This is a genomic window from Streptomyces sp. NPDC050759 (genome assembly GCF_044456945.1).
Taxonomy (GTDB): Bacteria; Actinomycetota; Actinomycetes; order Streptomycetales; family Streptomycetaceae; genus Streptomyces.
Genome location: NZ_JBITGI010000012.1, coordinates 240,697 through 297,105, shown reverse-complemented (window position 1 = coordinate 297,105; position 56,409 = coordinate 240,697). Strand labels below are relative to the sequence as shown.

The window sequence follows — 56,409 nt, the reverse complement described above, 5'->3', positions numbered from 1 at the left end:
TTGGGGAGCGAAGGCTGGCACAAGCCGTGGAGCGGCGGCAACGGCGGCAACTGCCTGGAGGCGATGAAGCTCGCCGACGGCCGGATCGCCGTCCGCCAGTCCACCGATCCGGACGGACCGGCGCTGATCTACACCACCGACGAGATGACCGCGTTCATCGAGGGTGCGAAGGCGGGGGTGGCCGACTTCCTGCTCTCCTGACCGCAGTGCTTGATTGATGGGTAATCACTTAATGGATGAGATGGACACTCAGAACCAGGACGCCATGCGGCGCGGGGCGTCCACCAGCCTGCTCACGGCCACCACCGGCAACGGTGGCTGCTCCGCCTCGTTGGGGCTGAGGTTCAGGCCGTAGTAGATCTGCTCGATCGACGGCGGTCCGACCGCGAGGTTGCGCCGGACCGCCGACGCCGAGGACTGCTCACCGGTCCTCACGAGATACGCCGCCGCCATGGTGCCGGTACGGCCGTGTCCCCTACGACGCCCGCGGCTCACCCGGCGGCAGCGCCCCGCACAGCGCCTCAAGCGCCGCCGCGTACGCATGCTCGGAAGGTGTCGCGTACCCCACGACCAGGCCGTCGTGGGCCGGCATGTCCGTGTCCGGGTGACGGAACTCCGCGAGCCCGTCCAGCGCGACGCCCTGCCAGATCGCGGCCTTGACGGCGGACCGCTCGGTGCCCGGCGGCAGCCGCAGCACCGCGTGCAGTCCGGCCGCGACCCCGCTGACCTCGATGTGCGGCGCGTGCTCGGCCAGCGCGGCGACGAGCCGGTCCCGGCGGCCGCGGTACCGCTGTCGCATCTGCCGTACGTGACGGTCGTAGGACCCCGAGACGATGAGGTCGGCGAGGGCCAGCTGGTCGAGCACGCTCGCCCAGGCCTCCCGCTCGCCCTTGGCCGCGAGCACGTCACCGACGTACCGCTCGGGCAGCACCATCCATCCCAGCCGCACCGCGGGCGACAGGCTCTTGCTGACCGAGCCGATCAGGATCACCCGCTCGGGGTCGAGGCTCTGCAGGGCGCCGACGGGCTTGCGGTCGTAGCGGAACTCCCCGTCGTAGTCGTCCTCCAGTACCACCGCGCCACGCGCGCGTGTCCAGTCGACCACCGCCGCCCGGCGCTCGGCGTGCAGCGGCCCGCCGGTGGGGAATTGGTGCGCGGGCGTGAGCAGTACGGCCCGCTCGCGGTTCAGCCGGTCGACGCGTGCGCCGTCGTCGTCGAGGGGGAGCGGCACGGTCCGTACGCCCTCCGCCGCGAGCAGCTCCCGGTGGAAGGGCAGGCCGTACGCCTCCACGGCCAGCGGGCCGCGCAGGGGCTGCCCGCCGCCGCCTCCGCTACCAGCGCCCCCGAAGAGCAGCCGCAGGGCATGCGCGAACCCGGAGCAGATGACGATCCGGTCCGGCTCCGTCCGCACGCCACGCGCGCGTGCGAGGTATCCGGCGAGGGCCGCTCGGAGCTCCGGCCGGCCGGCCGGATCACCGGGGCCGAAGACCTCGTTGGGGGCCTGGTGGAGGGCCCGGCGGTAGGAGGCGAGCCACGCGGTTCGGGGGAAGCCGGAGGCGTCGGGGGTGCCTTGGCGCAGGTCGTGGCGCGGGGAACGCGCGCGCGGCTGAGGGGCCGGCTTTCTCGGGCGTACGGCGGGATGGAGCGGCCGGGACCGTTCGGCGACCCGGGTGCCGGAGCCCTGGCGGGCGGTGAGCCAGCCCTCGGCGACGAGTTCGGTGTAGGCGTCGGCCACCGTGTTGCGGGCGACACCGAGGTCGGCGGCGAGTGAGCGGTAGGGCGGCAGCCGGGTGCCGGGGGCGAGCCGCCCACTGTGTACGGCGTCCCGCAACGCCCGGATCAGTGCGGCCCGCTTGCTCCCCGGACCGGAGAGCTCGAGGTGCAGGTCGGAACCGATCCGCTCCGCGTAATTGACCCACGATTCCCCCATGGAAATGCACCCTACAGCCGGTCTTTCCGGCCCGTAGGTTGATCACATGACGACGACCAACACGAACGTGACAGGTACGGCTCGGCTGAACTTCGCGAAGACCGCCCCGAAGGTGTTCCGGGCCCTGATCGGCTTCGACGCGGCCGCCCGCGAGGGCCTCGACCCCACCCTCGTCGAACTGATCCAGATCCGCGCCTCCCACCTCAACCACTGCGCGTACTGCCTCCACATGCACACCAACGACGCCCGCAAGGCCGGCGAGACGGAGGATCGCCTCCACATGGTCCCGGTCTGGCGAGAGGCCCGCCATTTCTTCACGGAGAAGGAACAGGCCGCCCTGGCCCTCACGGAGGCGGTGACGCTGGTGGCCGACGGCGGAGTCCCCGACACGGTCTACGCGGCGGCCGCGGCCTGCTTCGACGAGCAGGAACTGGCCCACGTACTGTCCCTGATCCTCACGATCAACACCTGGAACAGGGTGGCGCTGTCGACGGCGAAGGTGGCGGGGACGGACGAGCGGGGGTGAGGGAGGGGGCGGCGGTGTCCTGCCGGCGGTGTCCTGCGGCCTGGGCCACTGGTCCGGCGGTCACCTCTCGCGTCGGCCCTTCAATCCTCGATCCTCGGTCCGCCGCGAGGACGCACCCCCGCGGTGCCGAACTCGCCGCCACCCTCGGCCCGTTGGTCCCCCCTACACCGTCATCGGCCGGTCGTACGGCCCGATGGGCGCCGGCAGTCGCGAGCTCCCCGTCAGGAACCGGTCGACGGCCGCCGCAACCGCCCGCCCCTCGGCGATCGCCCACACGATCAACGACTGCCCCCGAGCGGCGTCCCCCGCGGCGAACACCCCCGGCACATTCGTACCGAACCCGGCATCCCGCGCGACCGTCCCCCGAGGCTCCATCCCCAGCCCCAACTGCTCCACGAGCCCATCCTCCCGATCCGGCCCCGAGAACCCCAGCGCGAGCAGCACAAGGTCGGCGGGAAGCGTCCGCCCCGTGCCCGGCACCGGCCGCCGCGCCGCGTCCACCTCGACGAGATGCAGCGACCGCACATGCCCGTCCCCGTCCCCCGTGAAGCGCAGCGTGGACGCCGCGAACAACCGTGCGTCCGCGTCGGCGGCGGGCGCGGTCTCCAGGTCCCGGGCCTCCTCGTGCGCCGCCGACAACCGGTAGATCTTCGGATACGTGGGCCACGGCTCGGCATCCTCGTCCCGCTCACCACCCGGCTGTGCATAGATGTCCAACTGGGTCACGGACGCGGCCCCTTCACGCACCGCGGTCCCCAGACAGTCGGCCCCCGTGTCACCCCCACCCACGATCACGACATGCTTCCCGGCGGCCGACATCGGGGACACTGCCAGATCCCCCTCGCGCACCCGGTTGGCCAACGGCAGGTACTCCATGGCCTGCTGAACCCCGGTCAACTCCCGTCCTGGTACCTCCAGTTCGCGCCACGCCGTGGCCCCCGTGGCGATCACCACCGCGTCGTACCGAGACCTGAGCTCCGCCGCCCCGACGTCGCGCCCGACCACCGTGGACGTACGGAACTTCGTCCCCTCGGCCCGCATCTGCTCGATCCGCCGTTCCAGATGGTGCTTCTCCATCTTGAACTCGGGGATGCCGTACCGCATGAGCCCGCCGAGCCGGTCGTCCTTCTCGTAGACGGCGACCGTGTGCCCCGCCCGGGTCAACTGCTGTGCCGCGGCGAGCCCGGTCGGCCCCGACCCGATCACCGCGACGGTCCGCCCGGACAACCGGTCCGGTGGTCGCGGGGGCGTGAACCCGAGCTCCCAGGCCCGGTCGGCGACGGCCGCCTCGACGTTCTTGATGGTGACCGCCGGCTGGTTGATGGCGAGCACACACCCCGCCTCGCACGGCGCCGGACACAACTTCCCCGTGAACTCGGGGAAGTTGTTCGTCGCGTGCAGCCGGTCGGCGGCCTGCCGCCAGTCCTCCCGCGACACCAGGTCGTTCCACTCGGGGATGAGATTCCCCAGCGGACAGGCGTCGTGGCAGAACGGGATGCCGCAGTCCATGCAGCGGTCCGCCTGTTTGCTGATGATGGGCAGCAGCGCCCCGGGGACGTACACCTCGTCCCAGTCCCGGACCCGCTCCTCGACCGGCCTGCGAGGCCAGTCCTGGCGAGGTGTGGTCATGAATCCCTTGGGATCGGCCATGGCCGTCTTCCTTGCTCGCGCTGGTGACGCCGACGCGTCCGCCGTGGCCGTGCGTCATCGGGCGGCACTCCTGCGGAACTCCTTTCGGCCACGATACGGCTGATCGGCCCCTCGCGCAGAGTGCCGGTAAGCCGCCGGGACAGCGCTTTCTCGGCGGTCGGGGGACGATGTGCGCGACGCTCACGTGAGGGCCAGCACGTATGCCAGCGCCGCCGCGCCCGAGGCGACCGCTCGGACGTGGTTCCACATCGTCCACTCGCGCACGTACGTCGGCCAGTACGCCGCCGCCTCCGGGGTACCGGGGTCCAGCTTGAGCAGGGCGTCGTTGCGAGGCACGTTCGCCACCATCGTCAGCCCGAACGAGCCGAACAGATACAGCGCACTGCCCACCAGCAGTTCCACCGTCCCCTCGTCCGGCCACAGCACGAACGTCACCACCGCGATCACCGCGCACAGCACCGCGGAGCCCGCGAACACGGCCATGAACGGCGGCCGCACCGCGGTCACGTTGATCGCGTTCATCGCGGCGACACCCTGCGCGGGCGGCAACTCGGCGAGCCCGCGCATCACAAAGGTCGAGAACGCACAGAAGACCCCGGCCACCAGCCCGGTCCCGAGCACCCCCAGCACGACCAGCCCGAAGTAAGGCCCCTCGATCATCACCACACCAGCTCCCGCCTCCGGCCGAGCCCCAGGCCCGGCACCACCCGTCCCCACCAGTGAATCCCGCCCCCACCCTCCGAAACATGGCCATGGCGCGCGCCCTCATAACCAAACGTCCACCCCATCTGAACTCCTGAGATCCGCCACACCAGTTGTTCCGCCGGCCCGGTCCTCCGTCTCTGCCGGGCTCCGGCGGTCCGGTCCTCCGTCTCTGCCGGGCTCCGGCGGTCCGGTCCTCCGTCTCTGCCGGGCTCCGGCGGTCCGGTCCTCCGTCTCTGCCGGGCCCCACGGCCGGTCCTCCGTCTCTGCCGGGATCCAGCGGCCCGGTCCTCCGTCTCTGCCGGGATCCAGCGGCCCGGTCCTCCGTCTCTGCCGGGATCCGGCGGCCGGTCTTCCGTCTCCGCGGGGATCCGGCGGCCGGTCTTCCGTCTTCGCCGGGCTCCAGCGGCCCGGTCCTCTGTCTCCGCTGGGCCCCACCGCCGGTCCTCCGTCTCCGTCGGGTCCCACTGCCGGTGCCGGATTCCTCAGCCCGGTGCCTGAGCCACCTCGTCGACCATTCCCGGAACCCGCCACCCCCTGAGCACCGTCTCCACATCCACCGAGATCCGTCGCCGCGCCTCCTGCCGCGTCACCCCGTTCATCAGCAACGCGTCATACGGAGTGTCCACATGTCGCACGGAAGCCACCACCGCCGAGACCACCGCGCTCTCCGACAGGGCTCGTCCCGCCGCGCTCCGCCCCACCCGTCCGCTGCCGCGCAGGGACGCATGCGAGGCGATGGCCCGAGCCCGCTCGTCAGGACAGCCCGGAAACAACCGCCGTATCTCCGCCGCGAACGCCTCGGCGAACCGCACGTCCTCCACCGCCCGCCGCCGCGCGTCCCGCGCCCGGCGTCGCCGCCGTGCCTCCGCGTCGGCCAGGCACCGCTCCTCGGCCCGCGCCAGCCCCGCCTCCTCGACGAGGACGCCCTGCCGTTCGTAACGCCCCTTGCGCCGGTTGAACCGCACGACGACCGCCGACAGCGCGCTCTCCTCCCGCGAGCGACGCGTGAGCGCGGTGTCCCCGCGCGGCAGGAACACCAGGTGCCCGAGGTCGGCGCAGTCGAGACACCGCGGTGCCCCGCCCTCGACGACGAGCATCGCCAACGGCCCGCCCCGGCACTCCGCACAGTGCCGTCGCCTCAACGGCTGGACGACAAGAGGTCCGCCAGGGGTCGGGGGAGTCGCGAGGCCTGCCATGAGGGCTTCATTCCCCAGCCACGCCCATTACCGACACCGAACAACCGGCGTGGTGACCCCTGCCCATCGCCCACCGCGTCCACGAGCGCGACGCCTTCGGAACAGCGGCTGACGCATCATGGCCGTGTGCGACTCGAAGCGATCACCTGGGACCGGCTCGGCGAGCAGCTGGCCGACCGACTCCTCGACCTGAAGCCGACCGACGGCAGCCCCTGGCCCCGCGTCGCCCTCGACGGCGCCCCGGCAGCCCGCCCCGGCGAACTCGCCGAGCGTGTCGCCGAGGCTCTGCGCATACGCGGGCGCCCTTCGCTCGTCGTCGGCATGGACGGCTTCCTGCGCCCCGCCTCGCTCCGTCTGGAATACGGCCACCACGACCTGGAGGCCTACTACAGCGGCTGGTTCGACACCGGCGCTCTCTGGCGCGAGGTCTTCGGCCCCCTCGAACCCGGCGGCGACGGCCGGATCCTGCCCGACCTGTGGGACCCGGTCACCGACCGCGCCACCCGAAGTCTCTACGTCCATCTCCCGCCCGGCGGCGTCCTGTTGCTCCACGGCCCCCTCCTGCTGCACCACTGGTTCCCCTTCGACCTGACCGTCCACGTCCTCCTCTCCGAGGGCGCCCTCCGCCGCCGTACTCCCGAGCCCGACCACTGGACCCTCCCCGCCTACCAGCGCTACGCCGACGAGACCGACCCGGCCGGCACGGCCGACGTCCTCGTCCGCGCCGACGACCCCCGCCACCCGGCGTGGAGCGGCTGACCCGGCCCGTCCGAGGACTGTGGCGTCGCTGCCAGAGCCCTGACGCCGTCACCGACAGGTTCCGGGTGCGGGCCCCCGGCGGCGCGGCGAGAATGTAGGGCGCCGGGACTTGCGGTGCCGTCCGCGCCGCGCCGGCCGTCCGGCACCGGGAGGTACTCCATGACCACCGCCGGAGACATCATGCACCGGGGTGCCCAGTGGATCCCCGCCCACGAGACCCTCGACCGCGCCGCCCAGCTGATGCGTGAACTCGGCGTCGGAGCCCTGCCCATCAGCGACGCGAACGAACGGCTGTGCGGCATCCTCACCGACCGCGACATCGTCATCGGCTGTGTGGCCATGGGCCACGACCCGGCCAAGGTCACCGCGGGCGAGATGGCCCAGGGCACACCCCGCTGGATCGACGCGGGCGCCGACGTCGCCGACGTCCTGCACGAGATGCAGGAGCACCGGATCCGCAGGCTCCCTGTCATCGAGAACAAGCGCCTGGTGGGCATGATCAGCGAGTCAGACCTGGCCCGGCACCTGACGGACGAGCAGATCGCCGGCTGGGCCGAGAGCGTCTACGCGCGCAGCTCCACCACCCACTGACCGTCCCGCGAACGACCCCGGTCACAACCAGCCGTTGCGCCGGAAGCCGCGGTACAGCACGGCACAGGCGACGGCTATCACGCCCATGACCAACGGGTAGCCGAACGTCCAGTGCAGCTCCGGCATGTGGTCGAAGTTCATGCCGTACACACCGCAGACCATCGTCGGGACGGCGATCACCGCGGCCCAGGCCGTGATCTTCCGCATGTCCTCGTTCTGCGAGACCGTCACCTGCGCGAGGTGGGCCTGCAGGATCGAGTTGAGCAGTTCGTCGAACGCGGCGATCTGCTCCTTGGCACGCAGCAGATGGTCGGAGACGTCGCGGAAGTACGCCTGTATCTCCGTGGCGACGACGTGGATCGGCCGCGTGGAGAGCTCCTCGAGCGGGCGGCTGAGCGGGACCACCGCCCGCTTCAGCTCCAGGAGTTCGCGCTTGAGCTGGTAGATGCGGCCCGGGTCGACCCGGGCGCCGTTCTCCGCGAACACCGCCGTCTCGACCAGGTCGATGTCCGACTGCATCGAGTCGGTGACGTCCAGGTAGTCGTCGACCACGTGGTCCGCGATCGCGTGCAGCACCGCGGCCGGACCCTTGGCGAGCTGCTGGGGATCGGACTCCAGCTCTTCGCGCAGCGGACCCAGCGATCCGTGACTGCCGTGCCGCACCGTGATCACGAAGTCCTCGCCGGCGAACACCATGATCTCTCCGGTGTTGACCACCTCGCTCGTCGCCGTGAGTTCCTCGTGCTCGACATAGCAGACCGTCTTGAACACCGCGAACAGCGTCTCGCCGTACCGCTCCACCTTCGGGCGCTGATGGGCCTCGACCGCGTCCTCGACGGCCAGCGGGTGCAGGTCGAAGAGGTCCGCGATGCCCTCGAACTCATGGTCCGACGGCTCGTGCAGGCCGAGCCAGACAAAACCGTCACGGCTCTTGCGCACCCGCTCCACGGTGTCGACCAGGTCACCGTCGACCGGGATGCGTGCTCCCTCCTTGTAGGTCACGCAGTTGACGACCGAGGTGCCCAGCGGGGAGCGGGCGTGGTGGCTCAGGTCGACGCGCGGACGCCGTCGGGCCAGCCGGGCCACCTTGCGCAGGCCACCGACGCCGCCGAGGCTCGTGACCTTTCGCAGATTCCCTGCCATGGACATCCGGATCTCCTCGCGTGGCTCTCCCAGCGACGCGTGTCTGCGTCCTGGCGAGCCAGTTTGCCAGGACGACGTAAGCGTCGGGTGAGCCTGTGGACAGGGGAGGTTCCGCTTGGTTCCCGCCTGTGGGCAACCGGCCCGCACCCGCACCCGCACCGGCGCCGTCGCCTCGTCGGACGGAGGCCGGCCAGCTCGTCGTGGGACCGCGTCGCGCGTTTCGGACAAGCACGGCTACTGGGATCATCGCGGCATGACACGAACCGACCGGTATCTCCTCGACAACCGGCAGACGGAGGCGGGAGAGCGCTTCGACGCGTTCGCCACCCTCTTCGACCCCACGACCTTCCGGCACATCGAAGGGTTCGGCATCGGATCCGGCTGGCGCTGCTGGGAGGTCGGCGCGGGCGGCACGTCCGTGGTGTCCTGGCTGGCCAAGAAGGTCGGTCCGACCGGGAAGGTCGTCGCGACCGACATCGACACCACGCGCCTGGCTGCGGCGGCCCGCCCGCCGGTGGACGTACGCGTCCACGACGTGAGCGCCGAGGAACCGCCGGGGGAGGACTTCGACCTGGTGCACGCCCGCCTCGTTCTCGTCCATGTGCCCGACCGGGAACGGGCGTTGCGGTCGATGATCAAGTCCCTGCGCCCCGGCGGACGGCTCCTGGTGGAGGACGCCGACCCCGCGCTGCAACCCCTGACCTGCCCCGACGAGCGCGGCCCCGAGCAGCAACTGGCGAACCGGCTGCGCCAGGGGTTCCGCCGACTGCTCGCCGACCGCGGCGCCGACCTCTCCTACGGCCGCACCCTCCCGCGCCTGCTGCGCGAGGCCGGTCTGCGTCAGGTGGCGGCCGACGCCTACTTCCCGCTCACCTCGCCGGCCTGTGACGCCCTGGAGTCCGCCACGATCCGCCAGATCCGCGAGCAGCTGGTCACGGCGGGCCTCGCGACGGACGAGGACATCGACCGCCACCTCGCCAACATCGCCACCGGCACGATGGACCTGGCCACGGCCCCACTGATCTCGGCGTGGGGCCGCAAGGCGTAGGCCGGGAGCGGCGGTCGGGGGGGGTGGGGTGGCTGGGCGTGGGTCGGGTGCGGGGGCAGGGGTGCCGGGTGGCTGGGCGTGGGTCGGGTGCGGGGGCAGGGGTGCCGGGTGGCTGGGTGTGGGTCGGGTGCGGGAGCAGGCGAGCCGGGGTGCCGGGTCGTCGGTCCGTCAGGCCGGGTGCGGCGGTCGGGCGCCGGGCCGCTGGGCGTGGGCCGGGTGCGGGAGCGGGAGCCGGGGCGTCGGGGTGCCGGGCGGCTGGGCGTGGGCCGGGTGCGGGAGCCGGGGTGCCGGGCCGCCGCAAGGCGTAGGACGGGAGCGGTAGCCGGGGCGCCGGGTCGTCGGTCGTCAGTCCGGCGTCGGAGGTCTCCCGCCCACCCGTTCCACCGCCAGCGCACCCGCCCGGCATCCGTCCGCCGCCGCGTCCTCGGGTGCGGCGCCCGCCAGCAGGGCCGCGAGGAACCCGCCCGTGAAGGCGTCGCCCGCCCCGGTCGTGTCCCGGGGCGTCGCCGCTACGGCGGGCACGTGGGCGTACACGGTGCCGGAGCGGGCGATCACCGCACCCTCCGCTCCTTGCTTGACGACCACCAGCGGGACGTGGCGGCTCAGCTCGGCCGCCGCGTCCGCCGCCTCGGGCAGCCCGGTGAGCAGGCACGCTTCGCCCCGGCTCGGCAGCAGGACGTCCACCCCCTCGATCAGCGAGCGGCAGCGGTCCACCCCCAGCTCCCGGAGGAAGCCCGCCGAGGCCGGATCAAGGCTCACCGGAACCCCACGCGCGCGTGCCGATTCCAGCGCCACCGCCACCAGCGCCCGGCTCGGCTCCGAGAACAGCAGATAGCCCGACAGGTGCAGCCAGGCCACGCCGTCGAGCAGCGCGTCCGACCAGTCGTCCGGCTCCAGCCGCAGCGAGGCACCGCTGTCCGTGAGGAACGTCCGTTCGGCGGCCGCACCCGCGTCCACGAGGCAGATCACCGTCCCGGTCGGCGCCTCCGGATCGACGACGAGCCGAGGCCGTACCCCGCACGCGGCCAGTTCCCGCTCGTGCCACGCGGCAGCGTCCGCGCCCACCCGCCCCAGCAGCCGTACCTCCACACCGCCCCCGCGGGCGGCCCAGCAGGCCACGTTGGCCCCTGCCCCGCCCGGCACCGTACGGATCGCGGCGGCGGTGTCCGTGCCCGCGGCCAGCGGCCCCCGGTGCCGGGCGACGACGTCCGTGATGACATCCCCGACGACCAGCAGGGCGCCGTCCCCGCCGGCCGCGGCGATACCGGGCCCGACCGTCGTCACGCCCCGGCCCGGGCCGCCGCGATCCTTCCGGCCAGCCGCACGTTGCCGCGCACCGCCGCCAGGTTGGCGCTCAGCGAGGCGCCGTCGGTGTGCCGCACCAGGTAGGCCAGCAGAAACGGTGTGACCCCTTGACCGGTGACCCCCGCCTCCTCGCACGCCTGCAGCGCGGCCCCGAGCACCCGCGCGTGCAGGTCGGGGTCCAGCTGCTCCTCCTCGGGGACGGGGTTGGCGACGATCAGCGCGGAGCCGGGCGCGCCGAGCGCTTCCCGCGCCCGCATGACCTCCGCGACCTGCTGCGGGGAGTCCAGCCGCCACTCCACGGGGTAGCCGGAGTCGGACAGATAGAAGCCGGGGAAACGGTCCGTCCCGTACCCGGCGACCGCGACCCCCAGCGTCTCCAGCCGCTGGAGCGTTGCCGGCACGTCCAGGATGGACTTCACGCCCGCGCACACCACGGTGATCGCTGTGCGCGCCAGCAGGCCGAGGTCGGCCGACTCGTCCTGGGTCGTCGTCCACTCCCGGTGCACCCCGCCGAGCCCGCCCGTCGCGAACACCTCGACCCCGGCCAGGGCCGCCAGCTGTGCCGTCGCCGACACGGTGGTCGCCCCGCTCACCCCCGCGGCCACCGCGAGCGGCAGATCCCGGTGACCCAGCTTGCGGATCCCGTCCTCGTTGGCGACCCGCTCCAACTGCTCCTTGTCCAGGCCGACCAGGGGCCGCCCGTCCAGTACGGCGATCGTCGCCGGTACGGCTCCCTGCCGCCGTACGACGTCCTCCAGCTCCAGCGCCACCTGGAGATTGCGCGGACGCGGCAGCCCGTGCGCGATGATCGTGGACTCCAGGGCCACCACGGGTCGACGCGCGTCGATCGCCTCGCGCACCTCTTCGGACACCACCAGCACCACGGGCCTGCCTCCTGTCGTTCGGTCTTCCCTCATCTCTGGCGGGCGGCACGTCCGGTCAAACCCTTGCGGGCTGTGGAGGACGACACCAGCCTGGGATGTATGAAGGACAACTCGACACGTCTCGACCATGTCGTCCTCTGGGTCCGTGACCCGGTGGCATCGGCCGACTTCTACGAGAAGGCCCTGGGCATGGAACCCGTGAGGCTCACCGACTTCGCCGCGGGGGCGGTGTCCTTCCCCTCCGTACGGCTCAACGACGAGACCATCTTCGACCTCATGCCGCTCACCATGGCGGACCACATGAAAATGGTCCCTGGCGCTGCAGAGAGCGCGGGACACCTGGTCAATCATGTCTGCCTCGCCCTGCCCGCCGACGATTTCGAGACACTCCGCACCCGCCTCGAGGAACGGTCCGTGCCCGTCTCGGACCTCTCCCACGACTCCTTCGGCGCCCGCGGTATGGCCCGGCGCAGCTTCTACTTCCGCGACCCGGATGGGAACGTCTTCGAGGCGCGCCACTACGACTGACGCGGACTGACACGCGAGGGCGCCGCACGCCACGCGCGTGTGGCCCCCTCCTGCGGGATCGGGCACTGTCCGGTGGTGCTGCTACCGCGTCGCCCCCTTCGAGCCGGCCGCGCGGTCCGTCACGAAGGGATGCCGGTCGCGCGTCAGAACAGCGGCTCGGGCAGCACGCCCTCCAGCGCCAGCAGCTTCCGCTTGGTCTCCAGACCGCCGCCGAACCCGCCGATGCCGCCGTCGCTCTCCACGACCCGATGACACGGCACGACCACCGGAAGCGGATTGGAACCCATGGCCACCCCCACGGCCTGCGCGGCGCCCGGCTGGCCGACCCGTCCGGCCAGATCGCCGTACCCGACGACCTGTCCGTACCGCACGCCGGACGCAAGCTCGCGCAGCACCTGCCGGTTGAAGCCCGAGATCAGCGACCAGTCCAGGGACAGCTCGAAGTCGTGCCGCTCGCCCGCGAAGTACGCCTCGACCTGGCGTATCGCCTCGGCCAGCAGCGCGGAGCCGGGCGCCTCGACGGGCTCGGTGCCCAGCCGGGACGCGAGCCGCTCCAGTGCTTTGTCGCGGACGGGTTCGGTGGCGTGGAAGACCACGTTGACCAGGCCCTCGTCGGTCGCGGCCAGCAGCAGCGGCCCGATGTCCGTGCCGACGACGGTCCACACAACCCGCTGCTCGTCCTGCCCTTGGCTGTTCATGCGTCCACCGTACGAGCCGGCACTGACAACACCCGGCGGCCCGAGCGAACGGGCCGACTACTCGCGCAGCGCGTCGCGCACGACGTCCGGCTTGTTGGTGATGATGCCGTCGACGCCGTACCCGGCGACCTGCCGTGCGGCGTCCGCGGTGTCGACGGTCCAGGCGGAGACCTCGAGCGGCCTGCCGTGCGGACCCGTGAAGGCATGGACGGCGGAGACGTACGCCCGGGAGACGGCGGCGTGCGGCGGGTTGATCTGGTCGGCGAAGGCCGCGTACGCGTGCAGGTCCGCCACGGACGGCGATCCCAGGAAGCCGGTTTTCACAGCGGGCTTGAGATCGTGGACGGTCCGCAGACTGGCCGCGCTGAAGCTCTGTACGACCAGCCGGTTCCGGTGCTTGCGGTCGAGCCACCCCTCGTTGCTGAGGAGCTTGAGGGTCTTTTGCTCGATGCCCGGGTACAGCTCCGGGTTCTTGAGTTCGAGGAGCAGCTTCTGATGGTGAAGATCGACGCGGTGCACATACTGCTTGAGCGTCGGCACGCGCGCGCCCGCATAGGCGGCGCCGAACCAGCTGCCCGCGTCCAGACGCGCGATTTCGGCGGCGGTGAAATCCTTCACCTTCCAGGGCGCCCGACCGGGGAACACCTGCTCAACGTCGGTGGTGCGCCGGAGGCTGTCGTCGTGGAGGACGACGAGTTCGCCGTCCCTGGTGCGCTGGACGTCGTTCTCCACCCAGACGGCACCGAGCCGTGCGGCCTTGTCGACGGCGGCCAGGGTGTTCTCGGGGGCGTAGGCGGAGGCGCCCCGGTGGGCGATGATCGCGGGCGGTGTGCCGTCCTCGACGGCTCGGACGTCGGTTGCGGGAAGCAGGAGGGCGGCGGTCCCCAGGAACGCGGTGGTCGTGGCGGTCGCAGCGCGCGCGTGCATACGTACTCCTCGCGTCGAGCAATCACGTACAGCACCACTGTGACAGCACCCGGTCAACGGCTGTGGGGTGCAGAATGGCCACATCCTGAATGGTCGTCTTCCACGTCCGCTCACCAGTGCCGCACAACTGGGGCAAGGGCGTGCTTCTTTGCCGGAAAATCGTTCGACCATTGCGGTGAGGGTCATACTCTCTGCCTCGACCCCGACCGCTCGGGCGGTGCTGGGAAGGGGCGCATTTCAGGGAATTCCAGGATGTAAGAGGTCGGAAGGTAGCCGCGCATGCAAGGCACGGTCGACGGATTCAGCTACGGACTCGTCACACCGCTGGTGGCCTACCTCATGGCCTGCCTCGGCGGCGCCCTCGGCCTGCGCTGCACCACCAGATCCATGCTGGTCAGCCGGTCCTGGCGACCCGGCTGGCTGGCCCTCGGCTCGGCGGCGATCGGCTCCGGCATCTGGACCATGCACTTCGTCGCGATGATGGGGTTCAAGGTCGCAGAGGCACCCATCCACTACGACAGGGCCATCACCTTCGCGAGCCTGGGCGTCGCCATCGTCATGGTGGGCATCGGGGTCTTCATCGTCGGTTACCGGGGCGCGACCGGAACACCCCTGATGACCGGTGGTGCCGTCACCGGGCTGGGCATCGCCTCGATGCACTACCTGGGCATGGCCGGGATGCGCCTGAACGGGCAGCTGGAGTACAACACCGTCACCGTCGCCATCTCCGTGGTCATAGCGGTCGTCGCCGCCACCGCCGCCCTCTGGGCCGCCGGGCAGGTCAGGGGCTTCCTGTGGAGCGTGGGCGCGAGCCTGGTCATGGGCCTGGCCGTCACGGGGATGCACTACACCGGCATGGCCGCCCTCAGCGTCCACGTGCACCGCACGTCCGCCCCCGTCGCCGGTGACTCGCCCGCCTCCCTGCTCGCGCCCATGATGATCGGCCCGCTTGCCTTCCTGCTGATCGCGGGTGTCGTCGTGATGTTCGATCCGCTGATGGTCATGGGCAAACCCGTGTGGTCGCCCGTCGAGAACAAGCCCGGCGTCCCGGCACGCGAACTCGTCCACCACCCGGCCGACCGCCGCCCCTCGCTCCGCCCCCGCCGGAACCTGGCCCACCGCGACTCCCGCACCCCGCAGAACCGCTGACCCACAGGCCCCTCCTCCACCCGAAGCCCCTGATCGGGCCGCGTTGTCAGTGGGGAGTCGTACGGTGGACTCCATGCGGCCCGTTTCCCACATCGAACGTACGGTGGCGCCCTTCGAGGTCGTCAGCCCCTACCAGCCCAGCGGCGATCAGCCGGCGGCCATCGCCGAGCTGGCCAAGCGCATCGAGGCAGGTGAGAAGGACGTCGTCCTGCTCGGCGCGACCGGCACCGGAAAGTCCGCCACCACCGCGTGGATGATCGAGAAGCTCCAGCGCCCCACCCTCGTGATGGCCCCGAACAAGACGCTGGCCGCCCAGCTGGCGAACGAGTTCCGCGAACTGCTGCCGAACAACGCCGTCGAGTACTTCGTCTCGTACTACGACTACTACCAGCCCGAGGCCTACGTCCCGCAGTCGGACACCTACATCGAGAAGGACTCCTCGATCAACGAGGAGGTGGAGCGCCTGCGCCACTCCGCGACCAACTCGCTGCTCACCCGCCGGGACGTCATCGTGGTCGCCTCGGTCTCCTGCATCTACGGCCTCGGTACCCCGCAGGAGTACGTGGACCGCATGGTCGCGCTCAAGGTCGGCGACGAGATCGACCGCGACCAGCTGCTGCGCCGCTTCGTCGACATCCAGTACACGCGCAACGACCTGGCCTTCACCCGGGGCACCTTCCGCGTGCGCGGCGACACCATCGAGATCTTCCCGGTCTACGAGGAACTCGCCGTCCGTATCGAGATGTTCGGCGACGAGATCGAGGCACTGTCCACGCTCCACCCGCTCACCGGCGAGATCATCAGCGACGACGACCATCTGTACGTCTTCCCGGCCTCGCACTACGTCGCGGGACCCGAGCGCATGGAGCGGGCCGTCAACGACATCGAGAAGGAACTCGGGGAGCGCCTGGCCGAGCTGGAGAAGCAGGGCAAGCTCCTGGAGGCTCAGCGCCTGCGGATGCGCACGACGTACGACCTCGAGATGCTCCGCCAGATCGGCTCCTGCTCGGGCGTCGAGAACTACTCGATGCACTTCGACGGCCGCTCGCCCGGTTCCCCGCCGAACACCCTGATCGACTACTTCCCGGACGACTTCCTGCTCGTCATCGACGAGTCGCACGTGACCGTGCCCCAGATCGGCGCGATGTACGAGGGCGACGCCTCCCGCAAGCGCACCCTCGTCGACCACGGCTTCCGCCTCCCCTCGGCCCTGGACAACCGCCCGCTCAAGTGGGAGGAGTTCACGGAGCGCATCGGCCAGACCGTCTATCTGTCGGCGACGCCGGGCAAGTACGAGCTCTCGCGCGCGGACGGCGCCGTGGAGCAGATCATCCGCCCCACCGGCCTGATCGACCCCGAGGTCGTCGTCAAGCCCACCGAGGGCCAGATCGACGACCTGGTGCACGAGATCCGCACCCGCACCGAGAAGGACGAGCGTGTCCTGGTCACCACGCTCACCAAGAAGATGGCCGAGGATCTCACCGACTACTTCCTGGAACTCGGCATCCAGGTCCGCTACCTCCACAGCGACGTCGACACCCTGCGCCGCGTGGAGCTGCTGCGTGAACTGCGCTCCGGCGAGTTCGACGTCCTCGTCGGCATCAACCTCCTGCGCGAGGGCCTCGACCTGCCCGAGGTGTCCCTCGTGGCCATCCTCGACGCCGACAAGGAGGGCTTCCTGCGCTCCGGCACCTCCCTGATCCAGACCATCGGCCGCGCCGCGCGCAATGTCTCCGGCCAGGTCCACATGTACGCCGACAAGATCACCCCGGCGATGGAGAAGGCCATCGAGGAGACCAACCGGCGCCGGGAGAAGCAGGTCGCCTACAACACGGAGCGGGGCATCGACCCCCAGCCGCTGCGCAAGAAGATCAACGACATCGTCGCCCAGATCGCCCGTGAGGACGTCGACACCGAGCAGCTGCTCGGTTCCGGCTACCGCCAGGGCAAGGACGGCAAGGGAGCCAAAGCCCCCGTGCCCTCCCTCGGCAAGGCGGCGGCCGGAACCAAGGCCGCCAAGGGCAAGGCCAAGGAAACCGTCCCGACCGACCGCCCCGCGGCCGAGCTCGCCGAGCAGATCGAGGAGATGACGGCACGCATGCGTGCCGCCGCCGCCGACCTCCAGTTCGAGATCGCGGCCCGGCTGCGCGACGAGGTCTCCGAGATGAAGAAGGAACTCCGGCAGATGAAGGAGGCCGGCCTGGCCTGACCCCCCTCGCGCCGTGTTGCAAGACCGACACAAAGTGCGCTCCGGGGTGCGTCACCGTCGGTGCCCCTGCGTAGGGTTCTGGACAACCGCGGGCACCGCGGTAACAGGGGATTGCAGCGAGAGGGGTTCGGCGCGTGACCGTCAACATGACCAAGGGTCAGGCCATCAGTCTGCAGAAGAACGACGGAGGCAGCCTGACCGCGGTGCGCATGGGCCTCGGCTGGCAGGCGGCTCCGCGGCGTGGCCTGTTCGGCACACGCACGCGGGAGGTCGACCTCGACGCCTCCGCCGTCCTCTTCGCGGACAAGCAGCCCGTCGACGTCGTCTTCTTCCGACACCTGGTGAGCGACGACGGCTCGGTCAAGCACACCGGTGACAACCTCGTCGGCGGCGTCGGCCAGGGCGGGGACGACGAGGCGATCCTCGTCGACCTGGCCCGCGTCCCCGTCCACATCGACCAGATCGTCTTCACCGTGAACTCCTTCACCGGCCAGACCTTCCAGGAGGTGCAGAACGCCTTCTGCCGGCTGGTCGACGAGACCAACGGAGACGAGCTGGCCCGCTACACACTCGCCGGCGGCGGCGCCTACACCGCCCAGATCATGGCGAAGGTGCACCGGACGGGCCCGGGCTGGACCATGACGGCCCTCGGCACCCCGGCCAACGGCCGGACCTTCCAGGACCTGATGCCGGCGATCCTGCCGCACCTGTAACCGGCCCGCCGAGCGGCACCCGACCGACACCACGACGCAGGGGGAGAGGGCGATGACGGCCGAGCTGGTGCGGGGGCAGAACCACCCGCTCTCCCAGGCCCGACTCGAGATCCGGATCGCGGCCGGTACGCCGGTCGTGGCCGGAGCCACGCTCGGCGACGAGCACGGCACAGTGCACGGCGTGGAGTGGGTCGTCCACCCGGGCGCGCCCACCCTGCCGGGTCTGGAGGTCTCCCGGCAGGCGGCCGCCGACCACCGCCTCGCCGTCGATCTCGGCGCGGTGCCCGAGGCCGTCCACCGGGTCCATGTACTGCTCGCGCTGCCCGCGGCGGGCGGCCCCGTGCGCTTCGGCGCCGTCGCCGCCCCCGTCGTCGCGGTCACGGGCCTCGACGGCACCGAGCTCGTCGGCTACACCATCACCGGCCTGGACGCCGAGTCGGCGGTCGTCGCGCTGGAGCTCTACCGCCGCCAGGGCGCCTGGAAGGTACGCGCCGTCGGCCAGGGCTACGCGGGCGGCCTCACCGAACTCCTCACCGACCAGGGCCTTCCCCAGGCCCACCAGCTCGCGAACACCATCCATGAGGCGGTGGCCCAAGGCCTGGCCCGAGCGGTGACGCCCCCGGCCCGCACAGCGGACGGCGACCGCGCCCGGCAGACGGCCACGCCGACGCCGGGCTCGGACCAGGGCTCGTCCGCGGCCCAGGGCGCCCCCGGTGCCGTACCGCAGCAGCCACCGTCGCCGTACGGTACCCAGCCACCCGGCACCCCACCGCAGCCGATGTCCCCACAGGGTGGGCCGGCCTCCGGTACACCACAGCCCGCCTCTCCTTACGGCGGCACGCAGGGCACCCCGGTAACCGGCGCATCACAGCCCGGCTATGCCCAGGGGCCCGCGGACACCACCGCCCAGCAGCCCGCCCTCGACGGCCCGATCGACTACAGCCACCCCCGACGGCAGAACGCCGCCCCGCCCCCGCCTCCGCCCGCCGCGCCCCCCGTCCAGCCGGGGCAGCCCGCGCGGCCCGTCGCCGGGGACGCGACCGGCTGGTCCATGGACGAGCGGCTCTACAACCAGGTGTGGGGCATGTTCGAGGACCTGGCCCGCTCCACGGCCGCGTACCGCAGTGCCGTCGACTTCGCCGACTCCCGCATGGAGAAGGAGCTGGACGCGGCACTCGCCGACCCGCGCAACCGGATCGGCGGACAGGGCGAGGCCGCACGTGAGGCCGCCCGCGCCAAGTACACCCAGCTCGTCGAGCAGGCCCGCGCGGCCTATGACCGCGATCTCGGCCAGCTCACGGCCGAGTCCGAGGTGGTCGAACCGGCCCTGCCCCTGGCGTACGCCCGCTGGGACAACCCCGTCTGGCACGGCTACCGGGTGCCCTTCGAGGCGCCCATGGCCGTGCGCCTGGGCGATCTGCATCTGCCCGAGTGTCCCGAGCTGCGTATCCCGATGCTGGTCCGGCTGCCGCTGGAGCGCGGACTGTGGATCGACAGCGGAGCCGCCGGATCCCTCGACGGCTCGTTCCTCGGCTCCCAGGAGCTGCACCGCCTCGCCATGGACACGGCCGTGGCGGTCGCGGCCCGGCTCCTCGCCGTCCACCCCGCGGGGGACTACACCCTGCACGTCATCGACCCGGCCGCGTCTGGGGCGCAGGCGCTCGCCCCGCTGGTGTGGACCGGCGTGCTCGCGGCACCGCCCGCCGTCGGCGCCGCGGGCGTGGCGGACGTCCTGGCCCGCCTCACCGAGCGCGTCGACCTCGTGCAGATGGCGGTGCGCGGCGGTGCGGCCGACTCCCTCCCGCCCGGCCTCGACACCTCCGAGCAACTCCTGATCGTCAACGACTTCCCGCACGGCTTCGACGACCGGGCCGTGACCCAGCTGCGCTACCTGGCGGACGAGGGACCGTCCGTCGGCGTCCACCTGATGATGGTCGCGGACCGTGAGGAGGCCTCCGCCTACGGCCCCCTCCTCGACCCCCTGTGGCGCTCGCTCATGCGACTGACTCCGGTGCCCGACGACCACCTCGCCGACCCGTGGGTCGGGCACGCCTGGACCTACGAGCCCGCACTCGTCCCGCCCGGCAGCCAGGTGGTCCAACAGGTCCTGGCCCAGGTCGCGGAAGCTCGTACCAAGTACCCGTAAAGCCACTACCACCAGGGATTTTGACCTTTCTTTTGCCAATCGCTTTACCTTTCCTTGGTGATTGGGTACGGTTGGTGGCACGGAGGGGAGTACTCCCTGTCGACTGCGGCGTACCCGTCAATACGGATCAGGCCTGATCCCGGGGCGTCGGCCCACCGTGGGTGGAAGAGACCTCCGGCAGCGCGACGACGCTGGTTACTTGCCGTTACGTATTGCCGGAGGAACTGTGGATGTTTCCATGACCCTGTGGGTCCTGACGATCGTGGGCCTCGCCGCCCTCATCGCGGTCGACTTCTTCATCGGCCGCAAGCCGCACGACGTCTCCATCAAGGAAGCGGGAATCTGGACGGTCGTCTGGATCGCCCTGGCCGGCCTCTTCGGGCTCGGTCTGCTCGTCTTCGGCGGCGGCCAGGCCGGCGGAGAGTTCTTCGCGGGCTTCATCACCGAGAAGTCCCTGAGCGTGGACAACCTCTTCGTCTTCGTCCTGATCATGGCGAAGTTCTCGGTGCCCTCGCAGTACCAGCAGCGGGTGCTCCTCGTCGGTGTCCTCATAGCCCTGGTGCTGCGCGCCATCTTCATCGCCGCCGGCGCCGCGATCATCGCCAGCTTCGCCTGGGTGTTCTACATCTTCGGCGCCTTCCTCATCTGGACCGCCTGGAAGCTCATCCAGGAGGCCAGGGCGGACGAGGAGGAAGAGGAGTTCGAGGAGAACAAGCTGCTCAAGGCCGCCGAGCGCAGGTTCGGCGTGGCCGACCGCTACCACGGCACCAAGCTGTGGATCGTGGAGAACGGCAAGCGGGTCATGACCCCGATGCTCGTCGTGATGCTCGCGATCGGCTCCACCGACGTGCTCTTCGCGCTCGACTCGATCCCCGCCATCTTCGGCCTGACCCAGGACCCGTACATCGTCTTCACGGCCAACGCGTTCGCCCTGATGGGCCTGCGGCAGCTGTACTTCCTCATCGGTGGCCTGCTGAAGAAGCTGGTCCACCTCAGCTACGGCCTGTCGATCATCCTCGGCTTCATCGGCGTCAAGCTGGTACTGCACGCCCTGCACGAGTCCGGGGTCCACGTCCCCGAGATCAGCATTCCGGTCTCGCTCGGCGTGATCTGCGCGGTCCTGGTCGTCACCACGATCACCAGTCTGATGGCCACCAGGAAGCAGGAGGCTGCCGAGGCGGCGCAGGCCGAGGGCGAAGGCGCCCCGAAGGACAGCATCGAGGCCTGACCACGGCAGACGTAGAGGAACCAGCACCGGGAGCGGAGCGCGGCGAATTGCCGGGTACCGCTCCCGGTGTTTGTTTGGTTACACCAACTGCGACGTCCTGGAGTCGGGCGAGCTCAAGGAGACCCGGCGGAGTGCGCGGCCGGTTGGCCTCTGCGACGATCGCTGCATGATCGCTCGGCTCCCGACGCTCACCACGAGCTGGACGTCCGCCGTGCCGGTGCTCGCGGTCGTCCTGCTGGTGTTCACCTGGGGACGCGATCTGCCCGGCGCGGTCGTCGTGCTCGTGACCCTGGTCCTCGCGGGGGCCGTGCTGGCCGCCGTGCACCACGCCGAGGTGATCGCCCACCGGGTCGGCGAACCGTTCGGCTCCCTCGTCCTCGCCGTCGCCGTCACGATCATCGAGGTCGCCCTGATCGTCACCCTGATGGTGGACGGCGGCGACAAGACCTCGACCCTGGCCAGGGACACGGTCTTCGCGGCCGTGATGATCACCTGCAACGGCATCGTCGGCATCAGCCTCCTCGTGGCCGCACTGCGCCATGGCACCGCGCTCTTCAACCCCGAGGGCACCGGCGCCGCCCTCGCCACGGTCGCCACCCTGGCCACGCTGAGCCTGGTGCTGCCGACGTTCACGACGAGCAAGCCGGGCCCGGAGTTCTCCGCCACCCAGCTGACCTTCGCCGCGCTGTCCTCGCTGATCCTGTACGGCCTGTTCGTGGCGACCCAGACCGTACGGCACCGCGACTACTTCCTCCCGATCACCCGTCAGGGCGAGGTCATCACCACCGAGGACCACGCCGACGCGCCCACCGCCCGTACCGCGCTGACCAGCCTGGGCCTGCTGGGCCTGGCCCTGATCGGGGTGGTTGGCCTGGCCAAGGGAGTGTCGCCCACCATCGAGTCCGGGGTCGCCAAGGCGGGTCTTCCCCAGGCCGTCGTCGGCGTGATCATCGCTCTGCTGGTGCTGCTCCCCGAGACCATCGCCGCCCTGCGCTCCGCACGCCGCGACCGGGTGCAGACCAGCCTCAACCTCGCCCTCGGCTCGGCCATGGCCAGCATCGGCCTGACCATCCCCGCGGTCGCTCTGGCCTCCGTCTGGCTCTCCGGCCCGCTCGTCCTCGGTCTGGGCTCCACCCACATGGTGCTGCTGGCCCTGACCGTGGTGGTGAGCTCGCTGACGGTGGTTCCCGGCCGGGCCACACCGCTCCAGGGCGGTGTCCATCTGGTGCTGTTCGCGGCCTACCTGGAACTGGCGGTCAATCCATAGCGGGCTCACCCGCCGCCACGGGCACCGGCCGCGTCTCCGGCAGCAACGCGAAACACCCCAGGCTGAGCAGCGCGATCCCGGTCAGATACGCGCCCACCCCCCAGGGCACCCGCCCGCCGTGCTCCACCAGCGCCGTCGCCACGATCGGTGTGAGCGCGCCGCCGACGACCCCGCCGAGGTTGTAGCCGACCGCGGCACCCGTGCAGCGCACCCGCGGCTCGTACAGCTCCGGCAGATACGCGCCGATCACCGCGAACATCGTGATGAACGCGATCATCGCGCCCAGGAAACCGAGGAACATCAGCAACGGCTCCCCGGTCGCGAGCAGCGCCACCATCGGGAACATCCACAGCGCCGCCGCCGCGCACCCGGCCAGACACAACGGCCGCCGCCCGTACCGGTCCCCGAGTAGCGCCGCCACCGGTGTGAGCGAGCCCTTCACGAACACCGCGGCCATGATGCAGGTCAGCATGACGGCACGGCTCACCCCGAGCCGCTCCGTCCCGTAGGCGAGGGACCACGTCGTCACGGCGTAGAAGATCGCGTACCCGATCGCGAGCGCCCCGGCCGTCAGCAGTACGAGCCGCCCATGGTCGCGCACCACCTCGGCGAGCGGCACGCGCGCGTGGTCGTCGATCTCCAGGAAACCGGGGCTCTCCGGGAGCGAGGAGCGCAGCCACAGCCCCACCGCCGCCAACACCCCGGCGGCCCAGAACGGCACACGCCAGCCCCATGCGGCGAACTGCGCCTCGGACGGCGCGGCCGACAGCGCCAGCACCACCCCGTTGGCGAGCAGGAAGCCCAGCGCGGGCCCCACCTGCGGGAAGCTCGTCCACAGCCCGCGCCGCTCGGCGGGCGCGTGCTCCGCGGTCAGCAGCACGGCCCCGCCCCACTCCCCGCCGAGCCCCAGCCCCTGGAGAAAACGCAGCACCAGAAGCAGGACCGGCGCGCCCACCCCGATCGTGTCGTACGTCGGCACACAGCCGACCGCGACCGTCGCGGCGCCGGTCAGCAGCAGTGAGGCCACGAGCACGGGCCGCCGTCCCTGCCGGTCCCCGATGTGCCCGAACAGCACCGACCCGAGCGGCCGTGCCACGAACCCCACGCCGAACGTCCCGAAGGCGGCCAGCGTCCCTGCCATCGGGGAGAACGTCGGGAAGAACAGCGGCCCCAGGACCAGTGCCGCGGCCGTCCCGTAGACGAAGAAGTCGTAGAACTCGATGGCCGTCCCGGCGAGCGAGGCGGCCGCGAGCCGCGGCATGGAGGGCGCCTTTACCGTGCGTACGTCGTGCATGCCGCGTCAACTACCCACGGTGATCGGCGGTTACGGGGGCGCGTGAGCGCGCTCGGGGTGATCAGTACGTGACGGTGATGCGCTGGGCAGGTCCGTCGACTCGGACGAGTCCGCCGTAGGGGATGACGAGTTGTGGGTCGGTGTGTCCGTAGTCCACATCGAAGACGATGGTCGTGTGCGGGGCATATACGCGCATGGCCCGCAGTACGGCGTCGCGCTGGTCGGCGGCGTAACGATCCGCCTCCTCGGGGCTGTTGGGGCGGTCGAAGGCCCACGTCTTGGGGCGGCCCCAGAGCAGTGCGGAGAAGCGCTGGAGGAGTCCGCGCTCACCCATGTTGCGCAGAGTGCGGAAGACCTCGATGTCGCTCGGCATCTCCTCCGAGGTCTCCAGGAGCAGCACGCCGCCGTCGTACACGCTCAGGTCACGCGCGATCTCGCGGTCGGCCATGAGCAGCCAGCCCACGATCTCCAAACAGCCGCCCCAGGCTCGGCCCTCCACCGCGCGGTCGGCGTTCACCCAGGTCCAGCCATTGCCGGGACGGGTCTCCGGTTCGGAGTCGAAGGTGGTGGGGTCCGCCCAGTCACGGTCGACGTCCCGCCAGCGGGCGGCGGGAGCCAGTTCGTACTCGCCCGAGGTGAACAGGGCGGCCCGCAGGGAGTCGGCGGTCAGCGCGCTCATGGCCACCGGCCGTCCGAGCGCCGTCATCACGGTCGCGCCGTGGTAGCCGACGATGCCGGTGCTGTACAGGAACGCGAGCAGGTTGGTGTTGTCGCTCATCCCGAAGAACGGCTTCGGGTTCGCCCGGATCAAGTCCCGGTCCAGCAAGGGCAGCACGGTGATCTGGTCGTCGCCGCCGATGGACGCCATGACCGCCTTGACGTCCGGGTCGGCGAACGCGGCATGGATGTCGTCGGCGCGCTCCTGGGGCGTCGAGCCCATCCTGCGGGTCGACGGATACTCGACCGGCTCCAGCCCGTACTCCTTGCGCAGCCGCTCGAGCCCCAACTCGTAGGGGCGCGGGAAGAGTCCCGGCAGACCGGCGCCGGGGGAGATGACGGCTATGCGGTCGCCGGGTACGGGCTTGGGCGGGTACGAGATCGTCGTCATGCCCGGAGGGTACGGGCCGCCCCGCGCGTGGCGCACCGTGATAAACCGGGTCCGAGCAGCCCGCCTTCACCGACCGGAGGAACCGTGCCCCGCACCCTGGCCAACGCCCCGATCATGATTCTCAACGGCCCCAACCTGAACCTGCTGGGTCAGCGGCAGCCGGAGATCTACGGCAAGGACACCCTGGCCGACGTCGAGGCCCTGTGCGCCAAGGCGGCCGCCGCGCACGGCGGCACGGTGGACTTCCGGCAGTCGAACCATGAGGGCGAGCTGGTCGACTGGATCCACGAGGCGAGGCTCCAGCACTGCGGGATCGTCATCAACCCTGGTGCCTACTCGCACACGTCGGTCGCGATTCTGGACGCCCTCAACACCTGTGACGGGCTGCCGGTGCTGGAGGTGCACATCTCCAACATCCACCGGCGCGAGTCCTTCCGGCACCACTCCTACGTCTCGTTGCGCGCGGACGGAGTCATCGCCGGCTGCGGAGTGCAGGGCTACGTCTTCGGCGTGGAACGCGTCGCGGCGCTGGCGGGACCGGCCCAGGCCGAGGCGTAGGTCTGTAAGGGCCGCACGCAATGGCGGGCGCCCCTTACAGCTGCCCTCTAGCGGCTGCCCTTTACAGCCGCCCCGCCTCCACGATCCGCTTCAGAAAGCGCTGCGTGCGCTCCTGCTGCGGGTCGCCGAAGATCTGCGCGGCGGTCCCGCGCTCGAGCACCACACCCGAGTCCAGAAAACACACTTGGTCGGCGACCTCGCGCGCGAAGCCCATCTCGTGCGTGGCCAGCACCATGGTCATGCCGTCGCCCTTCAGGTCGCGCACGACGTTCAGAACCTCACCCACCAGCTCCGGGTCGAGGGCCGCGGTGATCTCGTCGAGCAGCAGCAGGCGGGGGCGTACGGCGAGGGCCCGCACGATCGCCACCCGCTGCTGCTGACCGCCGCTGAGCCGGTCGGGGTACTCACCGGCCTTACCACCCAGCCCGAGCCGCTCCAGGAGCTCGCGAGCGTGTTCCTCGGCCTCCGCGCGTGCCGCTTTGTGCACCCGGCGCGGGGCCAGCGTGATGTTCTCCAGCACCGTCATGTGCGGAAAGAGGTTGTACGCCTGGAAGACCACGCCGATACGGCGCCGTACCGCGTCCTGGTCGACGCGCGGATCGGTGATCTCCTCGCCGTCCAGCCAGATGGCTCCGTCGTCGATCTCCTCCAGGAGGTTGGCACAGCGCAGCAGGGTCGATTTGCCGGAACCGGAGGCACCGATCAGCGCGGTCACCGTGTGCGGGGCGACCTCCAGGTCCACGTCCCGCAGCACGACCGAGTCGCCGAAGGTCTTGCGGACGGACTCCATCCGCAGCACCGGTCCGTCTGCGTCGCTCATGCGATTCCTCCCTGGGCCCGCCGACGGTCCATCCGTGCCGTCACCCAGTCCGTGAAGCGGGTCATCGGGATGGTCAGCGCCACGAACACCAGGCCCGCGACGATGTACGGCGTGTAGTTGAGGCTCCGGCCGACGATGATGTCGGCGGCCCGGACGGCGTCGATCGCGCCCCCGATCGACACCAGACCGGTGTCCTTCTGGAGCGACACCAGGTCGTTCAGCAGGGGCGGCACCTGGCGACGCACCGCCTGCGGCAGCACCACGTACCGCAGCGCCTGCCGGTTGGAGAGACCGAGCGAGCGGGCGGCGGCGCGCTGCGAGGGGTGCACGGACTCGATGCCGGCGCGGAACACCTCGGCCACGTACGCCGAATACGTCAACGTGAGGGCCGTACCGCCCAGCAGCACCGGGTCGACCGTCACGCCCTCGAGCCGCAGCGCCGGGACGCCCAGGACGACGATCATGAGGTTGATGATGAGCGGAAGCCCGCGGAAGAAGTCCGTGTAGGCGGCGGCCAGGAAGCGCAGCGGGAAGAACACCGGGCCGCGCAGCGTGCGGGCGATGGCGATCAGCATGCCGAGCACCAGCACGGCGACACCGCAGATCAGCAGCAGCCGGACGTTCAGCCACAGCCCTTCGAGGACTTTCGGGAAAGCCTCGCGCGCGTACTGCCCGTTGAAGAACGTCTCCTTGGTGCGCGGCCAGCCGGGCGCGCTGACGACGACGAGATAGAGCACGACGGCGGTGACCAGGGTCGAGACCGCGGCGATCGCCGTCGCGCGGCGGGCGCGGGCACGCTTGAGACGCTCCCGCTCGATCCGCCGCTGCGACGGTGTGTACGAGTCGTCCGCGTCCGGTGTCCCGGCGCCGGACTCGTCCTTCGTGAGCGTCACTTGAGTACCGGGGCGTCGACGGCGTCCGACAGCCACTCCTGCTCCAGCTTGGCGAGCGTGCCGTCCTTGCGCAGGGCGTCCACGGCGGCCGTCACGCAGGAGGTGAGTGCGCTGCCCTTGTCGAGGACGAGCCCGAACTGCTCCGGCGTGCCGCCCTCGTTCTCGAACTGCCCGACGATCGTGCCGTCCGTCACCTCGGCCGCCGTGATGTAGAAGGCGGTCGGCAGGTCGACGACGATGGCGTCCACCTGGCCGTTCTGGAGCGCGGACTTGGCCTGGTCGTTCTTGGCGTACGCGGCGGCCTCCCGCGTCGGCTTCACCACGTCCTCGATGTAGTTGAGGCTGGTCGTGCCGACCTGGGCGCCCAGCTTGAGGCCCTTCAGGTCCGCGATGCTCTTCGCCTTGGCGGCCTTGGTGCCCTTGAGCGCGATGACGGCCTGACGCACGTCGTAGTAGCCGGACGAGAAGTCCACGGCCTTCTTGCGCTCGGCGCTGATCGACACCTGGTTGATGTCGAAGTCGAAGGTCTTCTCACCCGGCGCGAACGCCTTGTTGAAGGGGACGCTCTGCCAGACGACGGCGCTCTTGTCATAGCCGAGCTGCTTCGCCACGGCGTAGGCGACGGCAGACTCGAAGCCCTTGCCGCTCGCGGGCTTGTCGTCCTTGAACCACGGCTCGTACGCGGGCTCGTCGGTCGCGACGGTCAGTTTTCCGGAGCTCTTGGTGGCCAACTTGCCCTTGGCGCAGGTGGTTCCAGTGGACCCCGAGGCCTTGGCGTTCGCGTCGTCCTCCGACTGCGGAGCACAGCCGACGGCGGTGGCGAGCAGGGCTACGGATGCCGCGACGGCGGCGCGGCGCAGAGCGCGCGGGGCAAGGTGCATGGCGGGAGAGTGACAGTCCAAAGTCCCGTTTGTCGAGGTCACAACGGCAATTGTCCGCATATTGGGAACGTGTGTTGCATTCTCGTGAACGCTTTTCGGACAGGACGCCGGGGCCGCCGGTCGAGGGCGGGGATAGAAAGACCGGCGGCCCGTACCGCGCAGGAGCCGTCATCCTGTGCGGGGCTGCTCCCAGTTGACTGCGCAACCATGTGCGCCGGGAGCGCGTGCGTGGCACCGGCGTGTGTGAAGAGTTCACACGGGGCGCGTGCGAACGGTATGCGCGGGGCGCGTACCCCCGGGGTTCACCACCCCCGCGCGCGCCACTCCGGCAGTTGCGGCCGCTCCGCGCCCAGCGACGTGTCGTTCCCGTGTCCCGGGTACACCCAGGTCTCGTCCGGGAGCGCGTCGAAGATCTTCGTCTCGACGTCGTGGATCAGGCTGGCGAACGCCTTGGGATCCTTACGGGTGTTGCCCACCCCTCCGGGGAACAGGCAGTCCCCGGTGAACACATGAGGATGCCCGTGGGGGTCGTCGTAGACGAGGGCGATCGAGCCCGGTGTGTGCCCGACCAGGTGGCGTGCGGTCAGCTCCACGCGTCCCACGCGGATGACGTCGCCGTCGTCGACCAGGACGTCGGTGGGCACGGGGATGCCTTCGGCGTCGTCCCGGCCGGCGTACGTACGCGCGCGCGTGGCCGCGACCACCGCGGCGAGCGCCTGCCAGTGGTCGCCGTGCTGATGCGTGGTGACGACGGAGGCGATGCCGTCGTCGCCGATCATGCCCAGCAGGGTGTCCGCGTCGTTGGCCGCGTCGATCAGCAGTTGCTCGTCGGTGGCCCGGCAGCGCAGCAGATAGGCGTTGTTGTCCATCGGGCCGACCGCGATCTTGGTGATCATCAGGTCCTTGAGCTCGTGCACGTCGGCGGGTCCGCCGACCGTCACCTGTCCGCTGTACGTCATGGCGGCAGCCTATAGCGGGGGCAGCGAGGGGAGGGCGCCGCCGTGGACCGTCAGTGCCGAGCCGTCGCGGCGGCCGGCCAGCCAGCCGAGCAGGTCGGCCTGTCGCCCAGTGACGACAAGCGCGGTGTCCCCGTGGCCGCCCGTCGGGATCCTGCGGCCGTCGTCCTCCTCGATCACGAGGGAAGGCACGTCGGGGTGACCCCGGAACCGCTCCGTGAGGAAGTTGATCTCGCGTTGGACGAAGTCCTCCGAAAGATCCTCCAACTCGTAGCCGATCCCGAGATCCACGTGGTGCAGTTCCACCTCGGCCCACCGCCGGAACGGCACCCGGGACGCCGAGTCGGTGACCCCGTTGCGGAGCTCGACCGTGCGCGACCAGTCGGCCGGTGCGGCCCCCGCCTCCTGGAAGCGCTCGGCACTCTCGCGCAGGTCGGCGAGCTGGACGTCGAGGGGGCGCGGGGCGTCGCGTTCGATGTCGGCGTCGCGCGCTTCTGCGGAGGCGTACATGGGCTGTCCCCGCAGAACGTTCACGAGGGCGTCGGCATTGCGGGACAGGTGGGCGAGGACATGGCCGCGGCTCCAGCCCGGCAGCCGTGACGACTCGGTCACGGACACGTTGTCCAATGTGGCGGCTGCGGTCAGGAGCCGCTCGGTCGCACCACGTACAGACACCAGGTCATGAGCGTGATCAATCATGGTGCTGACCCTAGCCCCGCCACACCTTTGGGTGAAGGTGGTGAAGCTGGGCCGTAAATCGAAAGCGCGTGCTATATGGTCGGGTGCGGCGTCGGGCATGCTGGATGGTCGGGGATTGTTATGCCTCCGGGGAATCCGACCGGCGTTGTCAGTGGCTCCCCCTAGTCTGAGAAAGTACGGGGGCCCCGCCCCTGTCACTCCTCTCAAGCCAAGAAAGGTGCGGACCGGCGTGGCCGACCGTCTCATCGTCCGTGGCGCGCGCGAGCACAACCTGAAGAACGTCTCGCTCGACCTGCCTCGCGACTCGCTCATCGTCTTCACGGGCCTGTCCGGGTCGGGCAAGTCCTCCCTGGCCTTCGACACCATCTTCGCCGAGGGCCAGCGTCGCTACGTGGAGTCGCTCTCCTCGTACGCCCGCCAGTTCCTCGGCCAGATGGACAAGCCCGACGTCGACTTCATCGAGGGCCTCTCGCCCGCGGTCTCCATCGACCAGAAGTCGACCTCGCGCAACCCGCGCTCGACGGTCGGCACCATCACCGAGGTCTACGACTACCTGCGCCTGCTCTTCGCGCGCATCGGCAAGCCGCACTGTCCCGAGTGCGGCCGCCCGATCTCGCGCCAGTCGCCGCAGGCCATCGTCGACAAGGTCCTGGAGCTGCCGGAGGGGAGCCGCTTCCAGGTGCTCTCGCCGCTGGTGCGCGAGCGCAAGGGAGAGTTCGTCGATCTCTTCGCCGATCTCCAGACCAAGGGTTACAGCCGTGCGCGCGTGGACGGCGAGACCGTCCAGCTCTCCAACCCGCCCACGCTGAAGAAGCAGGAGAAGCACACCATCGAGGTGGTCATCGACCGCCTCACGGTGAAGGAGTCCGCCAAGCGCCGTCTCACCGACTCGGTGGAGACCGCCCTCGGCCTCGCCGGCGGCATGGTCGTGCTCGACTTCGTCGACCTCCCCGAGGACGACCCCGAGCGCGAGCGCATGTTCTCGGAGCACCTGTACTGCACGTACGACGACCTGTCCTTCGAGGAGCTGGAGCCCCGCTCCTTCTCGTTCAACTCGCCCTTCGGCGCCTGCCCCGACTGCTCCGGCATCGGCACGCGCATGGAGGTCGACCCCGAGCTGATCGTCCCGGACGAGGACAAGTCCCTCGACGAGGGCGCCATCCACCCCTGGTCGCACGGGCACACCAAGGACTACTTCGGCCGTCTGATCGGCGCCCTCGCGGACGCGCTGGGCTTCCGGACGGACATTCCCTTCGCGGGCCTGCCGCAGCGTGCCAGGAAGGCCCTGCTGTACGGCCACAAGACGCAGATCGAGGTCCGCTACCGCAACCGGTACGGCCGCGAGCGGGTCTACACGACCCCCTTCGAAGGTGCCGTTCCCTTCGTCAAGCGCCGGCACAGCGAGTCCGAGAGCGACGCCAGCCGCGAGCGCTTCGAGGGCTACATGCGCGAGGTGCCCTGCCCCACCTGTGAGGGCACCCGCCTCAAGCCGCTCGTCCTCGCGGTCACCGTCATGGGCAAGTCGATCGCCGAGGTCTCCGGCATGTCCATCAGCGACTGCGCGGACTTCCTGGGTGAGCTGAAGCTCAGCGCCCGTGACAAGAAGATCGCCGAGCGCGTGCTCAAGGAGGTCAACGAACGACTGAAGTTCCTGGTCGACGTCGGCCTGGACTACCTCTCGCTGAACCGCGCGGCCGGCACCCTCTCGGGCGGCGAGGCCCAGCGCATCCGTCTGGCCACCCAGATCGGCTCCGGACTCGTCGGCGTGCTGTACGTCCTCGACGAGCCGTCCATCGGCCTGCACCAGCGCGACAACCACCGGCTGATCGAGACCCTGGTCCGGCTGCGCGACATGGGCAACACGCTCATCGTCGTCGAGCACGACGAGGACACCATCAAGGTCGCCGACTGGATCGTCGACATCGGCCCCGGCGCGGGCGAGCACGGCGGCAAGGTCGTGCACAGCGGCTCCCTTAAGGAGCTGCTCGCCAACGCCGAGTCGGAGACGGGCCAGTACCTGTCGGGCAAGAAGGCCATCCCGCTGCCCCACATCCGCCGCCCCCTCGACCCGTCCCGGCAGCTCACGGTGCACGGAGCCCGCGAGAACAACCTCCAGGACATCGACGTGTCCTTCCCGCTGGGCGTGTTCACCGCGGTCACCGGTGTCTCAGGGTCCGGCAAGTCGACCCTGGTCAACGACATCCTGTACACACACCTGGCGCGCGAGCTCAACGGCGCGAGGAGCGTCCCGGGGCGGCACACGCGCGTGGACGGCGACGACCTCGTCGACAAGGTCGTGCACGTCGACCAGTCGCCCATCGGCCGCACCCCGCGGTCCAACCCGGCGACGTACACCGGCGTCTTCGACCACGTCCGCAAGCTGTTCGCCGAGACCACCGAGGCGAAGGTCCGCGGCTACATGCCCGGCCGCTTCTCCTTCAACGTCAAGGGCGGCCGCTGCGAGAACTGCGCGGGCGACGGCACGATCAAGATCGAGATGAACTTCCTCCCGGACGTCTACGTCCCGTGCGAGGTCTGCCACGGCGCCCGCTACAACCGGGAGACCCTGGAGGTCCACTACAAGGGCAAGTCCATCGCCGACGTCCTGAACATGCCGATCGAGGAGGCCACGGACTTCTTCGAGGCCGTCCCCGCGATCGCCCGCCACCTCAACACCCTCAAGGACGTCGGTCTCGGCTACGTCCGTCTCGGCCAGGCCGCGACCACCCTGTCCGGTGGCGAGGCCCAGCGCGTGAAGCTCGCCAGTGAGCTCCAGAAGCGGTCCACCGGCCGTACGGTCTACGTCCTGGACGAGCCGACCACCGGTCTGCACTTCGAGGACATCAGCAAGCTGCTGAAGGTCCTGTCCGGTCTGGTCGACAAGGGCAACACCGTCATCGTCATCGAGCACAACCTCGATGTGATCAAGACGGCCGACTGGGTCGTCGACATGGGCCCCGAGGGCGGCGCGGGCGGCGGACTCGTGGTCGCCGAGGGCACCCCGGAGGAGGTCGCCGGAGTCCCGGCCAGCCACACCGGCAAGTTCCTCAGGGAGATCCTCGGCGCCGACCGGATCAGCGACGGGGCCGCGGTGAAGGCCCCGCGCAAGGCACCGGCCAGGAAGACGGCCGCGGCGAAGAAGACGGTCGCCGCCAAGTCGACGGCGAAGAAGACGGCGACGGCCAGGACGACGACAACCAAGAAGGCCGCGCCCGCCAAGAAGACGACACGGGCCCCCAAGGCCTGAGATTCCGGAGCAGCGGGCCGACCGCATCCGGAGAAGACACGCAACGAGCGGTGCCCCGCGGGACCTCCCCGCGGGGCACCGCTCGTGCCAACGGCCTCTAGAGTTCGCCCAGTTCGGACGCGTACGGCGGCTGCGCCCCCGCCCGTGAGCAGGTGATCGCGGCCGCGCGTGCCGCGAACCGCAGCAGCCGGGTCCAGTCCTCGACGCCCAGGTCCGCGAGCGCCGCCGGGGACAGCGCGTCGAGGGTCCCCAGACCGTGCAGCAGGGCCGCGTTCACGGTGTCGCCGGCGCCGATGGTGTCCACGACGTCGACCTTCTCGCCCGGCACGGCCAGCGCCGCCCCGTCCCGGGTGAACACGGTCAGCCCGTCACCGCCATGGGTGACCACGACGGCCGAGGGTCCCGAGGCCAGCCACTCGCGCGGGGTGCCGCCCAGCCACAGCGCGTCCTCCTCGGAGAGCTTGAGCAGCGACACCGACGGCAGCCAGCTCTTGAACCGGGCCCGGTAGGCGTCCGCGTCGAGGATCAGCCCGGCCCGGATGTTCGGGTCGAGCGCGGTGAACACACCCTGCGCTGCTACGGTCCGCAGCAGCTCCTCGTAGGCGCTCGCCCCCGGTTCCAGGACGAGCGAGCAGGTGCCGAAGGACACCGCGCGCGTGTCGGTCGGGAGCGAGGCGGGGGCGGCGAACAGGCGGTCGGCGGTGCCGTCGACGTAGAAGGAGTAGGCGGCCGAGCCGTTGGTGTCGATCGTGGCGACGGCGAGCGTGGTGGGTTCCGCACCGCGCTGCACGGGGGACACGTCCACCCCCGCCGCCCGCAGCCCGTCGAGCAGGGCCTCGCCGAAGGCGTCGAGCGAGGTGCGGGAGCAGAAGGCGGTGGGAGACCCGAGCCGGCCGAGGGCCACGGCGGTGTTGTAGGGGCCGCCGCCGAGCGCCGGCGTGAGGCTCGCGAGGGCGCCCCTGCCCTGCGGTACCAGGTCGATCAGGGCCTCACCGGCGACGACGATCACGAGACATTTCCTTTCTCGAACTGCGAGGACTGCGAGGACTGCGAGGACTGCGAGGACTGCGAGGGCCGCGAGGGCTGAGAACGCTGGGAAGGCCGGGAGGCCTGCGATGGCCGCCCCCGCTCCCCGGAGTCGGGGCAGCCGCATGACGTGCGGTGGACGAACGTGCAGTCGAGGCGCACGGTCCGGGCGGGCCGGTCCGGCGCGGCGAGGCGTTCCAGGAGCACACGGACCGCCTGTGCGCCGATCTCCCTGCTGGGCTGGGCGATCGCGGTGAGCCGGGGCGAGAACAGGTCGGCCCAGGCGAAGTCGTCGAAGCAGCACAGGGCGAGGTCGTCCGGTACCGACAGACCGCGGTCGCGGAGGGCGCGCAGGGTGCCGATGGTCATGGTGTTGTTGGCGGTGACGAGGGCGGTGGGCGGTGCGGCGAGGGAGAGCAGGGCGGCTGTGGCCCGTCCGGCTCCGGCCGACTCGGAGTCCCCGTGGACGACGAGGTCGTCGTCGTAGGGGAGAAGTGCGGTGGTGAGGCCCTGGCGGTATCCGGTGATCCGTTCGGCCGTGGTGCTCAGCCCGGGCAGGCCCGCCACCAGGCCGATGCGCCGGTGGCCGAGCCCGGCGAGATGAGTGACCAGCCGGGCCATCGGCCCGGTGTTCTCGGCACAGACCTGGTCGAAGCGCTGCGGGCCGTCCGCCGGGGCCCCGACCGCACCGCCGATCACACCTTCGGTCACACCGCCGACCACACCTTCGATCACTCCGTCGATCACACGGTCGAGGAACACCGTCGGGACCCGGTGGCGCCCGAGATAGGAGACGAGCTCGCGTGGGTCCGCCGAGGGCGCGACGATCATGCCGTCCACCCGTCTCTCGTGCAGCAGCTGGACGACCTTGCACTCGTGGTCGGGATCGTCGTGCGGATCGGCGATGAGCAGGCTGTAGCCGTGTTCCAGCGCACCCGCCTCGACGCCCTGGAGGATCTCCGTGAAGTAGGGGTTGCTGATCGCCGACACCGCGAGCCCGATGGAGCGGGTGCGGGAGGTCACCAGGGAGCGGGCGAGCGTGTTGGGCGTGTAGCCGAGCTCGTCGACGGCGTCCAGCACGGCCTGGCGGGTGTGGGGCAGGACCGGCCGGGTGCCGTTGAGGACGTGCGAGACGGTCGCCACGGACACCCCCGCGCTGCGTGCCACGTCGGCCATGGTCGGCATCGGGTTCCCCTCCCGGAAGGACGCCCACAGGGCACCGGAACGGCGGCCCATGGCCCGGAAGGTATCCCATTCAGCAGCGCACGTAAACGCTTGCGCAAACGTTTACGTGCCGTCACCGAGCTGACGTCGTCCCACTCACTCCCAGTCCCACCCGATCCCCACCACCCCCGACCGCACCCGCGGCTCGACGAGGTGCACCGAGTGGTGGTGGCCGGTGAGGGCCAGTTCCTGGCGGCCGCTGCGGGGAGCCGCGGGGGAGTGCTGGATGAAGCGGTGGCAGCGCAGGGGCAGGGCGTTCTCGTCGAAGCGCACCTGGAGCGCGTACTGACCGCCCGGTGAGCCGAAGCCGCGGACGTACTCGCGGGACACTCCGGCCGTGCCGTCCTCGACGCAGTAGCGGAACAGGAAGGTGTCACCCGCGCGCAGCCGGGCGTCGAGGAGCAGCTCGGCGACGAGCACCCCCGTGTCGTGGTGCGAACGGACGCGTCCCGTACGGCAGTTCTCCAGGGCGTGCACGGTCATGAGCTCGGGCCTGCACCCCGGGTCGCCGTGGTGGACGGCCATGAAACGGTCGACGCCCTCTCGGTGGGCGCGCACGATGTGGTGGGACTCGCGGCCGCGCAGCTCGCGGCGCGCCCCGATGTCTATCCGCTCGTGGTGGCCGAGCGTGTGCAGCCCGCCGTCGGGCGGTGAGTCCAGCTCGCCCAACAGCTGTTCGAGGACGTCCGAGGCCGCGAGGAGGGAGCGGTAGGAACGGGCCGCGGGCCGCACGGCGGCCGACCGGTCGTCGTGCTCGGCGAGCAGCCTGATCAGCGATTCCTCCGGCAGCTGCAGGATCTCCTCCAGCGCCCGTACGGCCCGCAGCGACTCGGGACGCTGCGGGCGCCGGGCACCCTGCTGCCAGTAACTCAGGCTGGTGACGCCCACCCTGACCCCGTACCGCGTCAGATGGTGCTGGACGCGCTGCAGCGGCAGCCCCCGAGCGGCGATCGCGGCGCGCAGCGCGACGTGGAAGGGGCCGCCTCGCAGTGCCGTGTCCAGTTCCGCTTCGGTGACGGTCGCGACGTCCGCGTGCTGTGTGGCGTGCGGCATGCAGGGGCCTTTCTGTGCAGGTCCGGGCGGCTGGTCAGGCCGATCCTGAGGGTGCGTCGGGGCCGTGCGCGGCAGTGCCGCAAGGAGGCTTCACATCCGTACGCCGTCGTTGCCGGCCCCGAGCTCCCCCGCATTGAAGCGTGTTGACCAAGTCCCGACAACACTTGCCGCCGAACGATGGCGCACTCCCGGCCGGAAGGCGGCCCCTTTGTTTCAGCCGGGCGGGGCCTCTCTGCCACCGCCCAGCAACTCCCTGATCGCCCGCCCCGACAGCGCCGACTTGGGCAGAAAGCCGCGCGCCGGACTGCCCGTGACCAGCTCCTCGACGTCGTCCAGCGCGTGCGTGGAGATCAGGATGATGACGCAGGAGACAGTGCGGGCCAGCTCCACCGCCACGTCGAACCCGCTCTCGCCGTCGAGGTCGAGATCGACCAGGACGACGTCCGGGGTCAGCTCCGCGGCCCGTGCCAGAGCCTCGGTACCCGACAGTGCGACGCCGACGACAGGTATCCCGTCGCGTTCCAGCAGGCTACGCGCGGCCTCCAGGAAGCGGATGCTGTCATCGACGAGAAGACAGCGCATGGACATGCGCACAGGGTCCCAACCCTGCGGGGATTGCGCTTTCCGGCTACCCGGAAGAGTCGGGACGGATTGCTTCCCGACACCTGGAACGTGCTCAAGTCCTGTGTCGAATATGTCAGTTCCCGCTCACCCAGCGCAGCGAGAGGTCACGGGCGGTAGCATGTGGGCTGCCCTGGGGAGGCCGTGCGAGTCCGGTCGAGTGGGGGTGCGTGATGAGGAAACCGCTCGCAAACGTCGTAAGGGGCCGCCGCGCTCTGGTCGCGGGCCTGACGGCGGTCGCGCTGCTGCTCACCGCGTGCGGCGGCGGGGGAGACGACGGCGACCGGAGTGAGCGGACCGGCGCCGACACCACCTGTGACGGCAGGATCGACGGCACCGCGCAGGTCACCGTGTGGTTCCACGCGGGGCCGAGCGCCGAGTACACCACGCTGCGCCGCCAGGTCCAGGACTTCAACAGGGCGCAGCGGGAGGTGCGGATCGAGGTCGTCACCCTGCCCGAGCAGCGGCCGTACAACGAACTGGTGCTCTCCGCCGCGGCCAGCGGCGACCTGCCCGACCTGCTCGACTTCGACGGCCCCAGGCTCTACAGCTACGCCTGGTCCGGCAGGATCAAGCCGATCGACTCCTGTCTGTCCGACGGCCTGCGCAAGGACCTGCTGCCCTCGATCCGCCAACAGGGCACCTACGCGGGGAGGTTGTACGGGATCGGCACCTTCGACTCCGGGCTCGGACTCTATGTGCGGCCGTCGGTGCTGAAGAAGGCCCATGTCCGTATTCCCCAGGACGCCGAGGACGCCTGGACCGCCCGCGAGTTCGCGGACATCCTGCGCACCCTGCGCAAGGCGGGGTACCGGTATCCGCTCGACATGGGCCTCGTCGACGCGAAACCCGGCGAGGAGTGGAGCACCTACGGCTTCGCGCCCGCGGTGTGGTCGGCGGGCGGCGATCTCATCGACCCCAGGACGTTCCGGACCGCCGACGGCTTCCTGAACGGACCCGAGTCGGTCCAGGCGCTCACCACCTTGCAGGACTGGGTGGAGGAGGGGCTCGTCGAGCCCGGCAAGAGCGAACACGCCTTCGTCCAGGAGCGCAGTGTCATCTCCTGGACAGGCCACTGGTGGTACCCGGACTACGCCAGGACGTTCCCCGGTGACCTGGCGATCGTGCCGCTGCCCGACTTCGGCGAGGGCACCGTGACCGGGATGGGCTCCTGGCAGTGGGGCGTGACCTCGGGCGGGGCCGACGGCGACGCCGTATGGCGCTTCCTCGCCTATCTGCTGAAGCCGGACCAGATCCACCGGATGAGCGTGGCCAACGGCGCGATCCCGGCCACGCACAGCGCGGTGAAGCTCTCCCCGGAGTACGCCGAGGGCGGTGCCGAGCGCCTGTTCATCGAGCAGTTGACGGACGGAGTGGCCCGGCCGAGGCCACGCACCCCCGCCTACCCGGCGATCACCGAGGCGTTCTCCCGGGCCTTCCCGAAGATCATGATCGACAGGGCTCCGGTGAAGGCCACGCTCGACGAGGCGGTCGAGGCCATCGACAAGGACCTCGCCGCCCACGACGGTTACCCGAAGGGCGGATCGTGAGCCGCCGCCGTGCCGGGTCGCGTGGCTCCCTGAACACATGGACGCCAGCGGAGTTCGCGGGCATGCTGAAGAGGCCGGGCCACGACCGACCGTGCCCTGCACGGGCGTGTGAAAGCGCCCTCCACAGAGGGGTGTTTCGCATGACGGAACCCGACGGCACCACGCACGGAAGCGCCGGCGCCTGAGGCCCTGTCATGCGCCGCTCACCGCTCAGACGAAGCTCCGGGGCCCCGCCACACGTCCCGCTGCTCGCCCGGCTGCGCGTCGGCCGGAAGCTGATGCTGCTGGTCCTGCTGCCGGTGACCGGGCTGCTCGCCTTCACCGCCTTCAGCGCGGTCGCGCAGTGGCGGGAAGCGCGCACCCTGCGCGACTTCCACACCGGCACCGAGGTGTCGTTCGCGACGGCCGAGGTCACCGACGCCGTCGCGGGCGAGCGGCTCGCCGCCGTCGAGGCCCGGCTGCGCCCCGGCCCGGACCCGCCGGCGGAGCGGACCGAGGCCGAACGCGCCACCGACCGGGCCCTGGAGCGCGCCGTGACCCGCGCCGCCTCGTGGTCCGGATCCGACGTCGCCGGTGACCTCGACGCCCTCGGCCGTCAACTGCACTCTCTGCGCGTCCAGATCGCCACCGGCTCGCTCACCGCCCCCGACATCGCGGAGCAGTACGGCAGCGTCGAGGCCACCCTGCTCCACGACGTCACCGCGCTCGAAGCCGGCCGCCCCACCCGGGCCTCCGGCCGCGCCGCCGACGCCCACATCGCCCTCCTGCGCGCCATCGAGGCCGCCGACCGGGAACAGGCGGAGGTCGCCGCCCTGCTCGCCGGTCCCGCAGGCCGGCCCACCGGCGCCGGACGCTGGCCCGCGCTCGAGATGGCCCAGCTGGACGCCTTCCGGGAGAACACCTCGGCCGAACTGCGGACCCAGCTGTACGTCATCCAGTTCCGGGATCCCGGCCGGGCCGTCCGCAGGGTCCGCGACCTGCTCGCCACCGCCCGCCCGGAGACCGCCGTCTGGCCCTCGTACGAGCGCTGGCTCGCCGACTCCGGGGCCCGCATCGACTCGCTGCGCGGCATCCAGGACCGGGCCGCCCGCCAGCTCGACGCCACGGCGGGCCACGACCGCCGCGACGCGGAGGTCCGCGTGGTGCGCGACCTCACCGCCTCCCTGGCCGTGCTCGCCCTCGTCACCTTCCTCGCGCTCGCGCTCAGCAGGTCGATCACCCGGCCCCTGGGCCAGGTCGCCGCGGGCGCCCGGGCACTGTCGCACGGGGATCTCTCGTACGACATCCGGTACGCGGGCCGCGATGAACTGGGTGATGTCGCCGACACCTTCCGCGAACTGCGCGTGACCACCGAGCGGCTGGCCGCCGAGATCCGCGCCATGAACACGGCGATCGACCAGAACCGCCTCGAACACCGCGCCGACGAAGCCTCCTTCGAGGGCACGTGGAGCCAGCTGTTGGGCGGCATGAACGGCACCATGGCCTCCTTCGCGGCGGCGCATGGGCGGCGAGAGGAGGCCGAGCAGGAACTGGCGAGCATCTTCAACCTCTCGCTGGACCTGCTCTGCATCAGCGGGACCGACGGCTACTTCAAGCGGGTCAACCCGGCCTTCGAGCGCATCCTGGGTCACCCGCGCGAGACGATCCTGTCGATGCCGTTCATCGAGTTCGTGCACGAGGACGACCGGGACACCACCCGTGCGGCCCTCGCACGACTGGCCGACGGCGTCGAGGTGGCCGAGTTCGAGAACCGCTACCTGCGCGCGGACGGCACCGAGTGCTGGCTGCAGTGGAGCGCCCGGCCGGTACCGGAACAGGGCCTCGTCTACGCCACCGCCCGTGACGTCACCGAGAGCCGCCGCACCGCCCGGGAACAGGCCGCCCTGCGCCGGGTCGCCACCCTGGTGGCCCACGGCGCCCCGCCGTCCGAGGTGTTCACGAGGGTGGCCGAGGAGGTGGGGGACCTGCTGGACACCACCGCGGCCGTCCTGCGGCAGGAACCCGACGGCAGCCGGACGGTCCTCGGGACGGTGCTCGGCATCCCGGAAGAACTCGAGGAGGCCACGCGCAAGGGGCGCGGCGAGGCGGGATACGAGGCGATCGACGCGGTCACCCGGACCCGGCGCGCCGCCCACGTCGGCCACGCCGTGGGCGCGCCCATCGTCGTCGACGACCGGCTGTGGGGCTTCGTCGTCGCGGCCTCTCCGCTGGAGTTGCTGCCGGTGGGTACCGAGTCGCGGCTGGCCGACTTCACCGGCCTCGTCGCCACCGCCATCGCCAACGCCGACAGCCGCGACCAGCTGAGAGCCTCACGCGCGCGCGTGGTGGCCGCGGCGGACGCCTCCCGGCGGCGCATCGAGCGCGATCTGCACGACGGGGTCCAGCAGCGGCTCGTCGCCCTCCAGCTCGATCTGCGGCTCGCCGAGACCCTGGTGACCGACCGGTCCTCGGAGCTCGCCGAACAGCTCGTACATGTCGGCAAGGGCCTCGACGACGCCTTCCAGGACCTGCTCCAGGTGGCCCGGGGCATCCACCCGGCCATCCTCTCCAAAGGCGGCCTCGGGCCCGCCCTGCGCTCCCTGGCCCGCCGCTCCGCCCTCCCCGTCGAGCTCGACCTGAAGCTGCCCGCGGCCCGGCTGCCGGAACACCTGGAGGTGGCCGCCTACTACGTGACCTCCGAATGCCTCACCAACGCGGCGAAGCACGCGCACGCGCGCGTGGTGGAGGTCTCGGCAAAGATCCGGGGCGGCGTCCTGGAGCTGACCATCCGCGACGACGGCGCCGGAGGCGCCGAGCCGGGACGCGGTTCCGGGCTGATCGGTCTCATCGACCGGGTCGAGGCGATCGGCGGCAAGCTGGCGGTCAGCAGCCCGCCCGGCGAGGGCACGACCATGGACGTGCGGCTGCCCCTGGGCGGGCCCTCGCCGGACCGGTGACCGCCCGGGGCGCACGCCGGGGAGTTCGTCCAGGTGGGGGAGCCTGAACTGGGTGACGTCGCGTACGCGCCGGGCGGTCCTGTCGGACGGAGAGGCATCCGTCCGGCTCTAGAGGCGGTGGGTGCCGCCGTTCTGTGCGGTCTGCAGGCGCTTGGCACGCACGATGTCCGGGTCCCTCGGGTCCAGGACACCGACCGTGTCGTACGCCTCGTCCGGGTACCGACGGGCACGGACCGGCCGCCGTCGCTTCTCGATCCGTGTCCGCCACATGTCCCGCACCTTTCGGCCGTGCGACCTTCCGTCCCTCGCCCGGGACGGCCGGTCGGACTGCATCTGCACTGGTTCGAGAATCGCCCGAACACGTCCTGATGTCGTCACGGCAGGCCTCCAATTCCGCTTCCGGCTAGCCGTAAACCCGAGGGTGGGGCAGGCTGTTGGGGCGCGGGCAGAGGGCGGGGCGGGGGGAGGCCCGACCTTGGCCGACGCACCGCACAGGCCGGGCGAGGGGGCTGGGGCATGGACGACGCATCGCAGCAGCCGGCACGGGGACGGGTCGTCCTCGCCGACGACGACATCCTGCTCAGGGAGGGTCTCGCCAGCCTGTGCGAGCGCGTCGGATACCAGGTCGCGGGCCAGGCCGGGGACGCCGTCCGGCTCCTGGAACTGGTCGACGAGGAACGCCCCGAACTGGCGATCGTCGACATAAGGATGCCTCCTGACCACTCGACCGAAGGCCTCAAGGCCGCCCGTACCATCCGTGAGCGCCACCCCGACACCGGCATTCTTGTGCTGTCCGCGTTCGTCGAGGTCGAGGACGCCCTGGAGCTGCTGGCGAGCGGCCGCAAGGTCGGCTACCTCCTCAAGAGCCGGGTCACGGTCGTCGACGACTTCATCGAGGCCCTGGAGCGGATCCACCGGGGCGGCTCGGTGGTCGACCCCTCCCTGGTGCAGGAGCTGTTCTCCGCCCAGCGCCGCGACGACCCGCTCGCCCGTCTCAGCGCCCGCGAGCGCGAGGTCCTCGCCCTGATGGCCGAGGGCCGCTCCAACGCCGGCATCGGCCGCCGCCTGTGGGTCACCGAGGGCACCGTCGAGAAACACGTCCGCAGCATCCTCGGCAAACTCGCCCTCACGGAGGACACCGACGACCACCGCCGGGTGCTGGCGGTGCTGACGTTCCTGGAGTCCCGCTAGGGCCTGGCCGGCGGACAGGGGGAAGGGCGCCGGTGTCGTTCACGGACCCGCCGTTCGCGGCCGTGATCCGACTCCGGCTCGGAGGGGCGCTGGGAGGAAGGCCGCGACCGGTGAGGCAGCCGGTGACCGCCTCGGCGGGTGCCGACGGCGTGGGGATCTCCAGGCTGACGGCCAGGTCGTCGATGCGGACCACGAGTTCCATGAGGCGGGCGCGAACGGCGTCGAACGCCTCGGCCAGGACGTCGGGCCCACCGGCCGCCTCCCGACCTCCCACGTCACGGATCCCGGGCGGCACCGCATCGTCCGGATCCGGTGCCGGGCCGACACCGGCCACGAAGTACGTGACCGAGCACATGGGGCCCGCCCGTCGGAACCGGCTCGATCGGCCGCCGCTCGACGTCGAGGACCGCTCGGGCCAGCTGCCCGGCCAGGCCGCTGACCCGAAACCGGTCCAGCGCGCTCGGCCGCTCCCAGCGCTCGGCCGGCGCCGGCGAGCGCACCAGCACGGACACGACCTCGGCGGTGTCTCACCCTGGCCGCCTCCGTCGGGATCCGCCCGACAGACGTTGGCCGTTGTCCACAGGCTCACCGGACTGTCAGCCCTCGCCAGTAGGGTGTGAGACATGGCCGACCCCTCCAGCTACCGCCCCAAACCAGGGGAGATCCCGGACACTCCCGGGGTGTACAGGTTCCGCGACGAGCACCGCCGGGTGATCTACGTCGGAAAGGCGAAAAGCCTGCGTCAGCGCCTGGCGAACTACTTCCAGGACCTGGCGAGCCTGCACCCCCGCACCCGCACCATGGTGACCACGGCCGCGTCCGTGGAGTGGACGGTGGTGTCCACGGAGGTCGAGGCCCTCCAGCTGGAGTACTCCTGGATCAAGGAGTTCGACCCCCGGTTCAACGTCAAGTACCGCGACGACAAGAGCTACCCGTACCTCGCGGTGACGATGAACGAGGAGTTCCCGCGTGTGCAGGTGATGCGCGGCCAGAAACGCAAGGGCGTCAGGTACTTCGGGCCGTACGGGCACGCGTGGGCGATCCGCGACACCGTCGACCTCCTCCTGCGCGTCTTCCCGGTCCGCACCTGCTCCGCCGGCGTCTTCAAGAACGCCGCCCGCACCGGCCGCCCCTGCCTCCTCGGCTACATCGGCAAGTGCTCGGCGCCCTGCGTCGACCGCGTCTCCGCCGACGAACACCGCGACCTGGCCGAGGACTTCTGCGACTTCATGGCCGGCCGCACCGGCACCTACATCCGCCGTCTCGAGCAGCAGATGACGGAGGCGGCCGAGGAGATGGAGTACGAGCGGGCGGCCCGCCTGCGCGACGACATCGGGGCCCTGAGGAAGGCCATGGAGAAGAGCGCCGTCGTGCTCGCCGACGCGACCGACGCCGACCTGATCGCGGTCGCCGAGGACGAGCTGGAGGCCGCCGTCCAGATCTTCCACGTACGCGGCGGACGCGTCCGGGGCCAGCGCGGCTGGGTCACCGACAAGGTCGAGGAGATCACCACCGGCGCCCTCGTCGAGCACGCCCTCCAGCAGCTCTACGGCGAGGAGAAGGGGGACTCGGTCCCCAAGGAGGTCCTCGTCCCGGCCCTGCCCGAGCCGGTCGAGCCCGTCCAGGAGTGGCTCGCCGAACGGCGCGGGTCGGGCGTCTCCCTGCGCATCCCGCAGCGCGGCGACAAGAAGGCCCTCATGGAGACCGTGCAGCGCAACGCCCAGCAGGCACTCGTCCTCCACAAGACCAAGCGCGCTTCCGACCTGACCACGCGCTCGCGTGCCCTGGAGGAGATCGCCGAGGCCCTCGACCTGGACAGCGCGCCGCTGCGGATCGAGTGCTACGACATCTCCCACCTCCAGGGCGACGACGTGGTCGCGTCCATGGTCGTCTTCGAGGACGGACTCCAGCGCAAGAGCGAGTACCGCCGCTTCCAGATCAAAGGCTTCGCGGGACAGGACGACGTCCGGTCCATGCACGAGGTGATCTCCCGCCGGTTCCGGCGCTACCTCGCCGAGAAGGAGAAGACGGGCGAGTGGGTGGACGACCTTCCCGAGGAGGGCACCCCTGAGGAGGGCATCCCCGAGAACGGCCTCAAGGACGACGACGGCCGCCCCAAGAAGTTCGCCTACCCGCCCCAGCTCGTCGTCGTCGACGGCGGACAGCCCCAGGTCGCCGCCGCCAAGAAGGCCCTGGACGAGCTCGGCATCGACGACATCGCCGTCTGCGGCCTCGCCAAGCGCCTGGAGGAGGTCTGGCTGCCGGACGACGACGACCCGGTCGTGCTGCCCCGCACCAGCGAAGGCCTGTACCTTCTGCAGCGGGTCCGTGACGAGGCCCACCGCTTCGCGATCTCCTACCAGCGCACCAAGCGGGCCCAGCGCTTCCGGTCGAGCCCGCTCGACGACGTCCCCGGGCTGGGGGACACGCGCAAGCAGGCCCTGCTGAAACATTTCGGGTCCTTGAAGAAACTACGATCCGCCACCATCGACCAGATCTGCGAGGTCCCCGGCATAGGCCGCAAGACGGCCGAGACGATCGCCGTGGCCCTCGCCCAGGCGGCCCCGGCCGCGCCCGCCGTGAACACGGCGACTGGAGAGATCATGGATGAGGAGGAACCCGGCACCACGGGTTCCGGTGGGGAACCCGTGACGGCGGGTGCCCCGGACGAACGACGGGGGCAGGAGACATGAATGTGAACGAGCACGAAGAACCACAGGAACAGGGCGGAGAAGACGCTCAGGTGAGTACCGGCGCGCCCGCCGATGCGGCCGGAGTCCCGGAGGCGGCCATCCCCGAGCTGGTGATCATCTCCGGGATGTCCGGCGCCGGGCGCTCGACCGCCGCGAAGTGTCTGGAGGACCTCGGCTGGTTCGTCGTGGACAACCTCCCGCCCGCGCTGATCCCCACCATGGTGGAGCTCGGCGCCCGCTCCCAGGGCAATGTCGCGCGGATCGCCGTGGTCGTCGACGTCCGCGGCCGGCGCTTCTTCGACAACCTCCGCGAGTCCCTCGCCGACCTGGCGTCCAAGCACGTCACCCGGCGGATCGTCTTCCTGGAGTCCTCCGACGAGGCCCTGGTGCGCCGTTTCGAGTCCGTGCGCCGCCCGCACCCCCTCCAGGGCGACGGCCGCATCGTCGACGGCATCGACGCCGAGCGCGAGCTCCTGCGCGAGCTGCGCGGCGACGCCGACCTGGTCATCGACACCTCCAGCCTCAACGTGCACGAGCTGCGCGCCAAGATGGACGCCCAGTTCGCCGGAGAGGAGGAGCCCGAGCTCAGGGCCACCGTGATGTCCTTCGGCTTCAAGTACGGCCTCCCGGTCGACGCCGACCTGGTCGCGGACATGCGGTTCCTGCCCAATCCGCACTGGGTCCCGGAGCTGCGCCCCTTCACCGGCCTCAACGAGGAGGTGTCGGCGTACGTCTTCAACCAGCCCGGCGCCAAGGAGTTCCTCGACCGCTACGCCGAGCTGCTGCGCCTCATCGCGGCCGGCTACCGCCGCGAGGGCAAGCGGTACGTGACCATCGCCATCGGCTGCACCGGCGGCAAGCACCGCTCGGTCGCCACGTCGGAGAAGCTCGCCGCGCGCCTCGCGGCCGAGGGTGTGGAGACGGTGGTCGTACACCGGGACATGGGACGGGAATGACCGCACGTAGTCCGCGGCTGAGCAGGCTGCGCAGGGTCGTCCCCGAAGGGCGCGCGACCCGGCCCGTCGAGGCCCGGGGGGCAAGACCCCGCCGGCGCGGCGCCCAGCCCAAGGTGGTCGCGCTCGGCGGTGGCATGGGCCTGTCCGCCTCGCTCGCCGCACTGCGCCGGATCACCGGCGACCTCACCGCCGTCGTCACCGTGGCCGACGACGGCGGCTCCAGCGGGCGCCTGCGCGACGAGCTGGGCGTCCTGCCGCCCGGCGACCTGCGCAAGGCGCTGGCCGCGCTGTGCGGTGACGACGACTGGGGCCAGACCTGGGCCCGGGTCATCCAGCACCGCTTCCAGTCCAAGGGCGACCTGCACGAACACGCGGTCGGCAACCTGCTGATCGTCGCCCTGTGGGAGCAGCTCGGCGACCATGTCCAGGCCCTCGACCTGGTCGGCAGACTCCTCGGCGCGCACGGGCGGGTGCTGCCCATGTCCGCCGTACCCCTGGAGCTCCAGGCCCTGGTCAAGGGGCACGATCCGGACCGGCCCGAGGACGTGGAGACCGTAAGGGGACAGGCAACGGTGGCCCTGACCCCGGGTGAGGTGCAGTCGGTGCATGTCGTGCCGCACGACCCGCCCGCGGTCCCCGAGGCGGTGGAGGCGGTCCGGGAAGCGGACTGGGTGGTCCTCGGACCCGGCTCGTGGTTCTCCTCGGTCATCCCGCATCTGCTGGTGCCCGAACTTCTGGACGCCCTCACCCAGACGAAGGCGCGCCGGGTACTCTCCCTGAACCTCGCACCGCAGCCGGGAGAAACCGATGGCTTCTCCCCGCAGCGTCATTTGGAGGTTTTGGGACGACACGCCCCTAAACTCGCCCTGGACGTGGTGCTGGCCGACCAGGCCGCCGTGCCCGACCGCGATTCCCTGACCGATGCCGCCAAGCGGTTCGGCGCCGCGGTCGAGCTGGCGCCGGTGGCCCGGCCCGACGGGACCCCGAGGCACGACCCGGAGCTGTTGGCCGCCGCGTACGACCGTATTTTTCGGATGCATGGAAGGATCGGCCCATGGCGATGACGGCAGCGGTGAAGGACGAGATCTCCCGGCTTCCCGTCACCCGGACCTGCTGCAGAAAGGCGGAGGTCTCCGCCATCCTGCGGTTCGCCGGCGGCCTCCACCTGGTGAGCGGGCGCATTGTGATCGAGGCGGAGCTGGACACCGCGATGGCGGCCCGCAGACTCAAGCGGGACATCCTGGAGATCTTCGGCCACAGCTCCGAACTGATCGTGATGGCACCGGGCGGACTGCGCCGCGGTTCGCGTTACGTCGTCCGGGTCGTCGCCGGCGGTGACCAGCTGGCCCGCCAGACCGGCCTGGTCGACGGCCGGGGCCGCCCGATCCGGGGGCTGCCCCCGCAGGTCGTCTCCGGTGCCACCTGTGACGCCGAGGCCGCCTGGCGCGGAGCCTTCCTGGCGCACGGCTCGCTCACCGAGCCCGGCCGCTCCTCGTCCCTTGAGGTGACCTGCCCGGGACCGGAGGCCGCGCTCGCGCTGGTCGGTGCCGCCCGGCGCCTCCAGATCCCCGCGAAGGCCCGCGAGGTCCGCGGTGTGGACCGCGTGGTCGTCCGGGACGGTGACGCGATCGGCGCTCTGCTGACCCGGCTGGGCGCCCACGAGTCGGTGCTGGCCTGGGAGGAGCGCCGGATGCGCCGCGAGGTGCGGGCCACGGCGAACCGTCTCGCCAACTTCGACGACGCCAACCTCCGCCGCTCCGCGCGCGCGGCCGTGGCAGCGGGAGCCCGGGTCCAGCGCGCCCTGGAGATCCTCGGCGACGACGTGCCAGAGCATCTCGCGGCCGCGGGCCGACTGCGCATGGACCACAAGCAGGCCTCCCTGGAGGAGCTGGGCGCGCTCGCCGACCCGCCGCTGACCAAGGACGCCGTGGCCGGCCGTATCCGCCGCCTGCTGGCCATGGCCGACAAGCGGGCCCAGGACCTGGGCATCCCGGGCACGGAGTCCAGCATCACCGAGGAGATGGCCGACAACCTGGTCGGCTGACCGCCACTCACCACGCCGGTGCCGACGCCCACTTGGGACGTCGGCACCGGCGTTTGCGGATTCGTGAGGCGCCCTTGACTTGATCATCAACTGTCATGAGCCTGGCATCTGTTCGCTGCTGTGGCGGACCACCGCAAGGGGGGCTCATGAGACGAAGAGCGAGACCGATCCTCGCCGTTGGCGCACTCCTGCTCGGCGGCGCGGGCATCGCGCCCGTCGCCCAGGCCGCGCAGAGCGCCAGTTCTCCTGATCCGAACGAAGTCAAGGTCTTCCGCGCCGAGGTGACCAGCGGGCAGGTACCCCTGCTGCTGGCGGCCGGGCAGGACGGCCACGAACTGAGCGAGCAGGTGCCGGCGAAGGGCACCGCGACCGTCGAGGTCTACCTCACCGACCAGGAGGCCCAGAAGCTCGAAGGGCAGGGCGTCGAGCTCACCGAGCACACTCTGACCGCCAAGGCCGAGGCCCGCGTGGACAAGGCCGCCGAGGGCGTGTTCCGGCCGTACAGCGGCAGCGGCGGCCTCCAGGAGGAGATCCTCGCGACCGCCCGCGCCAACCCGGGCCTCACCAAGGTCGTCTCCATCGGCAAGACCGTGAACGGCAAGGACATCCTCGCGCTCAAGCTGACCAAGAACGCGAAGAAGTCCAAGGACGGCGCCAAACCCTCCGTCCTCTACATGTCCAACCAGCACGCGCGCGAGTGGATCACGCCGGAGATGACCCGCCGGCTGCTCCACCACTACGTCGACAACTACAAGAGCGACAAGCGCGTCAAGAAGATCGTCGACTCCACCGAACTGTGGTTCGTCCTGTCGGCCAACCCCGACGGCTACGACTACACCTTCCAGAGCGACGACAACCGCCTGTGGCGCAAGAACCTGCACGACAACAACGGCGACGGCACCATCGGCGTTGGCGACGGCGTCGACCTCAACCGCAACTTCTCCTACAAGTGGGGCTACGACAACGAGGGTTCGTCCCCCAACCCCACCAGTGAGACCTACCGCGGCGCGGCCCCCTCCTCCGAGCCCGAGACCAAGGCGCTGGACGCCTTCGAGAAGCGGATCGGCTTCACGTACGGCATCAACTACCACTCCGCCGCCGAACTCCTCCTCTACGGCGTCGGCTGGCAGGTGGCCACCGACACGCCCGACGACGTCATGTACAAGGCGCTCGCCGGCACCCCGGACAACTCCGCGATACCGGGGTACCGTCCGCAGGTCTCCTCGGAGCTGTACACCACCAACGGCGAGGCGGACGGCCACGCGTCGAACCTCAACGGTCTGGCGATGTTCACCCCCGAGATGTCGACCTGCCAGACCGCCTCGGACCTCGACCCCAACGACCAGTGGAACGCGGCGGACTGCCAGTCGGTCTTCAACTTCCCGGACGACGAGAAGCTGATCCAGCGGGAGTTCGAGAAGAACATCCCGTTCGCGCTCTCCGTTGCCGAGTCCGCGGCCAGGCCCGACCAGCCGACGTCGTCGCTCGGTCTGAAGGCCGCCGACTTCACCCCGAAGCCGTTCACCACGTCCTACTCGCGCGGCGCCGACCAGGAGGTCTCCGTCGTCGTACGCAAGGCGGTGCGCGACAAGGAGCTCAAGTACCGCGTCAACGGCGGCCGTACGAAGGACGAGGCGCTCAGGGCCTGGAAGGGCGGCGAGACGTACGGCGGTGAGGACAACCTGTACTTCGACGAGTACCGGGCCAAGGTCGCCGACGGCGATCCCGGCGACAAGGTCGAGGTCTGGTTCACCGGCCGGACGAAGAGCGGCAAGCCCACCTCCAGCGCGCACTTCACGTACACCGTGGCCGAGCGGCCGCGCGCGGACGTCCTCGTGGTCGCAGAGGAGGGCGCGACCGCCACACAGGCGCAGACCTACGTGGACGCCCTCAAGGCGGCCGGCCGCAGGGCGATCGTCTGGAACGTCGCCACACAGGGCGCGCCCGACGCGCTCGGCGTGCTCGACCACTTCAAGTCGGTCGTCCACTACACGGGCGCGACCGTCCCGGGCAATCCCACCCAGCTCCAGCTGCGCGCCTTCCTGAACGAGGGCGGCAAGCTGGTCGAGGCGGGCGAGCGGGCCGGCGGCAACGTCGACCTGGGCGGCGGCACCCTGTCGAACGACTTCAGCCAGTACTACCTGGGCGCCTACACCCGTACGACCCTGCCGGGCGCCACGGCCTTCCAGGGCACCGGCAAGCTCGCCGGAGCCGGCGCGAGCCTCGGCGCTGCCCCGGGCAACCCGCTGGACGCGGCCGGATCCTTCAGCGTCACCTCGGACAACCTGCCCGCGGCGACCTTCCCGCAGTTCGCGAGCTCGGGAGCGGGCACGTACCCCGGCACGCCCAACCCGTACGGACCGTACGAGGGCACCTCCATGGCGGCCGTCACGCACAGCGACTACGCCTGGAACCGCCTGGCCCGCACCATCGACCTCACCCAGGTGACCGCCGCGCAGGCGCCCACGCTGCGCACCCGGATGCTGTGGGACACCGAGGAGGGCTACGACCACGCCGTCCTGGAGGCGCACACCGCCGGGGCCGACGACTGGACCACCCTCCCCGAGAAGAACGGTGCGACCACCAACGCCGTGCCCGCCGAGTGCGAGGCCGGGTTCTTCATCGCGGCCCACCCCGCGCTCAAGCGGTATCTGACGCAGGGCACCGGCGGCTGCACGGCCTCCGGCACCAGCGGCCAGTGGAACAGCCTCACCGGGGCCTCGGCCGGCTGGCAGGAGGTCTCCTTCGACCTCTCCGCGTACGCGGGCAAGAAGGTCGAGGTGTCCTTCAGCTACATCACCGACCCCGGGTCCGGCGGTCGCGGCGTCCTCCTCGACAACACCTCCGTCGTCGTCGGCGGCCAGGCCGTCGAGACAGAGGGCTTCGAGACCTCGCTCGGCGCGTGGAGCGTGCCCGGGCCGCCCGCGGGCAGCCCCGCCGTCGTGAAGGACTGGGGGCGCGCCGGAGAGCTGTTCAAGACCTACGGAGCGGTCACCACGGACGACACCGTGCTGCTGGGCTTCGGCCTGGAGCACGTCACCGCGGCGGCCGACCGCAAGGCCGTTCTCGCCAAGGCGCTCGCGGCCATCGGCGGGTGAACCCGACGTGACCCGACGTAGTCATTTCGGGTGACCGGAGCTTTCGGTCCAGGGCGGTCCGTACCCCTACTGGCGGGTACGGACCGCCCTGCCGTGTATGGGGCATCTCGATGTCACCACGCCGGGCTCAGGGAGGTAGGGTCGGGGGTGGTCGGGGACATCCCATACAGCTCGCCGGTCTCACAGCCGGCGTACCAACGAGGAGATCGGTTCGTGACGATCCGCGTAGGCATCAACGGCTTTGGCCGCATCGGTCGTAACTACTTCCGCGCGCTGCTGGAGCAGGGTGCTGACATCGAGATCGTGGCTGTCAACGACCTGGGTGACACCGCGACCACTGCGCACCTGCTGAAGTACGACACCATTCTGGGCCGCCTCAAGGCCGAGGTGTCGCACACCGCCGACACGATCACCGTCGACGGTCACACCATCAAGGTGCTGTCCGAGCGCAACCCGGCCGACATCCCGTGGGGCGAGCTGGGCGTCGACATCGTCGTCGAGTCGACCGGCATCTTCACGAAGAAGGCCGACGCCGAGAAGCACATCGCGGGCGGCGCCAAGAAGGTCCTCATCTCGGCTCCGGCCAAGGACGAGGACATCACCATCGTGATGGGCGTCAACCAGGACAAGTACGACGCGGCCAACCACCACGTCATCTCCAACGCCTCCTGCACCACCAACTGTGTGGCGCCGATGGCCAAGGTTCTGGACGAGAACTTCGGCATCGTCAAGGGCCTGATGACGACGGTCCACGCGTACACCAACGACCAGCGGATCCTGGACTTCCCGCACTCGGACCTGCGTCGCGCCCGCGCCGCCGCCGAGAACATCATCCCGACCACGACGGGCGCCGCGAAGGCCACCGCCCTGGTCCTTCCGCAGCTCAAGGGCAAGCTGGACGGCATCGCGATGCGCGTCCCGGTCCCCACCGGCTCGGCCACCGACCTGGTCGTGACGCTGCAGCGCGAGGTCACCAAGGACGAGGTCAACGCCGCGTTCAAGAAGGCCTCCGAGGACGGCGACCTCAAGGGCTACCTGTCGTACACCGAGGACCCGATCGTCTCCTCGGACATCGTCAGCGACCCGGCCTCCTGCACCTTCGACTCCTCCCTGACCATGGTCCAGGAGGGCAACTCGGTGAAGATCCTCGGCTGGTACGACAACGAGTGGGGCTACTCCAACCGCCTCGTCGACCTCACGGTCTTCGTCGGCAACCAGCTCTGATCGACCGATCAGGCACCTAGGTGTGTGAGCAGGGCTCGGGCAGCGTGAGGACGCGTTGCCCGAGCCCTCACTCACGTGATCAGCTTTCCTACGATCCAGAGCCCTCCTCAGGAGTCCCCTTCATGAAGACGATCGACGAACTCCTCGCCGAAGGCGTGGCCGGCCGGCGGGTCTTCGTCCGCGCCGACCTCAACGTGCCGCTGTCCGGCACCACCATCACCGACGACGGCCGCATCCGCGCCGTTCTGCCGACCGTGAAGGCCCTCGCCGACGCGGGCGCCCGCGTGGTCGTCGCCTCCCACCTGGGCCGCCCCAAGGGAGCTCCGGACCCGGCCTTCTCCCTCGCCCCCGCGGCCGCCCGCCTCGGTGAACTCCTGGACGCCCCCGTGGAGTTCGCGACCGACACGGTGGGCGAGTCGGCCACCGCCACGGTCGCGGGTCTCGCCGACGGCCAGGTCGCGGTCGTCGAGAACCTCCGCTTCAACGCGGGCGAGACCTCCAAGGACGACGCCGAGCGCGGCGCCTTCGCGGACCAGCTGGCCGCTCTCGCCGATGTCTACGTCGGCGACGGCTTCGGCGCGGTCCACCGCAAGCACGCCTCGGTGTTCGACCTCCCCGCCCGGCTGCCGCACTACGCGGGCCACCTCATCGCCACCGAGGTCGGCGTCCTGAAGAAGCTCACCGACGACGTCAAGCGCCCCTACGTGGTCGTGCTCGGCGGCGCCAAGGTCTCCGACAAGCTCGCCGTCATCGACCAGCTGCTCGGCAAGGCCGACCGCATCCTCATCGGCGGGGGCATGGCCTTCACCTTCCTCAAGGCCAAGGGCCACGAGGTCGGCGCGTCCCTCCTCCAGGAGGACCAGATCCCGGCGGTCCTGGAGTACATCGAGCGCGCCGAGAAGACCGGCGTCGAACTGGTCCTGCCGGTCGACGCCGTGGTCGCCCCCGCGTTCCCGGACCTGAAGACCAAGGCCCCGGCCGACGCCACCACCGTCGCCGCCGACGCCATCCCCGCCGACCGGATGGGCCTGGACATCGGCCCGGCGTCCGGCAAGCTGTACGCCTCGAAGATCACCGACGCCGCCACCGTCTTCTGGAACGGCCCCATGGGCGTCTTCGAACACCCCGAATTCGCCGAGGGCACCAAGGCGGTCGCCCAGGCCCTCCTCGACTCCCCGGCCTTCACCGTGGTCGGCGGTGGCGACTCCGCCGCGGCCGTCCGCACCCTGGGCTTCGACGAGAACGCATTCGGCCACATCTCGACCGGTGGCGGCGCCTCCCTCGAATACCTCGAGGGCAAGACGCTCCCCGGCCTCGCCGCACTGGAGGACTGACCTACATGGCTCCATCTGTTTCGTCCGGGCGCACGCCGATCATGGCGGGCAACTGGAAGATGAACCTCAACCACCTCGAGGCCATCGCCCACGTCCAGAAGCTCGCCTTCGCCCTCGCGGACAAGGACTACGAGGCCGTCGAGGTCGCCGTCCTGCCGCCCTTCACCGACCTGCGCTCCGTGCAGACCCTGGTCGACGGCGACAAGCTCAAGATCAAGTACGGCGCCCAGGACCTCTCGGCGCACGACTCCGGCGCCTACACCGGCGAGATCTCCGGCTCGATGCTGGCCAAGCTGAAGTGCACGTATGTGGCGATCGGCCACTCCGAGCGCCGTCAGTACCACGCGGAGACCGACGAGATCGTCAACGCCAAGGTCAAGGCCGCCTACAAGCACGGCCTCACCCCGATCCTGTGCGTCGGCGAGGAACTGGACGTCCGCGAGGCGGGCCACCACGTCTCCCACACCCTCACCCAGGTCGAGGGCGGCCTCAAGGACCTCCCGGCCGAGCAGGCCGAGTCGGTCGTCATCGCCTACGAGCCGGTCTGGGCCATCGGCACCGGCAAGGTCTGCGGCGCGGAGGACGCCCAGGAGGTCTGCGCCGCCATCCGCGGCAAGATCGCCGAGCTGTACTCGCAGGAGCTGGCCGACCAGGTCCGCATCCAGTACGGCGGCTCCGTCAAGGCCGGCAACGTCGCCGAGATCATGGCGCAGGCCGACATCGACGGGGCGCTCGTGGGCGGGGCGTCACTCGACGCCGAGGAGTTCGTCAAGATCGTGCGCTTCCGGGACCAGTGAGTAGGACCTGGCGAGGATCCGTCGTACCCTTGCGGGGGCATGGCCCTGAAGGCCGTGCCCCCGTCGTTCATCCGAATCCGAGAGAGTTGGTCCAGCCGTGGTTATGGGGTTCTCGATCGCCCTGATCATCTTCAGCGGCCTGATGATGCTGCTGGTGCTCATGCACAAGGGCAAGGGCGGCGGCCTCTCCGACATGTTCGGTGGCGGTATGCAGTCCTCCGTCGGCGGCTCCTCGGTCGCCGAGCGCAACCTCGACCGGATCACCATCGTGGTCGGTCTGCTGTGGTTCGCGTGCGTCATCGTGCTCGGTCTCCTCATCAAGACGAACAGCTGAGCGGCGACGCCACACACAGCACGTACATTCCGCACGTAAGGCCCCATGTTCGGTACGCGCAGCTGAGCGCGGCCTATCATGGGGCTTGCGTCTAGGTGTGGGGGCTGTAACTCCAATCACTGGACGCGCGTTGGGCCTTACGTAGACTGAGGCGCTCGCAACGAAGCGACACGCCGACTCGCTTCGCGGCACCATCACGCAGGGAGTTACGACCGTGGCAAGTGGCAACGCGATCCGAGGTAGCCGGGTCGGGGCGGGGCCGATGGGCGAAGCCGAGCGGGGCGAGTCCGCGCCCCGTCTGCGCATCTCCTTCTGGTGCTCCAACGGGCACGAGACGCAGCCCAGCTTCGCCAGCGACGCGCAGGTCCCCGATACCTGGGACTGCCCGCGCTGCGGCTTTCCCGCCGGACAGGACCCGGACAACCCGCCGGACCCGCCGCGCACCGAGCCGTACAAGACGCACCTCGCGTATGTACGGGAGCGGCGCAGCGACGCCGACGGCGAGGCGATCCTCGCCGAGGCGCTGGCCAAACTGAGGGGCGAGATCTAGAGGCGACAGCCGGCCGGACACCGAGAGGTGCCTGGCCGGAGCGGTTTCCGGCACGGCCGACGCGCTGCGCGGGTCCGCCTTGCCCTGTTCGCGACGGACTTCTTCGTACGGTCCACCACCTGGCTGATGCGCTGATCAACTAGGTTGGACCAGCTGGCACAGGCACGAAAGAAGGCTGAAGTCGGACATGAACGCAGACGGCCGTACCAGGCTCAACCGGACGCCCGAGTGGACCGCGCTGGCCGAGCACCGCGAAGCGCTCGGCGAGGTGCGGCTGAGGGAGCTGTTCGCCGCCGATGCCGGACGCGGCACCGGGTACACACTGCGGGTCGGTGACCTGTACGTCGACTACTCCAAGCACCTCGTCACCGACGAGACGCTGCGGCTGCTGCGTGAACTCGCCGCCGCGACCGACGTCTTCGGCCTGCGGGACGCCATGTTCCGCGGCGAGAAGATCAACACGACCGAGAACCGGGCCGTGCTGCACACCGCGCTACGCGCCCCGCGGGACGCCGTGATCGAGGTCGACGGGAAGAACGTCGTACCGGGCGTGCACGCCGCACTCGACAAGATGAGCGACTTCGCGAACCGGGTCCGCTCCGGCGAGTGGACCGGCCACACCGGCAGGCGCATCAAAAACGTCGTCAACATCGGCATCGGCGGCTCCGACCTGGGCCCCGCGATGGCGTACGAGGTGCTGCGCGGCTTCACCGACCGCGA

The 56,409-nt window shown here is 70.7% G+C and carries 50 protein-coding genes (2 of these 50 cut by a window edge); 28 read left to right on the top strand and 22 right to left on the bottom strand.

What is annotated here, in order from left to right; all coding sequences use genetic code 11:
- On the top strand, positions 1-201 hold the 3' portion of the coding sequence (locus tag ACIBJB_RS31850; protein WP_007381290.1) for a DUF397 domain-containing protein. The gene continues 54 nt to the left of window position 1, outside the view; only the last 201 of its 255 coding nucleotides appear in the window; its start codon lies off the left edge, out of view; it ends in the stop codon at positions 199-201.
- A gap of 48 nt (positions 202-249) precedes the next feature.
- Here the strand turns inward: ACIBJB_RS31850 and ACIBJB_RS31845 are convergent, their stop codons facing one another.
- On the bottom strand, positions 250-495 hold the full coding sequence (locus tag ACIBJB_RS31845) for a hypothetical protein (protein WP_398935650.1): 246 nt from the start codon (positions 493-495) through the stop codon (positions 250-252).
- Positions 476-1,930 carry a PLP-dependent aminotransferase family protein gene (locus tag ACIBJB_RS31840; RefSeq protein ID WP_398935648.1) on the bottom strand — a complete coding sequence of 485 codons (1,455 nt, stop codon included), beginning with the start codon at positions 1,928-1,930 and terminating at the stop codon, positions 476-478. Before ACIBJB_RS31840 ends, ACIBJB_RS31845 begins: the two co-directional genes overlap by 20 nt.
- A gap of 46 nt (positions 1,931-1,976) precedes the next feature.
- Between ACIBJB_RS31840 and ACIBJB_RS31835 the strand changes: the two genes are divergently transcribed.
- Positions 1,977-2,456 carry a carboxymuconolactone decarboxylase family protein gene (locus ACIBJB_RS31835; protein ID WP_398935646.1) on the top strand — a complete coding sequence of 160 codons (480 nt, stop codon included), beginning with the start codon at positions 1,977-1,979 and terminating at the stop codon, positions 2,454-2,456.
- Positions 2,457-2,618: 162 nt separating this feature from the next.
- Here the strand turns inward: ACIBJB_RS31835 and ACIBJB_RS31830 are convergent, their stop codons facing one another.
- The 3 genes from ACIBJB_RS31830 to ACIBJB_RS31820 form a co-directional block, all read right to left on the bottom strand.
- The gene (locus ACIBJB_RS31830; protein ID WP_398935644.1) at positions 2,619-4,106 is read right to left on the bottom strand and encodes a glutamate synthase subunit beta; all 1,488 of its coding nucleotides are present in this window, start codon (positions 4,104-4,106) and stop codon (positions 2,619-2,621) included.
- 180 nt (positions 4,107-4,286) lie between these two features.
- A complete protein-coding gene (locus tag ACIBJB_RS31825; RefSeq protein ID WP_062038971.1) occupies positions 4,287-4,766 on the bottom strand; it encodes a DUF1772 domain-containing protein in 480 nt (159 codons plus the stop codon).
- A 527-nt stretch (positions 4,767-5,293) separates the two neighbouring features.
- Entirely contained in the window at positions 5,294-6,007 is a 714-nt protein-coding gene (locus ACIBJB_RS31820) for a DUF2293 domain-containing protein (RefSeq protein WP_398935641.1), read from the bottom strand.
- Positions 6,008-6,133: 126 nt separating this feature from the next.
- Here ACIBJB_RS31820 and ACIBJB_RS31815 point away from each other — a divergent pair, with 126 nt between their 5' ends.
- Together ACIBJB_RS31815 and ACIBJB_RS31810 are read left to right on the top strand one after the other, a co-directional pair.
- Positions 6,134-6,766 (top strand): uridine kinase, encoded by a 633-nt coding sequence (locus ACIBJB_RS31815; RefSeq protein WP_398935640.1) that lies wholly within the window; start codon positions 6,134-6,136, stop codon positions 6,764-6,766.
- A gap of 159 nt (positions 6,767-6,925) precedes the next feature.
- Positions 6,926-7,357 (top strand): CBS domain-containing protein, encoded by a 432-nt coding sequence (locus ACIBJB_RS31810; protein WP_398935638.1) that lies wholly within the window; start codon positions 6,926-6,928, stop codon positions 7,355-7,357.
- A 21-nt stretch (positions 7,358-7,378) separates the two neighbouring features.
- Here the strand turns inward: ACIBJB_RS31810 and ACIBJB_RS31805 are convergent, their stop codons facing one another.
- On the bottom strand, positions 7,379-8,506 hold the full coding sequence (locus ACIBJB_RS31805) for a magnesium and cobalt transport protein CorA (RefSeq protein ID WP_398935636.1): 1,128 nt from the start codon (positions 8,504-8,506) through the stop codon (positions 7,379-7,381).
- Between the two features lie 247 nt (positions 8,507-8,753).
- On the opposite strand from ACIBJB_RS31805, the gene ACIBJB_RS31800 reads away from it, so the two are divergent.
- Positions 8,754-9,548 (top strand): methyltransferase domain-containing protein, encoded by a 795-nt coding sequence (locus ACIBJB_RS31800; RefSeq protein ID WP_398935634.1) that lies wholly within the window; start codon positions 8,754-8,756, stop codon positions 9,546-9,548.
- Positions 9,549-9,893: 345 nt separating this feature from the next.
- On the opposite strand, the gene ACIBJB_RS31795 is transcribed toward ACIBJB_RS31800, so the two are convergent.
- Together ACIBJB_RS31795 and ACIBJB_RS31790 are read right to left on the bottom strand one after the other, a co-directional pair.
- Positions 9,894-10,832 carry a carbohydrate kinase family protein gene (locus tag ACIBJB_RS31795; protein WP_398935632.1) on the bottom strand — a complete coding sequence of 313 codons (939 nt, stop codon included), beginning with the start codon at positions 10,830-10,832 and terminating at the stop codon, positions 9,894-9,896.
- Complete coding sequence (locus tag ACIBJB_RS31790) at positions 10,829-11,737, bottom strand: pseudouridine-5'-phosphate glycosidase (RefSeq protein ID WP_398935630.1); 909 nt, start codon at positions 11,735-11,737, stop codon at positions 10,829-10,831. The genes ACIBJB_RS31795 and ACIBJB_RS31790 overlap by 4 nt, the downstream gene beginning before the upstream one ends.
- Before the next feature lie 99 nt (positions 11,738-11,836).
- Between ACIBJB_RS31790 and ACIBJB_RS31785 the strand changes: the two genes are divergently transcribed.
- Entirely contained in the window at positions 11,837-12,265 is a 429-nt protein-coding gene (locus ACIBJB_RS31785; protein ID WP_398935628.1) for a VOC family protein, read from the top strand.
- Positions 12,266-12,408: 143 nt separating this feature from the next.
- Here the strand turns inward: ACIBJB_RS31785 and ACIBJB_RS31780 are convergent, their stop codons facing one another.
- On the bottom strand, positions 12,409-12,963 hold the full coding sequence (locus ACIBJB_RS31780; RefSeq protein WP_326669523.1) for a methylated-DNA--[protein]-cysteine S-methyltransferase: 555 nt from the start codon (positions 12,961-12,963) through the stop codon (positions 12,409-12,411).
- Positions 12,964-13,020: 57 nt separating this feature from the next.
- Complete coding sequence (locus tag ACIBJB_RS31775; protein WP_398935626.1) at positions 13,021-13,890, bottom strand: glycerophosphodiester phosphodiesterase; 870 nt, start codon at positions 13,888-13,890, stop codon at positions 13,021-13,023.
- A 279-nt stretch (positions 13,891-14,169) separates the two neighbouring features.
- On the opposite strand from ACIBJB_RS31775, the gene ACIBJB_RS31770 reads away from it, so the two are divergent.
- From ACIBJB_RS31770 to ACIBJB_RS31745, 6 genes are all read left to right on the top strand, one after another.
- On the top strand, positions 14,170-15,039 hold the full coding sequence (locus tag ACIBJB_RS31770; protein ID WP_398935624.1) for an MHYT domain-containing protein: 870 nt from the start codon (positions 14,170-14,172) through the stop codon (positions 15,037-15,039).
- Between the two features lie 73 nt (positions 15,040-15,112).
- Positions 15,113-17,248 (top strand): excinuclease ABC subunit UvrB, encoded by a 2,136-nt coding sequence (uvrB, locus tag ACIBJB_RS31765; RefSeq protein WP_398935622.1) that lies wholly within the window; start codon positions 15,113-15,115, stop codon positions 17,246-17,248.
- 134 nt (positions 17,249-17,382) lie between these two features.
- Positions 17,383-17,961, top strand: a complete 579-nt coding sequence (locus tag ACIBJB_RS31760) for a TerD family protein (protein ID WP_311713879.1) — start codon at positions 17,383-17,385, stop codon at positions 17,959-17,961.
- 52 nt (positions 17,962-18,013) lie between these two features.
- The gene (locus ACIBJB_RS31755) at positions 18,014-20,107 is read left to right on the top strand and encodes a TerD family protein (protein ID WP_398935619.1); all 2,094 of its coding nucleotides are present in this window, start codon (positions 18,014-18,016) and stop codon (positions 20,105-20,107) included.
- A 238-nt stretch (positions 20,108-20,345) separates the two neighbouring features.
- Positions 20,346-21,335 carry a TerC/Alx family metal homeostasis membrane protein gene (locus tag ACIBJB_RS31750; RefSeq protein ID WP_398935617.1) on the top strand — a complete coding sequence of 330 codons (990 nt, stop codon included), beginning with the start codon at positions 20,346-20,348 and terminating at the stop codon, positions 21,333-21,335.
- A 166-nt stretch (positions 21,336-21,501) separates the two neighbouring features.
- Positions 21,502-22,602: a calcium:proton antiporter gene (locus ACIBJB_RS31745; RefSeq protein WP_398935615.1), complete on the top strand. Its 1,101-nt coding sequence runs from the start codon at positions 21,502-21,504 to the stop codon at positions 22,600-22,602.
- Here the strand turns inward: ACIBJB_RS31745 and ACIBJB_RS31740 are convergent.
- Complete coding sequence (locus tag ACIBJB_RS31740) at positions 22,592-23,863, bottom strand: MFS transporter (RefSeq protein ID WP_398935613.1); 1,272 nt, start codon at positions 23,861-23,863, stop codon at positions 22,592-22,594. The two genes, ACIBJB_RS31745 and ACIBJB_RS31740, sit on opposite strands and share 11 nt — an antisense overlap.
- A gap of 94 nt (positions 23,864-23,957) precedes the next feature.
- On the bottom strand, positions 23,958-25,004 hold the full coding sequence (locus ACIBJB_RS31735; RefSeq protein WP_398935611.1) for a S66 peptidase family protein: 1,047 nt from the start codon (positions 25,002-25,004) through the stop codon (positions 23,958-23,960).
- A gap of 84 nt (positions 25,005-25,088) precedes the next feature.
- Here ACIBJB_RS31735 and aroQ point away from each other — a divergent pair, with 84 nt between their 5' ends.
- Positions 25,089-25,562, top strand: coding sequence for a type II 3-dehydroquinate dehydratase (aroQ, locus tag ACIBJB_RS31730; protein WP_062038318.1), 474 nt, complete (start codon positions 25,089-25,091; stop codon positions 25,560-25,562).
- Positions 25,563-25,623: 61 nt separating this feature from the next.
- Here aroQ and ACIBJB_RS31725 read toward each other — a convergent pair whose 3' ends face one another.
- From ACIBJB_RS31725 to ACIBJB_RS31705, 5 genes are all read right to left on the bottom strand, one after another.
- Positions 25,624-26,382: an amino acid ABC transporter ATP-binding protein gene (locus ACIBJB_RS31725; protein WP_398935608.1), complete on the bottom strand. Its 759-nt coding sequence runs from the start codon at positions 26,380-26,382 to the stop codon at positions 25,624-25,626.
- Positions 26,379-27,275 carry an amino acid ABC transporter permease gene (locus ACIBJB_RS31720; protein WP_398935606.1) on the bottom strand — a complete coding sequence of 299 codons (897 nt, stop codon included), beginning with the start codon at positions 27,273-27,275 and terminating at the stop codon, positions 26,379-26,381. Before ACIBJB_RS31720 ends, ACIBJB_RS31725 begins: the two co-directional genes overlap by 4 nt.
- A complete protein-coding gene (locus ACIBJB_RS31715) occupies positions 27,272-28,156 on the bottom strand; it encodes an ABC transporter substrate-binding protein (RefSeq protein WP_398935604.1) in 885 nt (294 codons plus the stop codon). The genes ACIBJB_RS31720 and ACIBJB_RS31715 overlap by 4 nt, the downstream gene beginning before the upstream one ends.
- A gap of 302 nt (positions 28,157-28,458) precedes the next feature.
- Complete coding sequence (locus tag ACIBJB_RS31710; protein WP_398935602.1) at positions 28,459-29,115, bottom strand: MBL fold metallo-hydrolase; 657 nt, start codon at positions 29,113-29,115, stop codon at positions 28,459-28,461.
- A gap of 9 nt (positions 29,116-29,124) precedes the next feature.
- Positions 29,125-29,811 (bottom strand): maleylpyruvate isomerase family mycothiol-dependent enzyme, encoded by a 687-nt coding sequence (locus tag ACIBJB_RS31705; RefSeq protein WP_398935600.1) that lies wholly within the window; start codon positions 29,809-29,811, stop codon positions 29,125-29,127.
- A 229-nt stretch (positions 29,812-30,040) separates the two neighbouring features.
- Here ACIBJB_RS31705 and uvrA point away from each other — a divergent pair, with 229 nt between their 5' ends.
- Positions 30,041-33,058: an excinuclease ABC subunit UvrA gene (gene uvrA, locus ACIBJB_RS31700; protein WP_398935598.1), complete on the top strand. Its 3,018-nt coding sequence runs from the start codon at positions 30,041-30,043 to the stop codon at positions 33,056-33,058.
- A gap of 97 nt (positions 33,059-33,155) precedes the next feature.
- On the opposite strand, the gene ACIBJB_RS31695 is transcribed toward uvrA, so the two are convergent.
- The 4 genes from ACIBJB_RS31695 to ACIBJB_RS31680 all read right to left on the bottom strand — a co-directional run bounded on the left by ACIBJB_RS31695 (position 33,156) and on the right by ACIBJB_RS31680 (position 36,949).
- On the bottom strand, positions 33,156-34,067 hold the full coding sequence (locus ACIBJB_RS31695; RefSeq protein WP_398935596.1) for a carbohydrate kinase: 912 nt from the start codon (positions 34,065-34,067) through the stop codon (positions 33,156-33,158).
- Positions 34,064-35,269: a LacI family DNA-binding transcriptional regulator gene (locus ACIBJB_RS31690; protein ID WP_398935733.1), complete on the bottom strand. Its 1,206-nt coding sequence runs from the start codon at positions 35,267-35,269 to the stop codon at positions 34,064-34,066. Before ACIBJB_RS31690 ends, ACIBJB_RS31695 begins: the two co-directional genes overlap by 4 nt.
- Positions 35,270-35,404: 135 nt before the next feature.
- On the bottom strand, positions 35,405-36,361 hold the full coding sequence (locus tag ACIBJB_RS31685; RefSeq protein WP_398935594.1) for a hypothetical protein: 957 nt from the start codon (positions 36,359-36,361) through the stop codon (positions 35,405-35,407).
- A gap of 213 nt (positions 36,362-36,574) precedes the next feature.
- Positions 36,575-36,949, bottom strand: coding sequence for a response regulator (locus tag ACIBJB_RS31680; RefSeq protein ID WP_398935592.1), 375 nt, complete (start codon positions 36,947-36,949; stop codon positions 36,575-36,577).
- Positions 36,950-37,155: 206 nt separating this feature from the next.
- On the opposite strand from ACIBJB_RS31680, the gene ACIBJB_RS31675 reads away from it, so the two are divergent.
- On the top strand, positions 37,156-38,532 hold the full coding sequence (locus ACIBJB_RS31675; RefSeq protein WP_398935590.1) for an ABC transporter substrate-binding protein: 1,377 nt from the start codon (positions 37,156-37,158) through the stop codon (positions 38,530-38,532).
- 194 nt (positions 38,533-38,726) lie between these two features.
- Positions 38,727-41,468, top strand: a complete 2,742-nt coding sequence (locus ACIBJB_RS31670) for a nitrate- and nitrite sensing domain-containing protein (protein ID WP_398935587.1) — start codon at positions 38,727-38,729, stop codon at positions 41,466-41,468.
- 108 nt (positions 41,469-41,576) lie between these two features.
- Here ACIBJB_RS31670 and ACIBJB_RS31665 read toward each other — a convergent pair whose 3' ends face one another.
- Entirely contained in the window at positions 41,577-41,738 is a 162-nt protein-coding gene (locus ACIBJB_RS31665) for a hypothetical protein (RefSeq protein WP_398935585.1), read from the bottom strand.
- 246 nt (positions 41,739-41,984) lie between these two features.
- Between ACIBJB_RS31665 and ACIBJB_RS31660 the strand changes: the two genes are divergently transcribed.
- The 12 genes from ACIBJB_RS31660 to pgi all read left to right on the top strand — a co-directional run.
- On the top strand, positions 41,985-42,659 hold the full coding sequence (locus ACIBJB_RS31660; RefSeq protein ID WP_266525274.1) for a response regulator transcription factor: 675 nt from the start codon (positions 41,985-41,987) through the stop codon (positions 42,657-42,659).
- A gap of 623 nt (positions 42,660-43,282) precedes the next feature.
- Positions 43,283-45,352, top strand: coding sequence for an excinuclease ABC subunit UvrC (gene uvrC, locus ACIBJB_RS31655; protein WP_398935582.1), 2,070 nt, complete (start codon positions 43,283-43,285; stop codon positions 45,350-45,352).
- A complete protein-coding gene (gene rapZ / locus ACIBJB_RS31650) occupies positions 45,349-46,308 on the top strand; it encodes an RNase adapter RapZ (protein WP_398935580.1) in 960 nt (319 codons plus the stop codon). The genes uvrC and rapZ overlap by 4 nt, the downstream gene beginning before the upstream one ends.
- Positions 46,305-47,372 (top strand): uridine diphosphate-N-acetylglucosamine-binding protein YvcK, encoded by a 1,068-nt coding sequence (yvcK, locus tag ACIBJB_RS31645; protein ID WP_398935578.1) that lies wholly within the window; start codon positions 46,305-46,307, stop codon positions 47,370-47,372. The genes rapZ and yvcK overlap by 4 nt, the downstream gene beginning before the upstream one ends.
- Positions 47,363-48,352, top strand: a complete 990-nt coding sequence (gene whiA, locus ACIBJB_RS31640) for a DNA-binding protein WhiA (RefSeq protein WP_398935575.1) — start codon at positions 47,363-47,365, stop codon at positions 48,350-48,352. The genes yvcK and whiA overlap by 10 nt, the downstream gene beginning before the upstream one ends.
- 146 nt (positions 48,353-48,498) lie before the next feature.
- Positions 48,499-51,450, top strand: coding sequence for a M14 family zinc carboxypeptidase (locus ACIBJB_RS31635; protein WP_398935573.1), 2,952 nt, complete (start codon positions 48,499-48,501; stop codon positions 51,448-51,450).
- A 213-nt stretch (positions 51,451-51,663) separates the two neighbouring features.
- Positions 51,664-52,674 (top strand): type I glyceraldehyde-3-phosphate dehydrogenase, encoded by a 1,011-nt coding sequence (gene gap, locus ACIBJB_RS31630; RefSeq protein ID WP_057618359.1) that lies wholly within the window; start codon positions 51,664-51,666, stop codon positions 52,672-52,674.
- A 122-nt stretch (positions 52,675-52,796) separates the two neighbouring features.
- Positions 52,797-54,008 carry a phosphoglycerate kinase gene (locus ACIBJB_RS31625; protein ID WP_398935570.1) on the top strand — a complete coding sequence of 404 codons (1,212 nt, stop codon included), beginning with the start codon at positions 52,797-52,799 and terminating at the stop codon, positions 54,006-54,008.
- Between the two features lie 41 nt (positions 54,009-54,049).
- Positions 54,050-54,805: a triose-phosphate isomerase gene (gene tpiA, locus ACIBJB_RS31620; protein ID WP_398935731.1), complete on the top strand. Its 756-nt coding sequence runs from the start codon at positions 54,050-54,052 to the stop codon at positions 54,803-54,805.
- Between the two features lie 103 nt (positions 54,806-54,908).
- The gene (gene secG, locus ACIBJB_RS31615; protein WP_069763047.1) at positions 54,909-55,139 is read left to right on the top strand and encodes a preprotein translocase subunit SecG; all 231 of its coding nucleotides are present in this window, start codon (positions 54,909-54,911) and stop codon (positions 55,137-55,139) included.
- Positions 55,140-55,353: 214 nt separating this feature from the next.
- Entirely contained in the window at positions 55,354-55,689 is a 336-nt protein-coding gene (locus ACIBJB_RS31610; RefSeq protein WP_093836171.1) for an RNA polymerase-binding protein RbpA, read from the top strand.
- A gap of 187 nt (positions 55,690-55,876) precedes the next feature.
- Positions 55,877-56,409 carry the start of a glucose-6-phosphate isomerase gene (gene pgi, locus ACIBJB_RS31605; RefSeq protein ID WP_398935567.1) on the top strand. The gene runs 1,123 nt beyond the window's last position, so the window shows 533 of its 1,656 coding nt (coding positions 1-533); the start codon lies at positions 55,877-55,879; its stop codon lies off the right edge, out of view.

Bases quoted from the DNA above. Each gene is read 5' to 3' on its own strand.
- ACIBJB_RS31680 (WP_398935592.1), bottom strand. From the start codon at position 36,949: ATGTCCATGCGCTGTCTTCTCGTCGATGACAGCATCCGCTTCCTGGAG.
- ACIBJB_RS31625 (WP_398935570.1), top strand. From the start codon at position 52,797: ATGAAGACGATCGACGAACTCCTCGCCGAAGGCGTGGCCGGCCGGCGG.
- ACIBJB_RS31800 (WP_398935634.1), top strand. From the start codon at position 8,754: ATGACACGAACCGACCGGTATCTCCTCGACAACCGGCAGACGGAGGCG.
- ACIBJB_RS31755 (WP_398935619.1), top strand. From the start codon at position 18,014: ATGACGGCCGAGCTGGTGCGGGGGCAGAACCACCCGCTCTCCCAGGCC.
- ACIBJB_RS31660 (WP_266525274.1), top strand. From the start codon at position 41,985: ATGGACGACGCATCGCAGCAGCCGGCACGGGGACGGGTCGTCCTCGCC.
- ACIBJB_RS31750 (WP_398935617.1), top strand. From the start codon at position 20,346: ATGACCCTGTGGGTCCTGACGATCGTGGGCCTCGCCGCCCTCATCGCG.
- ACIBJB_RS31830 (WP_398935644.1), bottom strand. From the start codon at position 4,106: ATGGCCGATCCCAAGGGATTCATGACCACACCTCGCCAGGACTGGCCT.
- tpiA (WP_398935731.1), top strand. From the start codon at position 54,050: ATGGCGGGCAACTGGAAGATGAACCTCAACCACCTCGAGGCCATCGCC.
- ACIBJB_RS31835 (WP_398935646.1), top strand. From the start codon at position 1,977: ATGACGACGACCAACACGAACGTGACAGGTACGGCTCGGCTGAACTTC.
- ACIBJB_RS31725 (WP_398935608.1), bottom strand. From the start codon at position 26,382: ATGAGCGACGCAGACGGACCGGTGCTGCGGATGGAGTCCGTCCGCAAG.
- ACIBJB_RS31685 (WP_398935594.1), bottom strand. From the start codon at position 36,361: ATGCCGCACGCCACACAGCACGCGGACGTCGCGACCGTCACCGAAGCG.
- ACIBJB_RS31780 (WP_326669523.1), bottom strand. From the start codon at position 12,963: ATGAACAGCCAAGGGCAGGACGAGCAGCGGGTTGTGTGGACCGTCGTC.
- secG (WP_069763047.1), top strand. From the start codon at position 54,909: ATGGGGTTCTCGATCGCCCTGATCATCTTCAGCGGCCTGATGATGCTG.
- ACIBJB_RS31810 (WP_398935638.1), top strand. From the start codon at position 6,926: ATGACCACCGCCGGAGACATCATGCACCGGGGTGCCCAGTGGATCCCC.
- ACIBJB_RS31820 (WP_398935641.1), bottom strand. From the start codon at position 6,007: ATGGCAGGCCTCGCGACTCCCCCGACCCCTGGCGGACCTCTTGTCGTC.
- ACIBJB_RS31675 (WP_398935590.1), top strand. From the start codon at position 37,156: ATGAGGAAACCGCTCGCAAACGTCGTAAGGGGCCGCCGCGCTCTGGTC.
- whiA (WP_398935575.1), top strand. From the start codon at position 47,363: ATGGCGATGACGGCAGCGGTGAAGGACGAGATCTCCCGGCTTCCCGTC.
- ACIBJB_RS31745 (WP_398935615.1), top strand. From the start codon at position 21,502: ATGATCGCTCGGCTCCCGACGCTCACCACGAGCTGGACGTCCGCCGTG.
- ACIBJB_RS31825 (WP_062038971.1), bottom strand. From the start codon at position 4,766: ATGATCGAGGGGCCTTACTTCGGGCTGGTCGTGCTGGGGGTGCTCGGG.
- ACIBJB_RS31635 (WP_398935573.1), top strand. From the start codon at position 48,499: ATGAGACGAAGAGCGAGACCGATCCTCGCCGTTGGCGCACTCCTGCTC.
- uvrB (WP_398935622.1), top strand. From the start codon at position 15,113: ATGCGGCCCGTTTCCCACATCGAACGTACGGTGGCGCCCTTCGAGGTC.
- ACIBJB_RS31710 (WP_398935602.1), bottom strand. From the start codon at position 29,115: ATGACGTACAGCGGACAGGTGACGGTCGGCGGACCCGCCGACGTGCAC.
- ACIBJB_RS31805 (WP_398935636.1), bottom strand. From the start codon at position 8,506: ATGTCCATGGCAGGGAATCTGCGAAAGGTCACGAGCCTCGGCGGCGTC.
- ACIBJB_RS31735 (WP_398935611.1), bottom strand. From the start codon at position 25,004: ATGACGACGATCTCGTACCCGCCCAAGCCCGTACCCGGCGACCGCATA.
- ACIBJB_RS31840 (WP_398935648.1), bottom strand. From the start codon at position 1,930: ATGGGGGAATCGTGGGTCAATTACGCGGAGCGGATCGGTTCCGACCTG.
- ACIBJB_RS31705 (WP_398935600.1), bottom strand. From the start codon at position 29,811: ATGATTGATCACGCTCATGACCTGGTGTCTGTACGTGGTGCGACCGAG.
- ACIBJB_RS31670 (WP_398935587.1), top strand. From the start codon at position 38,727: ATGCGCCGCTCACCGCTCAGACGAAGCTCCGGGGCCCCGCCACACGTC.
- yvcK (WP_398935578.1), top strand. From the start codon at position 46,305: ATGACCGCACGTAGTCCGCGGCTGAGCAGGCTGCGCAGGGTCGTCCCC.
- ACIBJB_RS31740 (WP_398935613.1), bottom strand. From the start codon at position 23,863: ATGCCGCGGCTCGCGGCCGCCTCGCTCGCCGGGACGGCCATCGAGTTC.
- uvrC (WP_398935582.1), top strand. From the start codon at position 43,283: ATGGCCGACCCCTCCAGCTACCGCCCCAAACCAGGGGAGATCCCGGAC.
- ACIBJB_RS31665 (WP_398935585.1), bottom strand. From the start codon at position 41,738: ATGTGGCGGACACGGATCGAGAAGCGACGGCGGCCGGTCCGTGCCCGT.
- ACIBJB_RS31715 (WP_398935604.1), bottom strand. From the start codon at position 28,156: ATGCACCTTGCCCCGCGCGCTCTGCGCCGCGCCGCCGTCGCGGCATCC.
- ACIBJB_RS31785 (WP_398935628.1), top strand. From the start codon at position 11,837: ATGAAGGACAACTCGACACGTCTCGACCATGTCGTCCTCTGGGTCCGT.
- ACIBJB_RS31690 (WP_398935733.1), bottom strand. From the start codon at position 35,269: ATGCCGACCATGGCCGACGTGGCACGCAGCGCGGGGGTGTCCGTGGCG.
- rapZ (WP_398935580.1), top strand. From the start codon at position 45,349: ATGAATGTGAACGAGCACGAAGAACCACAGGAACAGGGCGGAGAAGAC.
- ACIBJB_RS31770 (WP_398935624.1), top strand. From the start codon at position 14,170: ATGCAAGGCACGGTCGACGGATTCAGCTACGGACTCGTCACACCGCTG.
- ACIBJB_RS31775 (WP_398935626.1), bottom strand. From the start codon at position 13,890: ATGCACGCGCGCGCTGCGACCGCCACGACCACCGCGTTCCTGGGGACC.